This window comes from Sphingomonas sp. Root710, from assembly GCF_001429065.1.
In the GTDB taxonomy this organism is placed as follows: domain Bacteria; phylum Pseudomonadota; class Alphaproteobacteria; order Sphingomonadales; family Sphingomonadaceae; genus Rhizorhabdus.
In genome coordinates this window covers 170121-227791 of record NZ_LMIB01000017.1, presented here as the reverse complement: position 1 = coordinate 227791, position 57671 = coordinate 170121, and the positions used below count along the sequence as shown (strand labels likewise).

At 65.9% G+C, this 57671-nt stretch carries 47 protein-coding genes, 2 tRNA genes and 1 other RNA gene (1 of these 50 only partly in view); 30 read left to right on the top strand and 20 right to left on the bottom strand.

Going from position 1 to position 57671, the window contains the following annotated elements; genetic code table 11:
• Both ASE00_RS20520 and ASE00_RS20515 read left to right on the top strand, forming a co-directional pair.
• Positions 1–1087, top strand: partial view of a hemolysin family protein gene (locus ASE00_RS20520; RefSeq protein WP_056383579.1) — the 3' portion only. 254 nt of this gene lie to the left of the window's left edge; only the last 1087 of its 1341 coding nucleotides appear in the window; its start codon lies beyond the left edge, outside the window; its stop codon occupies positions 1085–1087.
• A gap of 198 nt (positions 1088–1285) precedes the next feature.
• Positions 1286–1561, top strand: a complete 276-nt coding sequence (locus ASE00_RS20515; RefSeq protein ID WP_056383578.1) for an HU family DNA-binding protein — start codon at positions 1286–1288, stop codon at positions 1559–1561.
• Between the two features lie 190 nt (positions 1562–1751).
• Here the strand turns inward: ASE00_RS20515 and ASE00_RS20510 are convergent.
• Positions 1752–1827: transfer RNA gene (locus tag ASE00_RS20510), tRNA-Ala, on the bottom strand.
• Positions 1828–2061: 234 nt separating this feature from the next.
• Between ASE00_RS20510 and ASE00_RS20505 the strand changes: the two genes are divergently transcribed.
• The 5 genes from ASE00_RS20505 (at position 2062) to ASE00_RS20485 (ending at position 7010) form a co-directional block, all read left to right on the top strand.
• Positions 2062–2913: a DUF2171 domain-containing protein gene (locus tag ASE00_RS20505; RefSeq protein ID WP_056383577.1), complete on the top strand. Its 852-nt coding sequence runs from the start codon at positions 2062–2064 to the stop codon at positions 2911–2913.
• A gap of 104 nt (positions 2914–3017) precedes the next feature.
• Positions 3018–4154, top strand: a complete 1137-nt coding sequence (locus ASE00_RS20500; RefSeq protein ID WP_056383638.1) for a patatin-like phospholipase family protein — start codon at positions 3018–3020, stop codon at positions 4152–4154.
• A gap of 19 nt (positions 4155–4173) precedes the next feature.
• Positions 4174–4959, top strand: a complete 786-nt coding sequence (locus ASE00_RS20495; protein ID WP_056383576.1) for a 3-hydroxybutyrate dehydrogenase — start codon at positions 4174–4176, stop codon at positions 4957–4959.
• 130 nt (positions 4960–5089) lie between these two features.
• Positions 5090–5722, top strand: a complete 633-nt coding sequence (locus ASE00_RS20490) for a DUF4893 domain-containing protein (RefSeq protein ID WP_056383575.1) — start codon at positions 5090–5092, stop codon at positions 5720–5722.
• Position 5723: 1 nt separating this feature from the next.
• Positions 5724–7010, top strand: a complete 1287-nt coding sequence (locus ASE00_RS20485; protein ID WP_056383574.1) for an amidohydrolase — start codon at positions 5724–5726, stop codon at positions 7008–7010.
• A gap of 27 nt (positions 7011–7037) precedes the next feature.
• On the opposite strand, the gene ASE00_RS20480 is transcribed toward ASE00_RS20485, so the two are convergent.
• Positions 7038–7403 carry a response regulator gene (locus ASE00_RS20480; RefSeq protein WP_056383573.1) on the bottom strand — a complete coding sequence of 122 codons (366 nt, stop codon included), beginning with the start codon at positions 7401–7403 and terminating at the stop codon, positions 7038–7040.
• 367 nt (positions 7404–7770) lie between these two features.
• On the opposite strand from ASE00_RS20480, the gene ASE00_RS20475 reads away from it, so the two are divergent.
• Complete coding sequence (locus ASE00_RS20475) at positions 7771–9159, top strand: helix-turn-helix domain-containing protein (protein ID WP_056383572.1); 1389 nt, start codon at positions 7771–7773, stop codon at positions 9157–9159.
• A 6-nt stretch (positions 9160–9165) separates the two neighbouring features.
• On the opposite strand, the gene ASE00_RS20470 is transcribed toward ASE00_RS20475, so the two are convergent.
• Complete coding sequence (locus tag ASE00_RS20470; RefSeq protein WP_056383571.1) at positions 9166–10251, bottom strand: mannose-1-phosphate guanylyltransferase/mannose-6-phosphate isomerase; 1086 nt, start codon at positions 10249–10251, stop codon at positions 9166–9168.
• A gap of 93 nt (positions 10252–10344) precedes the next feature.
• Between ASE00_RS20470 and ASE00_RS20465 the strand changes: the two genes are divergently transcribed.
• The 4 genes from ASE00_RS20465 to ASE00_RS20450 all read left to right on the top strand — a co-directional run bounded on the left by ASE00_RS20465 (position 10345) and on the right by ASE00_RS20450 (position 17049).
• Complete coding sequence (locus tag ASE00_RS20465; protein WP_056383570.1) at positions 10345–11733, top strand: TIGR03013 family XrtA/PEP-CTERM system glycosyltransferase; 1389 nt, start codon at positions 10345–10347, stop codon at positions 11731–11733.
• Between the two features lie 267 nt (positions 11734–12000).
• Positions 12001–14160 carry an XrtA/PEP-CTERM system histidine kinase PrsK gene (prsK, locus tag ASE00_RS20460; RefSeq protein WP_235538771.1) on the top strand — a complete coding sequence of 720 codons (2160 nt, stop codon included), beginning with the start codon at positions 12001–12003 and terminating at the stop codon, positions 14158–14160.
• Between the two features lie 130 nt (positions 14161–14290).
• Positions 14291–15649, top strand: a complete 1359-nt coding sequence (prsR, locus tag ASE00_RS20455) for a PEP-CTERM-box response regulator transcription factor (protein ID WP_056383569.1) — start codon at positions 14291–14293, stop codon at positions 15647–15649.
• A gap of 575 nt (positions 15650–16224) precedes the next feature.
• Positions 16225–17049 carry an ATP-binding protein gene (locus tag ASE00_RS20450; protein ID WP_056383568.1) on the top strand — a complete coding sequence of 275 codons (825 nt, stop codon included), beginning with the start codon at positions 16225–16227 and terminating at the stop codon, positions 17047–17049.
• A 53-nt stretch (positions 17050–17102) separates the two neighbouring features.
• Here ASE00_RS20450 and ASE00_RS20445 read toward each other — a convergent pair whose 3' ends face one another.
• The 4 genes from ASE00_RS20445 to ASE00_RS20430 form a co-directional block, all read right to left on the bottom strand.
• Entirely contained in the window at positions 17103–18827 is a 1725-nt protein-coding gene (locus ASE00_RS20445) for a M10 family metallopeptidase C-terminal domain-containing protein (protein ID WP_162256510.1), read from the bottom strand.
• 119 nt (positions 18828–18946) lie between these two features.
• Positions 18947–20278, bottom strand: a complete 1332-nt coding sequence (locus tag ASE00_RS20440) for a sensor histidine kinase (protein WP_056383636.1) — start codon at positions 20276–20278, stop codon at positions 18947–18949.
• 79 nt (positions 20279–20357) lie between these two features.
• Positions 20358–21020: a response regulator transcription factor gene (locus ASE00_RS20435; RefSeq protein ID WP_056383566.1), complete on the bottom strand. Its 663-nt coding sequence runs from the start codon at positions 21018–21020 to the stop codon at positions 20358–20360.
• 34 nt (positions 21021–21054) lie between these two features.
• Positions 21055–21363, bottom strand: coding sequence for a PepSY domain-containing protein (locus ASE00_RS20430; protein ID WP_056383565.1), 309 nt, complete (start codon positions 21361–21363; stop codon positions 21055–21057).
• Positions 21364–21463: 100 nt separating this feature from the next.
• Here ASE00_RS20430 and ASE00_RS20425 point away from each other — a divergent pair, with 100 nt between their 5' ends.
• Positions 21464–23251, top strand: a complete 1788-nt coding sequence (locus ASE00_RS20425; RefSeq protein WP_056383564.1) for an ATP-binding cassette domain-containing protein — start codon at positions 21464–21466, stop codon at positions 23249–23251.
• Positions 23252–23482: 231 nt separating this feature from the next.
• On the opposite strand, the gene ASE00_RS20420 is transcribed toward ASE00_RS20425, so the two are convergent.
• Positions 23483–23764, bottom strand: a complete 282-nt coding sequence (locus tag ASE00_RS20420; RefSeq protein ID WP_056383563.1) for a chorismate mutase — start codon at positions 23762–23764, stop codon at positions 23483–23485.
• 128 nt (positions 23765–23892) lie between these two features.
• Between ASE00_RS20420 and ASE00_RS20415 the strand changes: the two genes are divergently transcribed.
• The 3 genes from ASE00_RS20415 to ASE00_RS20405 all read left to right on the top strand — a co-directional run bounded on the left by ASE00_RS20415 (position 23893) and on the right by ASE00_RS20405 (position 27915).
• Entirely contained in the window at positions 23893–24906 is a 1014-nt protein-coding gene (locus ASE00_RS20415; protein WP_414819870.1) for a polyprenyl synthetase family protein, read from the top strand.
• Between the two features lie 211 nt (positions 24907–25117).
• Positions 25118–27559, top strand: coding sequence for an ATP-dependent helicase HrpB (gene hrpB, locus ASE00_RS20410; RefSeq protein WP_056383561.1), 2442 nt, complete (start codon positions 25118–25120; stop codon positions 27557–27559).
• Positions 27560–27615: 56 nt separating this feature from the next.
• Positions 27616–27915, top strand: coding sequence for an ETC complex I subunit (locus ASE00_RS20405; RefSeq protein WP_056383635.1), 300 nt, complete (start codon positions 27616–27618; stop codon positions 27913–27915).
• A 24-nt stretch (positions 27916–27939) separates the two neighbouring features.
• Here the strand turns inward: ASE00_RS20405 and ASE00_RS20400 are convergent, their stop codons facing one another.
• The 4 genes from ASE00_RS20400 to ASE00_RS20385 form a co-directional block, all read right to left on the bottom strand.
• Entirely contained in the window at positions 27940–28437 is a 498-nt protein-coding gene (locus ASE00_RS20400; protein WP_056383634.1) for an NUDIX hydrolase, read from the bottom strand.
• A gap of 17 nt (positions 28438–28454) precedes the next feature.
• On the bottom strand, positions 28455–29135 hold the full coding sequence (locus ASE00_RS20395; RefSeq protein ID WP_056383560.1) for a TPM domain-containing protein: 681 nt from the start codon (positions 29133–29135) through the stop codon (positions 28455–28457).
• Complete coding sequence (locus ASE00_RS20390; protein WP_056383633.1) at positions 29135–29905, bottom strand: TPM domain-containing protein; 771 nt, start codon at positions 29903–29905, stop codon at positions 29135–29137. Before ASE00_RS20390 ends, ASE00_RS20395 begins: the two co-directional genes overlap by 1 nt.
• A gap of 164 nt (positions 29906–30069) precedes the next feature.
• Positions 30070–30669 carry a LemA family protein gene (locus tag ASE00_RS20385; RefSeq protein ID WP_056383559.1) on the bottom strand — a complete coding sequence of 200 codons (600 nt, stop codon included), beginning with the start codon at positions 30667–30669 and terminating at the stop codon, positions 30070–30072.
• Between the two features lie 134 nt (positions 30670–30803).
• Here ASE00_RS20385 and mscL point away from each other — a divergent pair, with 134 nt between their 5' ends.
• The 7 genes from mscL (at position 30804) to ASE00_RS20355 (ending at position 38583) form a co-directional block, all read left to right on the top strand.
• Positions 30804–31241 carry a large conductance mechanosensitive channel protein MscL gene (gene mscL / locus ASE00_RS20380; protein ID WP_056383558.1) on the top strand — a complete coding sequence of 146 codons (438 nt, stop codon included), beginning with the start codon at positions 30804–30806 and terminating at the stop codon, positions 31239–31241.
• A 124-nt stretch (positions 31242–31365) separates the two neighbouring features.
• Positions 31366–31707: a transfer-messenger RNA gene (gene ssrA, locus ASE00_RS23145) on the top strand.
• A gap of 316 nt (positions 31708–32023) precedes the next feature.
• Positions 32024–33841 (top strand): DUF885 domain-containing protein, encoded by a 1818-nt coding sequence (locus tag ASE00_RS20375; RefSeq protein WP_056383557.1) that lies wholly within the window; start codon positions 32024–32026, stop codon positions 33839–33841.
• Between the two features lie 185 nt (positions 33842–34026).
• Positions 34027–35286, top strand: a complete 1260-nt coding sequence (locus ASE00_RS20370; RefSeq protein WP_235538770.1) for a DUF459 domain-containing protein — start codon at positions 34027–34029, stop codon at positions 35284–35286.
• Positions 35286–36719, top strand: a complete 1434-nt coding sequence (locus tag ASE00_RS20365) for a GDSL family lipase (protein ID WP_056383556.1) — start codon at positions 35286–35288, stop codon at positions 36717–36719. Before ASE00_RS20370 ends, ASE00_RS20365 begins: the two co-directional genes overlap by 1 nt.
• Positions 36720–36856: 137 nt before the next feature.
• Entirely contained in the window at positions 36857–38254 is a 1398-nt protein-coding gene (locus tag ASE00_RS20360; protein ID WP_056383555.1) for an MBOAT family O-acyltransferase, read from the top strand.
• Between the two features lie 14 nt (positions 38255–38268).
• Positions 38269–38583: a hypothetical protein gene (locus tag ASE00_RS20355; RefSeq protein ID WP_056383554.1), complete on the top strand. Its 315-nt coding sequence runs from the start codon at positions 38269–38271 to the stop codon at positions 38581–38583.
• A 121-nt stretch (positions 38584–38704) separates the two neighbouring features.
• Here the strand turns inward: ASE00_RS20355 and ybaK are convergent, their stop codons facing one another.
• Complete coding sequence (ybaK, locus tag ASE00_RS20350; RefSeq protein WP_056383553.1) at positions 38705–39178, bottom strand: Cys-tRNA(Pro) deacylase; 474 nt, start codon at positions 39176–39178, stop codon at positions 38705–38707.
• A gap of 82 nt (positions 39179–39260) precedes the next feature.
• Positions 39261–39833: a cell wall hydrolase gene (locus ASE00_RS20345; protein WP_082594868.1), complete on the bottom strand. Its 573-nt coding sequence runs from the start codon at positions 39831–39833 to the stop codon at positions 39261–39263.
• A 543-nt stretch (positions 39834–40376) separates the two neighbouring features.
• Here ASE00_RS20345 and ASE00_RS20340 point away from each other — a divergent pair.
• The 3 genes from ASE00_RS20340 to ASE00_RS20330 all read left to right on the top strand — a co-directional run bounded on the left by ASE00_RS20340 (position 40377) and on the right by ASE00_RS20330 (position 43024).
• A complete protein-coding gene (locus ASE00_RS20340; protein WP_056383630.1) occupies positions 40377–41519 on the top strand; it encodes an AI-2E family transporter in 1143 nt (380 codons plus the stop codon).
• Between the two features lie 75 nt (positions 41520–41594).
• Positions 41595–41671: transfer RNA gene (locus ASE00_RS20335), tRNA-Asp, on the top strand.
• Positions 41672–41860: 189 nt separating this feature from the next.
• Positions 41861–43024, top strand: a complete 1164-nt coding sequence (locus tag ASE00_RS20330; RefSeq protein WP_235538769.1) for a GGDEF domain-containing protein — start codon at positions 41861–41863, stop codon at positions 43022–43024.
• Here ASE00_RS20330 and ASE00_RS20325 read toward each other — a convergent pair.
• On the bottom strand, positions 42997–43548 hold the full coding sequence (locus tag ASE00_RS20325; RefSeq protein ID WP_056383551.1) for a hypothetical protein: 552 nt from the start codon (positions 43546–43548) through the stop codon (positions 42997–42999). The genes ASE00_RS20330 and ASE00_RS20325 overlap by 28 nt on opposite strands.
• A 4-nt stretch (positions 43549–43552) precedes the next feature.
• Complete coding sequence (locus ASE00_RS20320; RefSeq protein ID WP_056383550.1) at positions 43553–43768, bottom strand: hypothetical protein; 216 nt, start codon at positions 43766–43768, stop codon at positions 43553–43555.
• Between the two features lie 344 nt (positions 43769–44112).
• Between ASE00_RS20320 and ASE00_RS20315 the strand changes: the two genes are divergently transcribed.
• Positions 44113–44319 (top strand): cold-shock protein, encoded by a 207-nt coding sequence (locus tag ASE00_RS20315; protein ID WP_056383549.1) that lies wholly within the window; start codon positions 44113–44115, stop codon positions 44317–44319.
• A gap of 2 nt (positions 44320–44321) precedes the next feature.
• The gene (infA, locus tag ASE00_RS20310) at positions 44322–44588 is read left to right on the top strand and encodes a translation initiation factor IF-1 (RefSeq protein ID WP_056383548.1); all 267 of its coding nucleotides are present in this window, start codon (positions 44322–44324) and stop codon (positions 44586–44588) included.
• Positions 44589–44792: 204 nt separating this feature from the next.
• Here the strand turns inward: infA and ASE00_RS20305 are convergent, their stop codons facing one another.
• Positions 44793–45521: a metallophosphoesterase family protein gene (locus ASE00_RS20305; protein WP_056383547.1), complete on the bottom strand. Its 729-nt coding sequence runs from the start codon at positions 45519–45521 to the stop codon at positions 44793–44795.
• A 62-nt stretch (positions 45522–45583) separates the two neighbouring features.
• Complete coding sequence (locus ASE00_RS20300; RefSeq protein ID WP_056383629.1) at positions 45584–46990, bottom strand: M20/M25/M40 family metallo-hydrolase; 1407 nt, start codon at positions 46988–46990, stop codon at positions 45584–45586.
• 140 nt (positions 46991–47130) lie between these two features.
• On the opposite strand from ASE00_RS20300, the gene ASE00_RS20295 reads away from it, so the two are divergent.
• Both ASE00_RS20295 and ASE00_RS23140 read left to right on the top strand, forming a co-directional pair.
• Positions 47131–47613 carry a YybH family protein gene (locus ASE00_RS20295; protein WP_082594867.1) on the top strand — a complete coding sequence of 161 codons (483 nt, stop codon included), beginning with the start codon at positions 47131–47133 and terminating at the stop codon, positions 47611–47613.
• A gap of 691 nt (positions 47614–48304) precedes the next feature.
• The gene (locus ASE00_RS23140) at positions 48305–48721 is read left to right on the top strand and encodes a DUF4279 domain-containing protein (RefSeq protein ID WP_082594866.1); all 417 of its coding nucleotides are present in this window, start codon (positions 48305–48307) and stop codon (positions 48719–48721) included.
• 169 nt (positions 48722–48890) lie between these two features.
• On the opposite strand, the gene rpoC is transcribed toward ASE00_RS23140, so the two are convergent.
• Together rpoC and rpoB are read right to left on the bottom strand one after the other, a co-directional pair.
• Entirely contained in the window at positions 48891–53162 is a 4272-nt protein-coding gene (gene rpoC / locus ASE00_RS20280) for a DNA-directed RNA polymerase subunit beta' (RefSeq protein WP_056383543.1), read from the bottom strand.
• Positions 53163–53237: 75 nt separating this feature from the next.
• On the bottom strand, positions 53238–57389 hold the full coding sequence (gene rpoB / locus ASE00_RS20275) for a DNA-directed RNA polymerase subunit beta (RefSeq protein WP_056383542.1): 4152 nt from the start codon (positions 57387–57389) through the stop codon (positions 53238–53240).
• Positions 57390–57671: the final 282 nt, after the last annotated feature.

Below are 57671 nucleotides of genomic sequence, written 5' to 3'. Positions count from 1 at the left end.
CATCCTCGCCGGCGCCTATTCGGGGGCGAGCTTGGGCGGGCCGGTCGGTGAGCGCCTCGCGCTGCTTGGCGTGCCCGCCGAAAGCGCGCCCGAAATCGGCTTCGGCCTGGTGATCGCGGTGACGACCTTCGCCTCGCTGATCGTCGGCGAACTCGTGCCCAAGCAGTTCGCGCTGCGCGCGCCCGAGCCGATCGCCGCGGTAATGGCGGTGCCGATGCTGTGGCTGTCGCGGCTGACCGCACCCTTCGTCTGGCTGCTCGACCGGACGAGCGCGCTGATCTTCGCGATCCTCGGCCTCGACCGCGAGACCGAGAACCATGTCACAGCGGAGGAGCTTCACCTGATCGTTGCCGAGGCATCGTCGGCCGGGGTGATCGAAGAGAGCGAGCGCGCGATCATCTCGGGCGTGGTGCGCCTCGCCGACCGCCCGGTGCGCGAGGTGATGACACCGCGCACCGAGGTCGAATGGATCGACATCAACGCTGATCCGGAGACGATCCGCGCCCAGATTGCCAGGATGCCGCACAGCCGCATGCCGGTGGCGGAGGGGTCTGTCGACGAGATCATCGGCGTGGTCCATTCGCGCGACCTTGTCCGGGTCCTCGTCGATGGCGGGCCGATCGACCTGCGCGCGATCATGCGCAAAGGGCTTTCGATCCCCGATCATGTCGATGCGATGGATGTGCTGAAGGCGCTGCGCGAAGCCGAAGTGCCGATGGCCTTCATCCATGACGAATATGGCCATTTCGAAGGGCTGGTGGCACCGGCCAATCTGCTCGCCGCGATCGCCGGGGAATTCGCGTCGGATCAGGATCAGGACACCGATCCGCCGCTGGTCGAGCGCGACGACGGCAGCTGGCTGATCTCGGGCACGCTCGCCGCGGATACGATGGCCGACCGGCTCGACATTCACCTGCCCGAGGACCGCGATTTCGCGACCGCCGCGGGCTTCGCCCTGTGGCGGCTCAAGCATTTGCCCACCACCGGCGAGTCGTTCAGCCACAAGGGCTGGCGGTTCGAGGTGGTCGACATGGATGGCCGGCGTATCGACAAATTGCTTGCGACTCCGACGAAAACCGGGCGCTGACCCTCCAAGGTTCCGCGAAATATCCCGTGGAGCGGGCGTCTCGTCGAAAAAAATGCTCCGAATTCGACCGGGACCCATTTTTTTCAGCTTTTCACGCCAGTTTCCAATTGCCCGAACGAAAAACGCCGCGCACAAGAGGCGCCTTGCGCTGCCCCGGCGGCGTAAAGCCAGTTTATCAAGCAAAGACCAGGAGTGATCATGAACACTGCCGACATCGCAGGCGTCGTCGCCGCCGAACAGGGTATCGATAAGGCCGCCGCCAAGCGCGTCATCGACGCCACCCTCAAGGCGATCACCGACGCCGCCAAGAAGGGTGACGAAGTTTCGCTGCCGGGCTTCGGCAAGTTCAAGGTCGCCAACCGTCCGGCGCGCGAAGGCCGCAACCCGGCCACCGGCGCGACCCTGACGATTGCGGCGTCGAAGAAGGTCTCCTTCACGCCGGCCAAGGCGCTCAAGGATGCGCTGAACGGCTGATCCGGATCGGCGGCGTCTCCAGCGCCGCCGTCATCGGTACGGACAAGGGGCGGCAGCGATGCCGCCCCTTGTTTTGTCTGGAGTGGGTGTCGGCGCCGCAATCGGGCCCGACACATGTCATGCCCTGCTCCAGCCCACATCATCTGTGCGCCTCTGGCCTGCCGCTGATTTCAGTTGATGCCGACGTGGGTGGTGGAGCTGAGGGGAATCGAACCCCTGACCTCTGCAGTGCGATTGCAGCGCTCTCCCATCTGAGCTACAGCCCCGCACGTCCGGGCGCTTCCTCTAGCCGCAGCGCGAAGCGGATGCAACAGCGCAAAATCGCCGGATGCCAACTTCGGTTTGTCGCCCGCCACTCCGGCGAACGGCCCGTCCGTCGCACCTCCCCACTCGCCTCAAACTCCGGAACAGCGCCGCACCGCGAGACGTTTTTCCGCCTCTGCCGCACGGTCGCGCCGCAGCGCTGCCGAAGGCAAAGCCAGTCACAGGAGGAGGATGCCATGGGCTACGAACGCTATACCCGACGCGACTACAGTGATTATGCCGACCGTGCCTATCGCGGGCGCGACCGCGACGATTATCGCGATCGCGATTACCGGGAGCGCGAGCGCGGATATGGCCGCCCGCGCGATTATGACGATGACCGCGGTTTCTTCGAGCGCGCGGGCGACGAGGTTCGCAGCTGGTTCGGCGATGAGGAGGCGGAGCGCCGCCGCCGCTGGGACGAGCGTGTCCAGGAGCGCGACGACGAACGCCGCTATGGCGAGCGCCGCTATCCGGAGGGCGGCCGCTATGCCGATACGTCGCGCTATGGCGGCGGCGGGTTTGCCGCGGGCTATGGCTATAGCGCAGGCGGAGACTATGGCGCGGGCCGGGGCGCGGGCGCAACCAGCACCTATGGGCTGGGATCGCGCGGCGATCATGATGGCTGGGGCCAGGACCCCAATTACAGCGCATGGCGCCGCCGTCAGGTCGAGGCGCTCGACCGCGACTATGCCGAATATCGCCGCGAGAATGAGAGCCGATTCCATGACGACTTCGGCAGCTGGCGCAATCGGCGCCAGACCCAGCGGCAGTCGCTCGGGCAGGTACAGGAGCATCAGGAAGTCGTTGGATCGGACGGTGCGCATATCGGCACGGTCGATCACGTCCGCGGCGACCGCATCCTGCTGACAAAGACCGACAAGGATGCCGGCGGTCACCATCATTCTATCCCTTCGGCGTGGATCGTCGAGGTCGGCGACAAGGTTCGCATCAATCGCACCGCCGCGCAGGCACAGTCCGCATGGAAGGACGAGGAGGGCAATGACGGCCCGCATAACCTCAACCGGGCCTTTGCGGGCACCTACTGATCGATCTTTCGATCAGACGAAAGGGCCGGTCCTCGACCGGCCCTTTTTGCTGAATGGGTGCGTTGGCCCTTGATGCGGTGCAGCATAAGGCCCAGATTGGCGGCATGGCTGACGCCGACTCCGTCAAGCACGCCGCGACCGGCATGCCGCTGCCCGACCAGGTAGCGCTCGTGCTGCAGGGCGGCGGCGCGCTCGGCGCCTTTCAGGTCGGCGTGTTCGAAGCGCTGCACGAAACCCGCATCGACATCGACTGGGTGGCGGGCATATCGATCGGCGCGGTCAACGCCGCTATCATCGCTGGCAATCCGCCCGAACGGCGGCTCGCACGGCTCCATGCCTTCTGGGATCATATCACCTGCGCATTGCCCGCCCTGGCGGTGCTCAACGGCGATTATGGCCGCGAGGCTCTTCATCTGACTGCTTCGGCGATGGTGATGGCGTTCGGCGTGCCGGGTTTCTTCCGGCCGCGCCTGCTCTCACCTTTCCTCGCGCCCGATGGTTCGCCCGAGGCGCTGAGCTTCTACGACAGCAGCCCGCTTGCCGAGACGCTCGACGAGCTCGTCGACTGGGATTTGCTCAACCATGGCCCGATTCGCCTGTCGGTCGGCGCGGTCGAGGTCGAAAGCGGCAATTTCCGCTATTTCGACAACCGCACCGACCGGATCGACGCCCGGCACATCATGGCCTCCGGGGCGCTGCCGCCAGGCCTCCCCCCGGTCGAGATAGACGGCAAGCTGTGGTGGGACGGCGGTCTCGTCTCGAACACCCCGCTCAGCCATATCGTCGATCACCAGCAGGGCGACATGCTGGTGTTTCAGGTCGATCTTTTCTCAGCGGCGCAGGAGCGGCCCGCGACGATGCTCGACGTCGTTGCGCGCGAGAAGGAGATCCGCTTTTCGAGCCGTACCCGCCAGATATCCGATCAGCTGATCCGCAGCCGCGCCGAGCATCAGCGGATCGCCCGGCTGCTCGACAAGCTGCCGCCCGACATGGCCGCCGATCCCGACGTCGTCGCGTTGCGCGCTGCGTCGCTCGAATCGAGCCTCAGCCTCGTCCAGCTGATCTATCGTGCGAACCGCTGGGAAGGCGGCGCGCGCGACTATGAATTCTCGCAGCGAACGATGCGGGACCATATCGCCGCAGGCCGCGCGGCGATCGCCGAGACTATGACGAAGTCGGGCCTGATCGCGCGCAATATCTATGACGGCCAGACCGCCGCCTTCGATCTCATCAGCCGCTAATCTTCACGGAGAATCATCCATGTTCCTCAAGGGCAAGACCGCGCTCGTCACCGGCTCCACCTCGGGCATCGGCCTCGCTTATGCGAAGGCGCTGGCCGCGGAGGGCGCGAATATCGTCATCAACGGTTTCGGCGAGGAGGCGGCGATCGAGGCCGAGCGCCAGGGCCTCGAGACGCTGAGCGGCGCGCGCGCCGCCTATAGCGCGCACGACCTGACCAAGCCCGACCAGATCGAAGCGATGATGGCGGGGGCGATCGCGGATTTCGGCGGGATCGACATCCTCATTAACAATGCCGGCGTCCAGCATGTCGCTCCGGTCGAGGAATTCCCGGTCGACAAATGGGACCTGATCATCGCGCTCAACCTGACAAGCGCCTTCCACACCACCCGGCTGGCGCTGCCGGGGATGAAGGCGCGCAAATGGGGGCGTATCATCCAGACCGCCTCGGCGCATTCGCTGGTCGCCTCGCCGTTCAAATCGGCCTATGTCACCGCCAAGCACGGCATCGCCGGCTTCACCAAGACGGTCGCGCTCGAAACCGCGACCTTCGGCATCACCGTCAACTGCATCAGCCCCGGCTATGTCTGGACCCCGCTGGTCGAAAAGCAGATTCCAGATACGATGAAGGCGCGCGGCATGACCAAGGAGCAGGTGATGAACGACGTGCTGCTCGCCAGCCAGCCGACCAAGCAGTTCGTCACCGTCGAACAGGTCGCGGCGATGGCGCTGTTTCTGTGCCGCGACGAGGCGGCTGGAATCACCGGCGCGAACATGTCGATCGATGGCGGCTGGACGGCGCAGTAGGTGTTTCAGCAAAGCTGAAACGTGCGGGCTGGTGCCCCACATCCGCGAGAGCGGATCAAAAAAGCGCCGCTTGCCAATTGCGGTCGAGGCGGGCAGGCTGGCTTTTTAGGGGCGAGAGGAGACGATCGCTTTGCCGCAGCCGAAAGCCCTGCTGGCTATTGCCGCGCTGTCGCTGCTCGCCGGTTGCGGGTCGAAGAGGCTCGAACCCAAACACCCCAGGCCGCAGCCAAACGACTGGCGGCAGATCGCCTCCGCCGCCGATCGCGACCGCGTCGCCCGATGGCGGCAGGCCTGGATCACCGGGCTCGACAAGGCAACCGGCGCGGGCAACGCTGCGCAGATTGCCGCGCAAGGGCCGCTGCTCAAGCCCGATCTGCCCCTTGATGATCCGGTGTTGCCGCCGGGCGATTATCGGTGCCGCACCTTCAAGCTGGGCGCGCAGAGCGACGGGCTGCTAAACTATGTCGCCTATCCCTTCTTCACCTGCCGGGTCAGTGCGGAGGAAGGGCGCATCCATTTCGCCAAGATCGATGGGTCGCAGCGCCCGGTCGGCGACATCTTCCCCGATGAGGCGCGGCGGATGATCTTCCTTGGATCGATGATGCTGGGGGACGAGACGCGCCCGCGCCCCTATGGCCGCGATGCGGAGCGTGACATGGCCGGCATCGTCGAACGCGTCGGCCCCTATCGCTGGCGCATCGCCTTTCCCTATCCGCGATGGGAATCGATGATCGACATTCTCGAACTCGTGCCGAAGGAATGAGATGAAAATCGCCCTGCCGCTGATCGCGCTTGCCACGATGCTGTCCCCGGCCCCGGCCTACGCCGATCCGCTTCAGCAGGCGATCGCCGCGGACATGCCCAGCCTGATCGCCATCTACCGCGACCTCCATGCCAATCCCGAACTGGGTTTCAAGGAGACCCGTAGCGCCGGGATCATGGCGGCGGAGGCCAAGAAGGCGGGGTTCGAGGTGACTATCGGTGTGGGCGGTACCGGCGTCGTCGCGGTGATGAAGAACGGGCCGGGTCCGGTGCTTATGCTGCGCGCCGACATGGATGCCCTGCCGGTGACCGAGGCGACCGGCGTTCCCTATGCCAGCCGCACCAAGGGCGTGATGCACGCCTGCGGCCATGACACCCATATGACCAGCTGGATCGGCATCGCCCGGCGGATGGCGGCGATGAAGTCCAGCTGGTCGGGCACGCTGGTGATGATCGGCCAGCCCGCCGAGGAGATCGGCTCGGGCGCGCGCGCCATGCTCAAGGACGGCCTGTTCACCCGCTTCCCCAAGCCCGACGTGGCGATCGCCTTCCACGATTCGGCCAGCCTGCCGGCGGGCACGATCGGGGTGGTCGACGGCTACATCATGGCCAATGTCGATTCGGTCGATGTGCTGGTGAAGGGTGTCGGTGGCCATGGCGCCTATCCGCATCTCGCCAAGGATCCGATCGTCATCGCGTCGCGGATCGTCACCACCTTGCAGACGCTGATCTCGCGCGAGACCGATCCCCTTGCCTCCGGCGTGGTCACGGTCGGCAGCTTCCAGGCGGGCACCAAGCACAACATCATCCCGCCCGAAGCGCGGCTGCAGATCACGGTGCGTTCCTATGAGCCCGAGGTGCGGCAGCATCTCCTCGACGGGATTGACCGTATCGCGAAGGCCGAGGCGATGGCGGCCGGGATGCCGGACGATGCCTTGCCCGTAGTGACGCGCACCGACGACAACACCCCCGCTACCTTCAACACCCACGACATCACCGGGAAACTGACCGGCCTGTTCGTCACGCGTTTCGGCCAGGACCGGGTGCGCACGACCAAGCCGCAAATGGGCGGCGAGGACTTCAGCCGCTATTATCTCGCCGACAAGTCGATCCAGTCGATGCTGTTCTGGGTCGGCGGCGTGCCGAAGGACAAGTGGGACGCGGCCAAGGGTGACATCACCAGGCTGCCCTCGATCCACAGCCCCTTCTGGGCCCCCGACGCCGAGGCGGTGATCAGCACCGCCGTCGATGCGATGACGTCCGCCGCTATGTCGGTGCTGAAAAAATAACTCCTCTCCCATTGGGGGAGAGGGGCGTTACGCGGCCAGCGTCTCCGCGATCATCGCGGCGAGCTGGTCGATCCGATAGGGCTTGGAAATCACCGGGGCGTCGGCGAAGCCACTGCTGGCCGGCAGCCCGTCATAGCCGGTGGCGAAGATGAAGCGCTTGCCGCTGTCGCGCAGGTGGCGCGCAACGGGCAGGCTGTCCTCGTCCTTCAGGTTGAGGTCGAGCAGCGCGATGTCGAAATCGGTATCCTGCGCCCGGGCCAGCGCCTCGGCGACGGTGCCCGCGACCGCGGCCGTCGTGCAGCCGACCTCGTCGAGCATGTCTTCCGCCGTCATCGCGATGATCGTATCGTCTTCGACGATCAGGACCCGCGTTCCCGATGGGGGTTGGCTCAACGTCAATATCCTTGTTTACGCCCCCCGACGCGCATGTGATGGCCCAGAATGGCCGCCCGTGCAATTGCTCTTGGGTAAATTGAACCCCAACGGTCCGATTTCCGCTTGGGCGAAACGGTAACGCCCGCCAGGCTGTTGGGCCTGGCGGGCGTTTCTCTTCCTCCCCAGGAAAAGCTCGGTGGCCGCAGTGGCTTACAAGCTGGAGGGAACGGCTTGTTGCGGCGAGATCAGGTTCACGGCGTTTGTAACGGGGAAATCCGATCGGATGCTATAATTCCGTTCTGGATTTTGATGTCCAACTGTGGCGCCAACTGATAAGAGTCATGTAATTTTGTAAGAACCTTACTAGGTGGAAACGGAGCGGGGCATGGCCAAGCAGGGGATATTGGCGGGGCCGCGGATCAAGCGGTTGCGACGGGACCATGCCCTGACCCAGCAGACCATGGCCGAAATGCTGGGCATTTCCGACAGCTATCTCGCGCTGATCGAAGGGAATCGCCGCCCGCTGACGGCGGGCCTGATTCTCCGCCTCGCCGAACTGTTCGACTTCGACATCCGCAGTCTCAGCCAGGAAGAGCCCGGCGGCGGCGCGGCGGCGATGCGGCGGCGGCTGTCCGATCCGCTATTCGCCGGCATTTCGGTCGACCGCGCCGAGCTGGAGGCGTGGATCGACAATGCCCCCGCCGCCGCCGAGGCTTTCGCTCGTCTGTTCGACCGCTGGCGCGAAGGCGGGGGAACCGGGGGCGACCAGGAGTCGGGGCCGGTCCGTGCGGCGCGCCGTGAGATAGAGCGCTGGCGCAATCATTTCGCCGACCTCGACGCCCACGCCGAAGCGCTGGCCGACGAACTCCGCATCGGCGCGGGCGATCTCTATGGCGCGATCGCCGAGCGGCTCCGGGTCAAGCACCAGCTCACCATCCGCATCCTGCCGTTCGATGTGATGCCCGATCGGCTTCGCCGGCTCGATCTCCACGCGCGCCAGCTCCAGCTGTCCGAACTGCTCGACCCCGCCGCGCGCAGTTTCCAGGCGGCGTTCCAGCTCGCCCAGATCGAGGCCAAGGCCGAAATCGACGCGCTGGTCGCGGGGGCGGCGTTCGGCGACCGCGCTGCCGAGCGCCTTTATCGCCGCCACGTCACCTCTTATTTCGCCGCCGCGCTGATGATGCCCTATGGCCGCTTCCTGCGCGCATGCGAGGGGACCGGTTACGATATCCAGCTGCTTCAGCGGCGGTTCGGCGCGGGTTATGAGCAGGTCGCGCACCGGCTCACCACGTTGCAGCGCGTCGGCGCGCGCGGCCTGCCCTTCTTCATGCTGCGGATCGACCGCGCCGGGCAATTATCCAAGGGCTATGCTGGGGCCAGCGGCTCGGCGCTGATCGACACGGTGCACCGCTGCCCGCTCTGGGCGATTCACCATGGCTTCGAACAACATGGCCGCCTGGTCTGCCAGCTCGCCGAACTCGAAGACGGCACGCGCTGGTTCACCATCGCGCGCAGCGTGCGTCATCATGGCGGCGCGGCGGGCATCCAGCAGGCGGAGCATGTCGTCGCTCTGGGGCTGGCCGCCGAACATGCCGGATCGCTGGCGCTGGCGCGGGGGATCGATCTTGCCGGTCCGGCCGAACCGATCGGTCTGGGCTGCACCCATTGCCAGCGGCCCGACTGTCTCCAGCGCGCCGCGCCGCCGATCGGCCGGGTGCTGACGATCAACGATCGCGAACGCGGGCTCGCCCCCTTCACCTTCGCAGGTGATTGAGGGCGATCAGAACGGCACGTCGAGCGTGTCGTGGCCCTTGGCCTTGAGCGCCTCGACGACCCGCTTCACCTCCTGGCTGCTGCCGCGCGGCAGGATCATCACGGCATCGCGTGTCGCGACGACGATCAGGTCGTGGACGCCCACCGTCGTCACCACCGGCCCCTCGCTGCGGATCAGGCAGTCGCGCGTGTCGATCGCGACGACATCGCCATGCACGACGTTGCCCTGATCGTCGGCCGTGCCAAGCATGTGCAGCGCATCCCAGCTGCCGACGTCCGACCAGCCCATCTCGACCGGCACCACCGCGACCTTCGGGGCCTTCTCCATCACCGCATAGTCGATCGATTCGGACCGGCTGGCGAGGAAGCTGGCGGCTTCCGGGCGGATCAGCGCCCCCTCGCGCCCGGCTGCGGCGAGCGAGGCGCGGACCGATGCGACCATCGCGGGTTCATAGTCCTCCAGCGCCTTCAGAAAGGCGTCGGCGCGGAACAGGAAGATGCCGCCATTCCAGCTGTAATTGCCCGCCGCCACATAAGCGGCGGCGCGATCGGCGTCGGGCTTCTCGACGAAGGCCTCGACCTTCTGCACGCCCGGGGCGATCGTCTCGCCACGGCGGATATAGCCATAGCCGGTTTCGGGCTTGTCGGGGGTGATGCCGAAGGTGACGAGCCAGCCCTGGTCGACCATCGGCATCGCTGCCTCGATCGCGCGGTGGAAGGCGGCGCAGTCGTCGATGACATGGTCGCTCGGCATCACCAGCAACACCGCGCCGGGCGCCGCCTCGATCGCCGCCAGCGCGATCGCGGGGGCGGTGTTGCGGCCGGCGGGCTCGAGGATGATCGCCGCGGGCGGGTTCTCGGCCATCTGTGCGGCGATCTCGTCGGCATGCAGCGCGTTGGTGACGACGATCGCCGGGCCGAATCGCGCGCTGTCGATACAACGCGCCGCGGTCATCTGCAGCATCGTCCGGTCGCTGGTCAACGCGAGCAATTGCTTGGGCTTGCGCGAGCGCGACAGCGGCCACAGCCGGGTGCCCGAACCACCGGAGAGAATGACGGGCGTTATCAAGGAGGTGGAAATGGCTGGCTCCATGGTCCAGAAGGAGGGGTCGTTATCGGAACCTAACCGATGGGCGGCAAGGGGGTTTCATGTGTGGGGGTATGAAACCGTGATGTGGCGTCCGTCATGATCAGGTTGTTCAAACATTATATCGCCTATCCGGTGCTGGTGCTGTGCGTGGCGGATTTCGCCGTGCTGCTGCTGGCGGCGGAGGCGGGATGGGTGTTCCGCCTGCGCCAGATCGGCATCGACCCGGGGTCGCTCTGGGATCGGATCCCGCAGCTGCTGACCTTTGCGTTGGCGATCCAAGCGGCGATGATCGGGGTCGGCGTCTACAGCGCCGAATCGATGCAGGCCTTCCGCTTCGCGGCTGCGCGGCTGCTGGTCGCCATCTCGCTGGGCGTGATCCTCATCTCGCTGCTCTATTTCATCGCGCCGGGCATCACCCTGTGGCGATCCAACTCGCTCTATTCAATGGCGATGTCGGTCGTGCTGCTGATGGTGGTGCGCGTGCTGCTCGGCGGCTTCGTCAGCGGCGACATGTTCAAGCGCCGCATCCTGCTGCTCGGCGCGGGGCGGCGGGCAAAGCGCGTCGTCGATCTGGAGCGGCGGATCGGCGCGGGATTCCTGATCGCCGGATGCGTCGACATGAAGGACGCCCCAGCGCAGGTCGAAACCGCGATCTGCCGCACCGATGTCGGAAGCCTCGCCGATCTGGTCGATGCGACCGAGGCGAACGAGGTCGTTCTCGCGCTCGACGAACGGCGCAACACCGTGCCGGTCGATGCGCTGCTGCGGCTCAAGACCACCGGCGTCCACGTCACCGACATATCGGACTTTCTGGAGCGCGAGACCGGACGGATCGATCTCGATACGGTGCGGCCCTCCTGGCTGATCTTCTCGGACGGCTTCTCCTCGGGCCGCCAGCTGTCGATGATCCTGAAGCGCGGCTTCGATCTCATCGTCAGCGCGCTGCTGCTGCTGATCGCCTCGCCGATCATCCTCGTCGCCGCGCTGATCGTGAAGCTCGACAGTGCCGGCCCGGCCTTTTACCGTCAGGTCCGCGTCGGCCGCTATGGCGAAACCTTCGAGATATTGAAGCTGCGCTCGATGCGCCAGGACGCCGAGGCGGGGGGCGCCGCGATCTGGGCGCAGAAGGGCGATCCGCGCGTCACCCGCATCGGCCGCATCATCCGCCTGATCCGGGTCGACGAACTGCCGCAGATGTGGACGGTGCTGAAGGGCGACATGAGCTTCGTCGGCCCCCGGCCCGAGCGGCCCGAATTCGTCGCGGAGCTCGAAAAGCAGATCCCCTTCTATGCCGAGCGGCACATGGTGAAGCCGGGCATCACCGGCTGGGCGCAGATCAACTATCCCTATGGCGCGAGCCTCGACGATGCCCGCCACAAGCTCGAATATGATCTTTACTACACCAAGAATTACAGCCCCTTTCTCGACCTGCTGATCATCCTCCAGACATTGCGCGTACTGATCTGGGCGGAAGGGGCTAGGTAAGGGTCTGTCCTGATAGTTGGAGATGGCCGTGACGGTCGTAGATTGGCGCCAGGGTAGGAGAGAGGAGGGAGCGATGGAGGTTCATCATAACCGACGATCGACGCCCTCCTGGCGCCAATCTACGGCCGCCCGAAGGGTTGCCCTGAGAAGGGCGCCGGCGGCGTCGAACTTCTTGCCGGGGGCAGCCAGCCCCGGCTGCGCAGTCCTCCTTGCCGGCGCCCTTCTCAGGGCAATCCCGGCCATCTCGAACTATCAGGACAGACCCTAATGGCGCGGGGTCTCGAAGCGGCGATGCTCGGCCAGCAGGCCGATCTTTCCCCGCTTCAGAACACCTTCGTTCCCGAGCCGATCATCCTAGCCGCGGTCCAGTGGGGCCATGCGCTCGCGGCGTTCATGTTCGCCGCGCTGGTCGGCTGGCAGATGACCGTGCGCAACGGCGGGTCGCGCCGCCTCGCGCTGACTCTCGCCTGCGCGTTAACTGCCTTGTGGTGCGCGCTGGTGGCGCTCTTCGGGGCGGGCGGCATAGCGTCGAGCGTTGCCAAGAGTCTCGCCGACGCCGCATGGCTCGGTTTCCTGTTTGCGCTCCAGCCGCCGACCGCGACGGCGGGACCGCGCCGTCCGATGATCATCGGCATCTATGTTCTGCTCGGCATGCTGATCATCGGCGCGGTCGTGATCAAGACCCTGCCGCTCGCCTTCACCGGCAGCCCGCGGATCCAGGAGACACTGTTCCTCGCGGGCCAGTCGCTGCGCATCGCGATCGCGATCGGTGGGCTGTGCCTGCTCCACAATCTCTACACCGCCGCGCCGCCGGAGGCGCGCTGGGGGCTCGGTTCGCCGATGCTGGGGCTGGCGCTGATGTGGGGGTTCGATCTCAACCTCGCGACCGTCGCCTATCTGGTCAATGGCTGGCCGCTCGGCCTGTTCGCGCTGCGCGGCCTGATGATGGTGCTGCTCGCGCCGATGATGGTGACGGTCAGCCGGCTGGCCACGCTCGATCGCATGCGCGCCTCGCGGGGCGCGGGCTTCCAGACGCTCACGCTGGTGCTGTGCGGCGCCTATCTCGCGCTGATGGTGCTGGTGGCCCGCCTGCTGGCCGTCGCCGCCATGCAGGATCGCCTGCCCCAGTTCACCCTGGCGGCGGTTTTCGTCGCCTTCACCCTGTCCTTCTTCCCGTCGAGCCGCTACCGCCAGCGCTTCAAGAAGGCGGTCGCGCGCAATTTCTTCCAGCACCGCTATGATTATCGCGTCGAGTGGCGGCGCTTCACCGAGACTGTCGGCCAGCCGGGCGACGCCGCGCTGCCGCTGGCCGAGCGGACCGTGAAGGCAGTAGGCGACATCTTCGATTGCCCCGGCGGCCTGCTGATGCAGCGCGGCCCCGATGGCGGGCTGGAGGCGTCGGCGCGATGGAACTGGCCGATGCTTGAAGCGCCGCAGGCCGCCGGCTCGGCAGCGCTGGCGGATCATCTCCAGGCGCATGGCGACGTGATCGAGATCGAACGGCTGCGCCAGGGCGAGGAGCCTGCGGCGCTCCCGCTGATCCCCGAATGGATGATAGCGGAGGAACGCGCCTGGGCGCTGGTGCCGCTGATCCATTTCGACAGGCTGGTCGGCGCGGTGCTGCTCGAACGGCCGCTCGAACCGCGCCTGCTCGACGAGGAGGATCAGGACCTGCTCAGGGTGGCGGGACGGCAGGTGGCAAGCTATCTAGCCGAGGCGCGAGGACAGGAGGCGCTTTCGGATGCCCGCCGTTTCGATGAATTCAACCGGCGCTTCGCCTTCATCATGCACGACATCAAGAATCTCGTGAGCCAGCTCAGCCTCCTCGCCCGCAATGCCGAGCGCCATGCCGACAAGCCGGAGTTCCGCGCCGACATGATCGACACGCTGCGGAATTCGGTCGGCAAGATGAACGATCTGCTCGCGCGGCTGTCGCAGCATCACCGCTCGAAGCCCGACGAGCCCGAACCGCATTCGCTCCGCGCGCTGGCGGAGGAGATGCTGCGTGCCCGCACCAACGAGCATCCCGTGCTGATCAATGCGCGCGACGAGGTGATGGCGGTGGTCGATCCCGATCGCTTCGAACAGGCGCTGGGCCATCTCGTCCAGAACGCGATCGACGCCAGCCCCGAAGGCGCACCGGTCGAACTGACGATCGGCCGCCGCGGGCTGGAGGCGGTGGTCGAGGTCGCCGACCAGGGCTGCGGCATGTCGGCCGAGTTCATCCGGTCGCGGCTGTTCCATCCCTTCTCGTCGACCAAGGACGGCGGCTTCGGCATTGGCGCCTATGAGGCGCGCTCGATCATCGCCGGGATGGGCGGCCGGATCGAGGTGCAGAGCCGCGAGGGCGAGGGCAGCCGCTTCACCATCATCCTGCCGATGGCGGCGATCTTCGGCGGCGGGCTGCCGACGGCGGGTGCGGCGTGACGCCTATTCCGTCGTCATCCCCGCGGATGCGGGGATCCATAACCTCCGAAACGCAAGAGGCTCGAACGTCAGCGAATATGGATTCCCGCCTGCGCGGGAATGACGGCAAGAGGATTTGGGGGAGTCGCATATGAGCGGACCAAAACCCCGCCTGCTGATCGTCGAGGACGATGAGGGCCTGCAGAAGCAGCTGCGCTGGGCCTATGAGGATTATGAGGTCGTCTCGGCCACCAACCGTCAGGCGGCGATCGACGCGCTGCGCCATTACGAACCCGCCGTGGTCACGCTCGATCTCGGCCTGCCGCCCGATCCCGACGGCACGACCGAGGGCTTCGCGACGCTCGACGCGATCCTCGCGCTCAAGCCCGACACCAAGGTCATCGTCGCCTCGGGGCAGGGGCGGCGCGAAGGCGCGCTGCGCGCCATCGCCGCGGGGGCCTATGATTATTACCACAAGCCGGTCGACATCGACGAACTCGGCCTGATCGTCGCGCGCGCTTTCCAGCTCCACGATCTCGAACGGGAAAATGCCCGGCTCCAGGCGCAGGGCGACGGATCGGCGGCCGATGGCGGGCTGATCACGAACGACCCGGGCATGCTCAAGGTCGCCCGCACGATCGAGCGGGTGGCCAATACCGACGTCTCGGTGATGCTGCTCGGCGCGAGCGGCACCGGCAAGGAGGTGCTTGCGCGACTGCTCCACAACAAGAGCAAGCGGAGCGGCGGGGCCTTCGTCGCGATCAACTGCGCCGCCATCCCGGAAAATCTGCTCGAGGCCGAACTGTTCGGTTACGAGAAGGGCGCATTCACCGGCGCGATCAAGACCACCGAGGGCAAGATCGAACTGGCCGAAGGCGGCACCCTCTTCCTCGATGAGGTGGGGGATATCCCGTTTCCGCTCCAGGTCAAGCTGCTGCGCTTCCTCCAGGAGCGGGTGATCGAACGGATCGGCAGCCGCAAGGCGATCCCGGTCGACACGCGGATCGTCTGCGCGACCCACCAGAATCTCGACGCGATGATTGCCGAGAGCCGCTTCCGCGAGGACCTTTATTATCGCCTTGCCGAGATCGTCGTCCGCATCCCCGCCCTCGCCGAACGGCCGGGCGACGCGCTGCTGATCGCCAAGCTGCTGCTCAAGAAGCTGGCGCGCGACATGGACTCGCCGGTCAAGGGTTTCGCCCCCGACGCGCTGGCGGCGATCGACGGCTGGAGCTGGCCCGGCAATGTCCGCGAGCTGGAGAACAAGCTGAAGCGCGCGGTGATCATGGCCGACGGCAAGCTCGTCACCGCCGAGGACCTCGATCTCGTCCCCGAACGCGAGGATGGCGGCTTTTTGAACCTTAAGGCCGTCCGGGAGGTCGCTGACCGCAGCGCGATTACCCGCGCACTGGCGCGCAGCGAGGGGAATATCTCCAACGCCGCGAAGATGCTCGGGATCAGCCGGCCGACGCTGTATGATCTGCTGAAGCAGTACGGGATCGAGGTGTGATAATCCGGACGATTGCCCATATGCTGGCAGGCTGTGTGCTTGTGATGGCCAGCCTTCCGGCGATAGCTTGCACCGAGCCGGCGGCCGATCGACTAATCGTTTCTCGAGAAAGTCGAATCTTATGGAACGGCCGTGAGATCGATCGCTCAACGCTGATCCAATATCTTCAGGTCACGGATACGATGAACCCTGTGCCTATGCTTCATGTGGATTATCAGGTCGGTGCCAACTGTGCTGTTGTTAAAAATACCTTCCGGACGATCATACTGAACTCGAAAAGCAGGCCGGTGTTTTTTGGGAAGAAGGAAAGCCCTCCAGAGGGGCGTGGTTGTGCTGTTCCGGTTCGTAAGCCCAAAGGTAATAGGGGTGGGTGCGGATCCGGGGCATTCTACCTTCTCGTTCGGCCCTAGCTGTCTGAGATCAAGTCGGAGCGAGGTGTAATCCAAGCCAATCTCGTCACCCCAGCGAAGGCTGGGGTCCATGTCTCGTCTCCCCGATGACCATCGCAGGTGAAACAGCCATGGATGCCAGCCTGCGCTGGCATGACGGGGATTGTTGAATTATCGGGGCTCCCCATGACCGATCCCGATATCCTCGCCCGCATCGCCGACGCACTCGAACGGCTCGCGCCGCCGCCTGCGCCGCATGCCGATCCGTCGGCGCACGCCGCCTATGTCTGGCGCGACCATGGCCTGGCCGAGACGCGCGCCTTCACGCCGCTGCCGCTCGATCTGCTCACAGGCATCGACGCGCAGAAGGCCGCGATGGTCGACAATGCCCGCCGACTCGCGACGGGTGCGGCGGCGCATGACGTGCTGCTGTGGGGCGCGCGGGGCGCGGGCAAGTCGGCGCTGGTCAAGGCGACGGTCGGCCATCTGCGCGACGAGGGCCATGACGTCGCCCTGATCGAGATTGCGGGTGAGAAGATCGCCGATCTGCCGCGCCTGTTCGCGCTGATCGCCGATCTGCCACGCGCCTTCATCCTGTTCCTCGACGATCTCGGCTTCGACGACATGGCGGGCGGGCAGGGGCCCCGGCTGCTGCGCTCGATGCTCGAAGGCGGGGCCGAGGCGCGCCCCGTCAACGCCCGGCTCCACGTCACCGCCAACCGTCGCCACATCGTCTCGCGCGACCTGCGCGAGCAGGACAGCCCGATCAACCCGCGCGACGTGGTCGACGACAAGCTGGCGCTGGCCGACCGCTTCGGCCTGTCGCTCGGCTTCCACGTCTGCGACCAGGACAGCTATGTCGCGATGGTCGCGGGCTATGCCGCCAAGTTCGGGCTCGACTTCGAACCGCTCGACGCGATCGCCTGGGCCACCCAGCGCGGCAGCCGCTCGGGCCGCGTCGCCTGGCAATATGTCGTCGAACTGGCGGGCCGCGCGGGCAAGAGCGTCTAGAGCGATTTCTAGGCAGATGGAATCATCTGCCGACTCGGAAATCGCTCTAGCTCTCAGACGAAGTCGGCGGCCGAGAAGAGCTGCGCATTGATACCGGCGAGCAGGATCGCCGAATCCACCGTCGCTCCGCCATTGGCCGCATAGAAGAGATAGGTATCGCCGCCCACCATCAGCGCGGCGACCTCGCTATTCCCGGCGTGGCCGTCGAACAGCTGCTGCGCCGTGGCAGCCGCCAAGCTGGCGCTCGCCTGCGCCGCCCCGGTCAGGATCGCCAAGGGCGCGAAGCCGAGCGCGATATGGTCGGTCCCGTCGGTGAAATCGGCGGTCCGGTCTGGCGTCGCCGTGGGAGAGCCCGCGCCGGAGAAGGTGAAGACGTCCGACCCCAGTCCGCCGTTCAACGTGTCCGCGCCCAGATCGCCGGACAGGATGTCGTCGCCCGCGCCACCGCTGATCGAATCGCCGCCCTGGCCGCCGCGCAGCGAATCATTGCCCTCGCCGCCGTCGATCCTGTCCGCGCCGATATTGCCGTTCATCGTGTCGTTGCCGGTCCCGCCCAGCATATCGTCGTCATTGTTGCCGCCATTGACGCGATCCGATCCCGCGCCGCCGTCGAGACTGTCATTGCCGGCATTGCCCTGCAGATAGTCGCTGCCGTCGCCGCCCGAGATGCTGTCCGCGCCGTCATCGCCGCCGGTGGGGGCGCGGCCGTAAAGATGGTCGTTGCCGTCGCCGCCAAGGATGGTGTCGCCGCCCTCATAGCCCATCACGACATCATGCCCGGCCCCCGCCTCCAGACGATTAGCCACCTCGTTGCCATAGATATCGTCGTCACCCGCGCCGGTGATGGCGTTCTCGATCACCGAATCGCGGAAAATCATCACGTTGAAGATGTCGGTATCGACCAGCCGCCCGGCCGCGTCGAAAATGTAGAGCGCATTGCCTAACGAGCTCCATGCGCCGCCGGCAAGGTCGACGATGCCGAACTCGCCACTCGAATTGAGGATGATCGTGTCGTTGCCGCCGGTGTCGTAGATCGTCTGAAAATAATCCCGGCTCTCATTGAACACATATTGCGTGTCGCCTTCGTTGAACGACCGGCGCCCATAGAGGCCGATAAGTGCCCGGATGTCATAATCCATCGGCGTCGTCGGAAGGTAGCTGATGGCATAATCCGAAGACGGCATGCCCGGCGCCACGTTATAGGACATCACCGTATAGCTGATCGAGTCCAGCGCGGGGTCGATCGTCAACGAATTCAGGCCGACGAGCGGTGAAGCTTCGAACGGATGTTTCAGCCCCAGCGTGTGGCCGATCTCGTGCAGCAACACGAAGAAGTCAGGGTCGCCCGGGTTGAACGGACCCGTGATGGCGGTTCGCTGCAACCAGACGTCCCCGGACGACGGGGCGCGGCTGGGGTAATAAGCATGGGCTACGGATCCATCGCCATCCGTGTTCGTGAAGCCGAAGCGTATATCGCCGACATTGGATGAGGTGTCGGAGGTCTCGGAGAAATTGATGTTGGCGTAGCGCGACCAAAGTTGAAGTGCGGTGCGTGCCGCGGCAATCTCCGAAGGGCCGAATGCCTGAAAGCTGCTCGGCTCGCGGATATCGGAATAGGGATTGGCCCAGACCGCCCCCGACGTGGGAAAGCTGTAGGTGAGCGATACCGCATTGCCGGTGGCGACCCAGCGAACGCCGGCGAGCAGCGAGAGCACGTCCGGATTACCGGAGAAAGAAATCTGCTCCACCTGTGCCGAATTCATTGTCGGCGTCGACATCCGCATCCCCCTGCACGGATGCTATCGCCCCCGACAGCTAGTAAATCCGCCACGATTTCCTAGCCAGGAGGCTGGCTCGGCACCACCCGGGAAACCACCATAATGGCGCAAAGTCCCGGTTAGGCCGCCGGCAGTTTCACCCGCACCATCAGCCCGCCCAGATCCTCGCTCTCCTCGAGCGTGATCAGGCCGCCATAGATGCCCACCACATCGCGGACGATAGCGAGGCCGAGGCCGGTGCCCGGCTTGCCGGTGTCGAGCCGCGCGCCGCGTTCGAACATCTTCTCTCGCGCGGCGGCGGGAATGCCGGGGCCGTCATCTTCTATGAGGATTTCGACATAATCGACCTTCTTCGAAGCAGTGAAGTTCGAAACCTCGCGCGACACGGTCACGAAGACGCGACCCTGGCCATATTTGGCGGCATTTTCGATCAGGTTGCCGAGGATTTCGTCGAGATCCTGCCGCTCGACATGCACGATCGCCTGCTGATCGCCCGCCAGGTCGACGGTGACGTGGCGGTGCATCCGCCCCATCGCCCGCTCGACCGCCTTGAGCGACGGCCAGACTTCGGATCGCGCCTGCGCATTTGCGCGGCGGCCGACCGCGCGGGCGCGAGCGAGATGGTGGTCGACCTGACGGCGCATATCCCCGGTGGTGCGGACCACCGTCTCGGCGAGTTCGGGGCTGTTCGCCACCGCCTCGTTCATCAGCACGGTCAGCGGGGTCTTCAGGGCATGGGCCAGATTGCCGGCATGGCGACGCGCCTCCTCGGCCTGCCGCTCGTTATGGGCGAGCAGCTCGTTCAGCTCCTCGACCAGGGGGCGGACCTCGTCGGGGAGCTTGGCATCGATCCGCGAACTGATCCCCGAGCCGACCGCCGCGACCGCGCGGCGCAGGCTGCGCAGCGGCCATAGACCATAGGTAGCCTGCAGCGCGGCAAGGATGATCAAGCCGAGCCCGAGGATGGCGAAGGAACGGACCAGCGTCCGCCGCAATACGGCGATCTGGTCGTTGAGCCCGGCCCGGCTTGCCGCGACCTGAAAACGCCATTCGGTCTGTGCGCCGGGCAGGCGGACCTCGCGGTCGAGGATCCGCAGCGGCTCGCTGTCGAATTCGTTGCTGTCGGCGACATGCAGCTTCTGGCCCTCATGCGCCTCTCCCTGGCGCAGCGCCCGGTCCCACAGCGAGCGCGAGCGGAACGGCTCGTGCCCGGTGGCGGAGACCTGCCAGTAGAGCCCCGAATAGGGCTCGAGGAAGCGTTGATCGCCCAGCGGCCGGTTGAAGCGGACTTCGCCGTCGGGGCCGATCTCGGCCGATCCGATCATCGCGTTGAGGACATATTCGAGCTGCGCGTCGAAATTGCGGGTGATCGCCTCGCTCAGCACCCGGTCGAGCGCGAAGCCCCCGCCGATCAGCAATACGCTGATCCACAGCGCCGCGATCGAGATCATCCGGCGGGTCAGCGAACCCGTCGAAGCCTCGTCCCCATGCCGTCCCGGAAGCCAGTTCCGGGCGGTGGCGAGAAAGTCCTTAGGCCGGATCATCCAGCGAATAGCCAAGCCCCCGGATCGTGGTGATCACGTCCTGGCCGAGCTTCTTGCGGATGCGCGTCACGAACACCTCGATCGTGTTCGAATCGCGGTCGAAATCCTGGTCGTAGATATGCTCGATCAGCTCGGTGCGACTCACCACCTTGCCCTTGTGGTGGAGCAGATAGCTGAGCAGCTTATATTCCTGCGCGGTCAGTTTCACCGGCTCGCCGGCCAGCGTCACCTTGCCGCTGCGGGTGTCGAGGCGGACGTCGCCCGCGGTCAACTCCGACGACGCGTTGCCCGAGGCGCGGCGGATCAGCGCGCGCAGCCGGGCGATCAGCTCCTCGGTCTGAAACGGCTTGGCGAGATAATCGTCGGCGCCCGCGTCGAGCCCGGCGACCTTGTCGGACCAGCTGTCGCGCGCGGTCAGCACCAGCACGGGCACGTCGCGGCCCTCGCGCCGCCAGCGGTCGAGCACGGTCAGACCATCGACCTCGGGCAGGCCCAGGTCGAGGATGATCGCGTCATAGGCTTCGGTCGAGCCGAGGAAATGCCCGTCCTCGCCATCGGTGGCGAGATCGACCGCATAGCCCGCGCCTTCGAGGGTGGCGCGCAATTGCCGCCCGAGACTGGGTTCATCCTCGACGATCAGGACGCGCATGGTGTTCCCCTTTTCTGGCCACCTTATCGGCGGCTTATTGTCCGACCCGGCCGATTTCGCGCCCGGTGCGGCCGTCCATGTCCATCCATATCACCGAACCGCCCCGCTGAAACTTGAAACGGTAGCGTCCGGTTCCCGGATCGAATTCGGATCCGATCATGCGCCCGTCGACGCGGCCCTGCGCGCGGGAGCGCATTTCCTGATAAGGGAGTAGCTCGCCGGATCGCACGCCGTTCCGCAGCGCATCCTGTTCGGGTACGCGATTCCGGTCCGCCGAGGCAGGTGCGGAAGCAAGAACGAGCATCGCCAGCGATGTAGCGGCAAGAGCGTTACGCATTGACATGGGGTATTGGCATAGGGTCAGGGGCTTGAATAGGGCATGAATGTTCATGCTTCGGCGGATTTCCCGCATCTGTTGCACTGCGAAGACACCTAACGCCTTTATGTCAGCTCCGATCCTCGCCTTTCAGAATCTCGGCCTCGTTCAGGGCAGCGGCTGGCTGTTCCGCGGTCTCGACCTCTATGTCGCCCCGCGTGACCGGCTCGCGCTGATCGGCCGCAACGGCGCGGGCAAGACGACCCTGCTCAAGCTGCTCGCGGGCAAGATCGACTGCGATGAGGGGCTGCGCACGATCGTGCCCGGCACCCGCGTCGTACTGCTCGAACAGGAGCCGTCGATGGCGGGGCATGCCACGTTGCGGGATTTCGCGATGGCCGGCGCGGACGCTCCGGCAGCGCATGAGGTCGAATCGATCGCCGACCAGATCGGCATCGATCTGTCGCGCGACGCGGCGAGCGCGAGCGGGGGCGAGCGCCGCCGCGCCGCGATAGCGCGCGCGCTGGCGATGGATCCCGACGTGCTGCTGCTCGACGAGCCGACCAACCATCTCGATCTTGCCGCGATCGAATGGCTCGAAAGCTGGCTCGCCCGTTTCAACGGCGCGTTCATCGCGATCAGTCATGACCGGACCTTCCTCACCCGCCTGACGCGGCAGACGCTGTGGCTCGATCGCGGTGCTATCCGCCGGGCGGAAGTCGGCTTCGGCGGATTCGAGGCGTGGACCGAGAAGGTCTATGAAGAGGAAGCGCGCAACGCCGAGCGCCTCGACGCCAAGCTGAAGATCGAGGAGCATTGGAAGCTGCGCGGCGTCACCGCGCGGCGGCGGCGCAACCAGGGCCGCCTCACAAAGCTCTACGAGATGCGCGAGCAGCGCAAGGCAATGCTCGGCCCGCCCGGCACCGCGAAAATCCAGATCGCCGCCGACGATGTGAAGACCAAGGTGGTGATCGACGCCGAGCATGTCACCAAGGCGTTCGGGGCCGGCGATTCCAGGCGCACGATCATCCGCGACTTCACCTTCCGGGTGACGCGCGGCGACCGGATCGGCGTGGTCGGCGCGAACGGCGCAGGCAAGTCGACCCTGCTCAAGCTGCTGACCGGCGAGATCGCGCCTGACGAAGGCAAGGTGAAGCTGTCGACGACATTGGACGGCATTGTCATCGATCAGCAGCGCAAGCTGATGGCCCCCGAAAAGACGGTGCGCGACATCCTCGCCGATGGCGGCGACTGGATCGAGGTCCAGGGGGTGCGCAAGCATGTCCACGGCTATCTCAAGGAATTCCTGTTCGAGCCCGCGATCGCGGAGGCCAAGGTCGGCACGCTGTCGGGCGGCGAGCGCTCGCGCGTGCTGCTGGCGCGCGAATTCGCCCGGCCGTCGAACCTGCTCGTCCTCGACGAACCGACCAACGACCTCGACCTCGAAACGCTCGACCTGCTCCAGGAAGTCATCGCCGACTATGAGGGCACCGTCCTGATCGTCAGCCACGACCGCGACTTCCTCGACCGCACCGTCACCGTCACGCTCGGCCTCGACGGCTCGGGCAAGGTCGACATCGTCGCGGGCGGCTATGAGGACTGGGAGCGCCAGCGCACCGTCCGCACCGAGACGAAGAAGGCCGCGCCGAAAGCCGAAGCGCCAGCACCGGCGAAGGCGAAGACCAAGCTCAGCTACAAGGACCAGCGCGACCTCGACCTGCTGCCGCAGGAGATCGAGAAGCTCGAAGCCGCCATCGCCCGCAACGAGGCGGCGATGGCCGACCCCGATCTCTACGCGAAGAACCCGGCGAAGTTCGACCAGCTGATGAAGGCGATCGAAGCCGCCCGCGACAAGAAGGAAGAGGCCGAGCTGCGCTGGCTGGAACTGGCCGAAATGGCGGAGGGATTAAATTAGCTCCTCCTCAGTCACCCCGGGCTTGACCCGGGGTCCCGCTTACTAGCCGGTGAAGAACAGAAGAAGCTGGACCCCGGGTCAAGCCCGGGGTGACGTTAGAATTGATCGCCGGGGCGCGTAGCGTCCCGCAAGGCCGAACGGCCGCCCGAGCTTATTGCGAGGAAGCCAAGCGAGGCGGATGCCTCGCGCCCGGCGTCTGAGGGCTCCTGCGTGGACGCGGGCTAAAACAAACTAAGCAGCCCCGGCCTTGCGGTGATGGTGGATCACCTCATCGATGATGAAGCGCAGGAATTTTTCCGAGAAGTCCGGATCGAGATTCGCGCTTTTCGCCAGCGACCGCAGCCGCTCGATCTGCACCTGCTCGCGCCCCGGATCGGCGGGGGGAAGGCCGGTCGCGGCCTTGTGCTCGCCCACCGCCTTGGTGACCTTGAACCGCTCGGCGAGCATGAAGATCAGCGCCGCATCGATATTGTCGATGCTCTCCCGATAGCGGGCCAATATCTCGTCTGCCATGCGGGCCCCCTTCGTCGCTGCGCCGCCCTGCCTATCGTGGATCGACTCCGCTTTTGGCAAGCGCGGAGTTGCCGCGCGGCCTCCTTACGCTCTTGCCTTTCCGGCGATCGCGGCTCATGGGCACGCCCATGTCTGCAACCGTGACACCGATCCGCCGCGCCGCCGCGCCTTCGCTCGACCCGATCATGGCGCTGGTCGCATCCGACATGAACGCGGTCAACAGCGTGATCCTGGCGCGGATGCAGTCGGATGTGCCGCTGATCCCCGAGCTGGCGGGCCACCTGATCGCGGGCGGCGGCAAGCGGATGCGGCCGATGCTCACCCTCGCCTGCGCCAAGCTGCTCGACTATTCGGGGGAGCGTCACCACAAACTCGCGGCGACGGTGGAGTTCATCCACACCGCCACCCTGTTGCACGACGATGTTGTCGACCAGTCGGGCCTGCGCCGCGGCCGCCGCACCGCCAACGTCATCTGGGGCAATGCCGCCAGCGTGCTGGTCGGCGATTTCCTGTTCAGCCGCTCGTTCGAGCTGATGGTCGAGGACGGCTCGCTGCGGGTGCTGCGCATCCTGTCCAACGCGTCGGCCGTGATCGCCGAGGGCGAGGTCAACCAGCTCACCGCGCAGCGCCGGATCGAGACCAGCGAGGAACGCTATCTCGAGATCATCACCGCCAAGACCGCGGTGCTGTTCGCCGCCGCCTGCAAGATTGCCGCCGTCGTTGCCGAGCGCGAGCCCGCCGTCGAGGAAGCGCTCGACCAATATGGCCGCTATCTCGGCATCGCCTTCCAGCTCGTCGACGACATCATCGACTATGAGTCGGACGGTGCGACGATGGGCAAGGATGCGGGTGACGATTTCCGCGACGGCAAGGTCACCCTGCCGGTGATCCTGGCCTATGCCCGCGCCGAGGGGGAAGACCGCGATTTCCTGCGCGAGGCGATCGAGGGCCTGCGGAACGAGGATGAGGATCTGGTCCGCGCGACTGCCATCCTGCGCGAAACCGGCGCCCTCGCCGACACCGCCGCCCGCGCCCGCCTTTACGCTCAGCGCGCGATCGACGCGCTGGCGAGCTTCCCCAACGGCATCGCCAAGGCGGCGCTGGTCGAAGCCGCGCAATTCGCGGTGATCCGGGCTTATTGACCAGAACGAGGAGGGGACGCCGTCTCCTCTATCGCCCGTCATGCTGAACTTGTTTCAGCATCCACCCGATCGCACGGGTGACTCTTGAGCTTGTGTGAGCGTTGGCCGCAAGAGCCTGTGGGCATGCTCCCGCCTCCCGGTGGATGCTGAAACAAGTTCAGCATGACGATTTAGGTTGAGAGTCGGGGACTCAAACTCCACACCGCCAGTCATGCTCCCGATCGACGCCGTCCTCCCCGATCTGATCGCCGCGTTGCGCGACGGGCCGAACGCCGTGCTCGTCGCCCCGCCCGGTGCGGGCAAGACGACGGCGGTCGCGCCCGCGCTGCTCGGGGAAAGCTGGTGCGACGGACAGATCCTCCTGCTCTCGCCCCGCCGCCTCGCCGCGCGCGCCGCCGCCGAGCGGATGGCTGCGATGGCGGGGGAAGCGGTCGGCAAGACGATCGGCTATGCCACCCGGCTCGATACCAGGCAGTCGGCTGGCACCCGCATCCTCGTCGTCACCGAGGGCATCTTCGTCAATCGCATCCAGGCCGATCCCGATCTTCCCGGCGTCTCGGCGGTGCTGTTCGACGAGGTCCATGAGCGCAGCCTCGACAGCGACTTCGGTTTGGCCCTCGCGCTCGATGCGCAGGCGGCGCTCCGCCCCGATCTTCGCCTCGTCGCGATGTCGGCAACGCTCGACGGCGGGCGTTTCTCTGTCCTGATGGGCGACGCGCCCCTCGTCGAAAGCGAAGGCCGCAGCCACCCGATCGAACTGCGCCACGCCCCGCGCTCGGCCGAGAAGCGGATCGAGGACGACATGGCCGCGACGATCCGCCGCGCGCTGGCGGAGGAGGAGGGTAGCCTGCTCGCCTTCCTGCCCGGCGTCGCCGAGATCGAGCGCACCGCCGAACGGCTCGACCGGCTGCCTGCCGATGTCGTCCTCCACCGCCTTCACGGCTCGCTCGACCCCGCCGAGCAACGCGCCGCGATCGCGCCGTCGCCGCCGGGCACGCGCAAGCTCGTCCTCGCCACCTCGATCGCCGAGACCAGCATAACCATCGATGGCCTGCGCATCGTCGTCGATTCGGGCCTCGCCCGCCGCCCGCGCTATGACCGCGCGGCCGGGATGACCCAGCTCGTCACCGAACGCGCGAGCCAGGCCTCGGTCACCCAGCGCGCGGGCCGCGCCGGGCGGCAGCAGCCGGGCGTCGTCTACCGGCTGTGGGAAGCGGCGGCGACCGCTGGTCTCCCCAGATATGATCCGCCCGAAATCCTCGAGACCGACCTGTCGGCGCTCACCCTCGATTGCGCGCTGTGGGGCGTCGCCGATCCGGGTGCGCTGCGCTGGCTCGATCCGCCCCCCGCCGCTGCGATCGGCGAGGCGCGCGAGCGGCTCGGCCGGCTCGATGCGATCGACGATGACGGCCGCCCGACCGCGCATGGCAAGGCCATCGCCGCGCTGCCGCTGCCGCCGCGCCTCGGCCATATGATGATCCGCGCCGCCGAGGGCGGCTTTGCCGAGACCGCCGCCGAGGTTGCGGTGCTGCTCTCCGAACGCGGGCTCGGCGGGCAGGACGCCGATCTCGAACTCCGTCTGCGGCGCTGGCGCGGCGATCGCGGCAAGCGGGCGGAGGGCGCGCGCCAATTGGCCGGGCGCTGGGCGCGGCTGGTCGGCCAGCGCGGGCGCGACGATGCGATGATCGCGGCCTGCGTCGCGCTCGCCTATCCCGACCGGATCGCCAAGCGGCGCGGCGCTTCGGGTGAGGACTGGATTTCGAGCGGCGGGCGCGGCTTCCGCCTCGATCCCGCCTCGCCGCTCGCACGCAACGAATGGCTCGCGGTGGCGGAGATACAGGGCGCGGCCTCGGGCGCGCGCATATTGTCCGCCGCGCCGATCGAGGCGGCCGAGGTCGAGCGCCTCTTCGCCGATCATCTCGAAGTCCGCCGCACCGCGCGCTTCGATCCCGCGACCGGCGCGGTCGAGGCGCGGCGCGAGCGGCGGCTTGGCGCGATCGTCCTCGCCGCCGGGCGCGACGAAAGCGCCTCGCCCGCGACGATCAGCGCCGCGCTCGTCGATGCGGTGCGCACGCGCGGGCTCGATCTGCTCGACTGGCCCGACAGCGTCGCCGCACTCCGCGCCCGCGCCGCCTTCGCCGCCGAGCAGAGCGGCGAGCTTCCCGATCTCGCCGACGACACGCTGCTGCTCACCCTCGATGACTGGTTCGCGCCGCTCGTCGAGGGCAAGCGCCGCCTCTCGGACATCGCGCCGGGCGATCTGGCTCACGCGCTGCACGACCTCCTCGGCTGGGACGGGCGGCAGGCGCTCGACCGGCTCGCGCCCACTCATCTCCAGTCACCCGCGGGCAGCAGCCACCCGATCGATTACGCTGCGGAGGGCGGTCCCGCGGTCGAGGTTCGCCCGCAGGCGCTGTTCGGCCTTTCGGCGCACCCGATGGTCGGCGGCGGCCGTGTGCCGCTCACACTGCGGCTGACATCGCCCGCCGGGCGGCCGATCCAGACCACCAAGGATCTGCCCGGCTTCTGGAAGGGCAGCTGGTCCGCGGTCGCCAAGGAGATGCGCGGCCGCTATCCGCGCCACCCCTGGCCCGACGATCCCGCTGCCGCCGATCCCACCTTGCGGACCAAGAAGGCTGCGCTCCGATCTTGAAAACGCCGCCGCGCTGCGGCAAGGCGATGTCAGGTCAGACCTTCGGGACAGTCATCATGGCGCATGCGCGTATCTATCAGCGGACCAAGAATGCGATGCAGTCGGGCCGCGCGCGGACCGGCGAATGGGTGCTCGAATATGAGCCTGCCGAACCGAAGCGTGCCGATCCGCTGATGGGCTGGGCCGGCTCGGGCGACACGCGCGGCCAGATCGTGCTGAGCTTCCCGACCCTCGCCGCGGCGAAGGCCTACGCCGATCGCCATGGCCTCACCGCCCATGTCGTCCCCGGCGCGGAGCGCAAGCTCAAGCTCCAGGCCTATGCCGACAATTTCCAGGTCGGGCCGATCAGCTACTGATCGACCCAGTTTATTGTCGGCGGCTTACCCCGCCAAAATCGTCCCCGCCAGCAACAGCAATATCCGCACGTCGATCATCTTGCCCTGCGCGCGCTGCCGTTCGACGAACGCCGGCACCTCGGCCAGCGCGACGCGGTGGACGATGATGTTCTCGCCATCCACGCCTCCGCCGTCATGCACCTTGGTCAGCCCATGCGCTCGGACCAGTGTGAAGGTTTCGGAGACCATGCCCGGCGACGAACTGAACTCGCCGATCGTCTCGATCCGCGCCGGGCGGTAGCCGGTCTCCTCCTCCAGCTCACGCGCCGCCGCGCTGTCGTCCGCCTCGCCCTCGCTGTCGTCGCCGATCAGTCCGGCGGGCAGTTCGATGCACTGGCGCTTCAGCGGCACGCGATATTGCTCGACGAGCAGCACATGCCCCTCATCTATCGCCAGGATCACCGCCGCGCGGATGCCGCGCGTCCGGCTGACATATTCCCATTTGCCTTCGCGCTTGGCGGCGATGAAACGCCCCTGCCACATCGTCTCCACTGCGTCCGTCACAGGCAGATCATCCGGTTGGGCATCTCGTCGGGATCGTTGCCGCTATAGGGGAAATGCTCGGCCAGCACCTCGCCAAGCGCGCCGACCGCCGCGGCCATGCCCTCGCCCGGCCGTCCGGCCTTGAGGTGATCGATCAGCACTGCCATTGCCGCGCCCCAGGCGTCGGGCGACACCTTCGCGACGATCGCCTCATCGGCGATGATCTCGGCGCGATGCTCGGCCAGCGACAGATAGATCAGCACCCCGGTGCGGCTGCGCGTGCGCCGTTCGGTCGAGGCCTTGAACAAGGCGACAGCGCGGTTGCGCACCCGGCGGGTCTTGGTCTTGCCCGGTGTGAAGACCATCCGCAGCGGCCACCACGCGACAATATAGCGGGTGGCGAGGAACTTGATCGTGGTCGCGAACACCATGATCGTCAGCCACTCTCGCTCGGTCCAGACGTGCCAGCCGCCGGTGATCCGGTCGAGCATGCCCAGATAGAAATCGGGAAAGGCCGCATAGACCGCCAGCGCGAGCAGCGCGGTCAGCGCTGCCCAGATCAGCGGCACATCGTTATAATTGTCCGACCGCTCCGACACGATCGTGGCGATCTCGGCGTCCGACCGCGCCTCGGCGTCGGTCACCGCCTGGGTGACGCGCTCGATATCGGCGTCGCTGATCTGGATAGATTGCGCCATCACCAGCTTCCCGACGATCCGCCGCCGCCGAACGAGCCGCCGCCGCCCGAAAAGCCGCCGCCACCACCGCCGCCCCAGCCACCGCCGGAACCGCCACCCCAGCCGCCACCGCCCCAGATCACCACCGGGCCAGCGCCGCCGCGATAGCGACGCCCGCCGCCAAAACGGTTGAAGATGCTCGATCCGAAGATGAACAGGATGACGATGATCCAGAAGATCAGCGAGATGGGCACCCCGCCCTTCTCGGCCTTGCGATCCTGCTCCACCAGCTGCTGCGCGCGCGCTTGCGCCTGATCGGGGGGAAGCTGGAGCAGCTGCACCAGCGCGCCGGCACCCGCAACGATCCCGCCCGCCATGTCGCCTTCGCGAAAACGCGGCAGGATTTGACGCTGTATGATGACGCTCGACAGCGCATCGGTGACGATCGGTTCAAGCCCGTAACCGACCTCGATCCGCACCTTCCGTTCGGTCGGCGCAACCAGCAGGATCAAGCCGTCATTGGCCTTCTTGTCGCCCAGCCCCCACGCGCGGCCGAGCCGGTAGCCATAATCCTCGATCGGATAGTCCTGCAGGCTGGCGACGGTGGCGACCACCATCTGATGCCCGCTCTGCTGCTCAAGCGCGGCCAGCTTCGCGTCGAGCGCAGCAGCCTGCTCGGGGGACAGCAGCTTCGCCTGATCGACAACCCGGCCTGTCAGCAGCGGGAATGTCTGGGCGAAGGCGGGAAGGGCGAGGAAGAAGCCGAGTAGGAGGGCGAGCAGGACGATGATACCCCTCCCTGCAAGGGAGGGGTTAGGGGTGCGTGTACGAGGCCAAGGGCTCGATGCCTTCGGCGGAGTTCTGCGGAATGGCGGAGAGAGCTCGCTACGCTCGCGACCCACCCCCGGCCCCTCCCTTGCAGGGAGGGGGGCAAGAAGGGCGCGCGCCACCGTCCTTACTTTCCGAAATCGACCGTCGGCGCCGCATCCGAACCCGCGCTCGCCTCGAACGGCTGCATCGGCTGCGCGCCATGGAACACTTTCGCGCCGATCGCGCTCGGGAAGGTGCGGATCAGCGTGTTATAGGCGCGCACCGACTCATTATAGTCGCGCCGGGCGATCGCGATGCGGTTCTCGGTGCCCTCGATCTGGCTCTGCAGCGCCATGAACTGGTCGCTCGACTTCAGGTCGGGATAATTTTCCTGCACCGCGAGCAGCCGGGCGAGCGAACCGCTCAGCTGCGCCTGCGCGTCGGCGAAGGCCTTCACCTTGGCGGGGTCCTGCAAGTCCGCGCCCGACAGCTGGATGCCGGTCGCCCGCGCTCGCGCGTTGGTCACGTCGGTCAGCACGGTCTTCTCCTGCGCCGCATAGCCCTTCACCGTGTTGACGAGGTTGGGGATCAGGTCGGCGCGGCGCTGATATTGCGCCTGGACGTCGGCCCATTTGGCCTTGGCCTCTTCCTGCGCGGTGGGGACGCTGTTGATGCCGCAACCAGTCACCGCGATCGCGGCGACGGGGGCGAGCAAGGCGACGGAGAAGCGACGGTCGATGGTCATCTGCGGATATTCCCTGAAGCCGACTGTATTGCGCGGGTAGGTAGGTCGCCCGTAACGAACTTCAATGCCCGACTTGACCTTTATTGCACGCGCGCGATGATCGCGCCACGGCCAACATGCGGAGGGAGCGGACCATGTTCAATGATTTCAAGGCCTTCATCAACAAGGGCAATGTCGTTGATCTCGCGGTCGCGGTGATCATCGGCGCGGCGTTCGGCAAGATCGTGTCCTCGCTGACCGACGATCTGATAATGCCGGTAATCGGCTATCTGACCGGCGGGCTCGATTTCTCCAGCCATTTCATCCGCCTCGGCGCGATCCCGGCCGACTTCAAGGGTTCGGTGACCAGCTATGCCGACCTGAAAAGCGCGGGCGTTCCGCTGCTCGGCTTCGGCCAGTTCATCACCGTCGCCGTTAACTTCCTGATCGTCGCCTTTGTGGTCTTCCTGATGGTTCGCGCGATCCAGAAGCTCGAGCGCAAGAAGAAGGAGGCCCCGGCCGCGCCGCCCGCACCGGCGGAGGAGGTGGTGCTGCTCCGCGAGATACTAGCCGAGCTGAAGAAGAAGGGCTGACCGGCCCTCTTCTTGTCGTCGTCCCGGACTTGATCCGGGATCCCGCTTCTTGGTTTCTGGCGGCGAGAAGATCAGCTGGATCCCGGATCAAGTCCGGGATGACGGTCAGGGCGCGTACACATCCCCCCTTCAAATCCGCTGCGCACACTCCTATATCAGTCGTGCCGGGTTCGCCCGGCTATGGTGATAAATGATGTCGCGGAATAGATGCAGCGGACCCGGGGGCAGTACCCGGCGGCTCCACCAGAAGGCCCGGAAACGGGTTTCCTGACGGGGCCGAACCAGGATCGACGTGTATTCAAAGGCGATGTTTTTGCCCGGCCTGAATGAGCCGTTAAACCGTTCGAACCTACAAGTGCTAACGATAACGAAGCACTCGCGATCGCCGCGTAACCTAGTCCTCACGGACAAAGTTACTAAGGCTTAGCGCGGTTCGGTCCGCACCGGGCAACAGAAGCGGAATCCGGCGGTCCGGGGAGCACCGAGCAACAGAAGCTCCCCACTTCTCTGAAAGTGCCCTCAGGCACCGGGCGGCGGACGTCCGTCCGCCTTGGCTACCTCGCTAGCGCTCGGACGCGCTTTTCGCGCTTGCCTCTTCGAACCTCTTTAAGTGGCCTGCCCCGAGTCCCTCACCCCAGCGAAGGCTGGGGTCTATGTCTCTCGCCCCCGCGGTGGAGCTTGGTTGGTGTGCGACGAACTGTCTTTGTTGCATAATACACTCTTGCCTGGACAAAATCCCGCTCTACTCTCCCGGCCATAACCCGCTCTGGGAGAAAGATTTCATGGATAGACGTCAATTCATCGGCTCGGCCGGTCTCGCCCTGCTCGCGGGCATGCTCCCGCGCGTCGCATCGGCCGCGGCTTCGGGCAATGCGGCGGATCAGGCGCTTGCCGCGCTGGTCGAGAAGCTGTGGGAACAGAAGCTCGACGAGAACCCCGAACTCGCCACCAACATGGGTCTCGACAAGGGCGCGCGCGCCGGACAGCGCAGCAAGCTCGGCCGCTACAGCAAGGCCGCCCAGGCGGAAAGCCTCGCGCGCGACAAGGCCGCGCTCGATCAACTGCGCGCGATCGACCGTGCCGCGCTCTCGCCGCAGGCGCGGCTCAATCATGACGTCGTCGTCTATATGTACGAGCAGGGCACCAAGGGCGGGACCAAATATCCCTATGGCTCCTCGGACGGCTATTATGTCCCCTATGCGATCAGCCAGATCAGCGGCCCCTATTCGGACATTCCCGATTTCCTCGATTCGCAGCATGTGATCGAGACGAAGGCCGACGCGGACGCCTATGTGTCTCGCCTCCACGAGTTCGCCCGCGTCCTCGACGAAAGCACCCGCTTCCAGCAGGACGATGTCCGCTACGGCGCCTTCGCCCCCGATTTCTGCCTCGATCTTGCCATGGGCCAGCTCAGGTCGCTGCGCGACAAGCCGGTCAAGGACATCATCCTCGTCGAATCGCTCGTCCGCCGCACGGCCGAGAAGAAGATCGCCGGCGACTGGGGCGCCATCGCCGAAAAGATCGTCGCGGGCGAGGTCTTCCCCGCGCTCGACCGGCAGATTTCACTTGTCGCGGGCCTGCGCAAGGCTGCGGTGCACGATGCCGGCGTCTGGCGCTTGCCCAAGGGCGACGAATATTATGCCGACGCGCTGATGAACGCGACGACGACGACGATGACGCCGGAGGAGGTTCACCAGCTCGGGCTCGAGCAGGTCGCCGACATCACGTCGCAGATTGACGCGATCCTGAAGAAACAGGGGATGACCAAGGGTAGCGTCGGCGAGCGGCTGACCGCGCTCAACCACGACCCGAAGCAGCTCTATCCCAACACCGACAAGGGCCGCGCCGATCTGATCGCCTATATCAATTCGGTCATCAAGGTGATTGACGCGAAACTGCCTCAGGCCTTCGCGACGCTCCCCAAGGCAAAGCTCGAGGTCAAGCGCGTCCCGCCCTTCATCCAGGACGGCGCGCCCAACGGCTATTATAACTCGGCCGCGCTCGATGGCTCGCGCGGCGCGATCTATTACATCAACCTCAAGGATACCTCAGATTGGCCGCGTTATGGCTTGCCGACCCTGACCTATCACGAGGGAACGCCCGGCCATCATCTCCAGATCAGTCTTGCGCAGGAGGCGAAGGACCTGCCGATGCTGCGCAAGGACGCTCCTTTCGGGGCCTATGTCGAGGGCTGGGCGCTTTATGCCGAACAGCTCGCCGACGAGCTCGGCGTCTATGCGAAGGACCCCCTCGGCCGCGCCGGCTTCCTGCAGAGCTTCCTGTTCCGGGCGATCCGCCTCGTCACCGACACCGGTATCCACTACAAGCGCTGGAGCCGCGAGAAGGCGACCGACTATATGGTCGAGGCGAGCGGCTTCGCCCGCCCGCGCACCCAGCGCGAGGTCGACCGCTACTGTATCTGGCCGGGGCAGGCATGCAGCTACAAGGTCGGCCATATGAGCTGGATCAAGGCGCGCGAGAAGGCGAAGGCGATCCAGGGCGCGAAGTTCGACCTCCGTCAGTTCCACCAGATTCTCCTCGATGGCGCGCTGCCGCTGACGATGCTCGAGCAACTGGTCGAGGAACGGGCGCGGGGCTGAGCCGAACGCTATCTAGCTTATGCTCGTCACCCCGGACTTGATCCGGGGTCCCGCTTCTTCCTTCTACGCGGATCAGAAAAGCGGGATCCCGGATCAAGTCCGGGATGACGGGTTGAGGGCGGGAGAGGGGCTTAACCGCCCACCCGTGACGCGCATACGCCCAATCCGCTCGACATCGCGGCGGCGTGCATATTAAGGACGGGCGCAGCGATCGCCTTCCGCTGACCCAGTGCAGCCGCGTCGGTTCGTTGCGGGAGTATATGGGTAAGATGATGAGGGCGGCGCGGCTTCTGTTCGATCGGACGGCGGTCCTGTTTCTGGGCGTCGCGGCGGGTGTGGCCATCGGCTATGCCTTCGGCGTGAAGCAGCAGGTCGAGGTCCCGGTCACGGCGGACGGGGCGCCGGTCGTCGCGCCCGGCGAACCCGGAACCGTCGAGGCCGCGGTGTCTCCCGACGGAAAGCCCGCCACGCCCGCGCCGGGCGGCCTGCCCGTTCAGCCGGCCATCGCCGAGAACCGTCCGATCCAGCCCGGCATCGTCAACGCGATCGCGGCGGGCCGCCCGGTGCGCGTCGGCGTGTTCGGCGACAGCTTCGGCGACGGCATCTGGTCCGCGCTCTACAACCAGCTCAGCCGCAAGGCGGGCTATCAGGTCATCAAATATAGCCAGCAGGCGACCGGCTTCACCCGCTACAAGACGCTCAATCTGGAAGAGCATGACCGCGCCCGCCTCGCGCCCGCGCCGGTCGATGTCGCGGTGATCTCCTTCGGTGCGAACGACATGATGGGAGTGGCCGACGGCGGCCATGTCTATGCGCTGCTGACACCGAAGTGGAAGGCGGCGATCGCCCGTCGCGTCACCTCCTATGTCGCCATGCTGCGCGCCCAGGGGGCGATCGTCTATTGGGTCGGCCTGCCCAAGATGCGCGAGGCCGCCTATGACGCCGACGTCGTGCGGATGAACGCCTTCTATCGCGATCTCATGGCTCAGCTCGGCGTCGCCTTCATCGAGACTGCGCCCTACAGCGTCGATGGCGATGGCCGCTATGCCGCCTATCTGCCCGACAGTAGCGGCAAGCCGATGCTGATGCGTGCCAATGACGGCATCCACATGTCGATGAACGGCTATATTCGTATCACCCGCGGCCTCGCGGGGCGTATCCGCAGCTATGTCGATCAGGCGCGTGCGCGCGCCGGGGGCGACGCGCCGCCGCCGCCCGTGGTCGCGCCCGCGCCGCTGGTCATGCCGCCGCCGGTCCGCCCCGCGCCGAAGAAGCAGCCCGACATCGAGGAACTTCTCGACAACGCCTTCGATGCCGAGAAGACCGAGAAGCCAGAGAAGCCCGTCAAGGCACCGCCACCGAAGCTTGAGGATCCGCTGCCACCCGCCAAGGGTGCGCCCGCCAGCCTGTTGCCGCCGGATATCGGCGGCGGTGAGGACCGCTGATGCTCGGCATGCTCGCGCTCGCCGCCGCGGCGACGGCGGCCCCGGTGGTTACCGCCGATTGCGCGGGCGCGCTGTGCGACTATGCGGTGCTGCGGCCCTGGTTCGACAAGCTCGCCTCGGCGCGCGACGGCAGCGGCAAGCCGGTCCATATCCTCCAGATCGGCGACAGCCACACCGCGGGCGACGCGATCACTGGCGCGTGGCGCGACATGCTTCAGGCGCGCTACGGCAGCGGCGGACGCGGGGTGATGCCGCCGGGCAAGCCGTTCCAAGGCTATAATCCGCGCGGCGTCAGCGTCGACATGTCGCCGGGCTGGGCGGTCTCGTCGATCTTCGGCCCGGGTTCGAAGGAGCCGCGCGGCAAGATCGGCCTCGCTGGGTTCAGCCTGACCTCCACTGCCGACGGCGCGCGGATCGGGATGACGACGTCGGCCACTCAGGCCTTCACCCGCTTCGTGCTGTGCGCGATGGCGGAGCCGGGCGCGGGCACCCTCGCCATCACCATCGGCGGCGCGACCGAGCGGATGGAACTCGGTGCGCTGATCTCCCGCCCCGAATGCAAGACGCTGACCTTCGATCGGCCGCAGCTCGCCGTCTCGGTCGTGGTCGAGGGCGGGCCGGTGACGATCACGAGCTGGGCCAGCTTCCGCGACATGGGCGGGGTGGCGCTGTCCAATGTCGGCGTGGTCGGCTCGCAGCTCGTCCATTTCGGCCGCAACGACGATTCGGTCGTGGCGGAGGAGCTGCGCAGCTACGATCCCGACCTGATCGTCCTCGCCTTCGGCACCAATGAAGGTTTCGCCCCCCGGATCAGCCCGCAGGAATATGAGATCACGCTGCGCAGCCAGATCGGCCGCATTCGCCGCCTTGCCGGGCGGGTGCCGATCCTGCTGCTCGGCGCGCCCGATGCGCTGACGCGGCGGGTCGAGCTGCTCAACAATGCGCCGACGGCGACACCCGCACCATGCATCGAGCCGGTCTCGCTGCCGCCGCTCGCCGCCGATCCCGCCCCCCCCGCGCAGGCCGATCCCGCCTCGGATGCCGCGGGGATCGAGGATGTCCTCGACGCGCTCGGACAGCGCGCGACCGTTTCGCGCGGCACCGCGCCCTTGCTGCCCGCTCCGGCGCAGACCCAGCCCGGCGCGCCGCGCATCGGTTGGGCGATCACCGCGCGGCCGCTGTTTCCGCCCGCGGGTCTCAAGGCGGTCCGCGAGGTCCAGCGCCGCGTCGCGCATCAGCTCCGCCTCGGCTTCTGGGACTGGGAGGCGCGGATGGGCGGGCGCTGCACCGCCGTAACATGGGTCAAGATGCCCCCGGTGCGGATGCGTGGCGACTATGTCCATTACAATAGCGCCGGAGCCCAGGAGATCGCCGCCCGTCTTCAGGCCGACGTCGAAGCCGCCGCCGGAGCCGGTGGCGGGTGGCGCTGGTGATGTTTTGTCGGTCGCTCCACCCGTCATTCCCGCGAAAGCGGGAATCCATGGACGGCGGCGCGCCCGATTTCGAGCGTTCCGTTACCGTGGATTCCCGCCTGCGCGGGAATGACGATGCGGTGGGAAATTAGCGCCCGATGCTCTTCCCCACCCTCGACTTCGGTCTCTTCTTCCTCGCCGCCTTCGCCCTCATCTGGGCGGTGTCGGCGAGCAACGAGTGGCGCAAGATCCTGCTGCTGCTGGCGAGCTGGGTCTTCTACGGCGCGTGGGACTGGCGCTTCGTCGCGCTGCTGATCGCGTCGGCGCTAATCAATTGGGGCGCCGCGCGGATCATCGACGCGGCGGAAACCCGTGGCACGCGCAAGGCGGTGGTGACGATCGGTATCATCGCCAATCTCGGCATTCTTGGCTTCTTCAAATATTATGACTTCTTCCTCGAACAGCTGGGCGTGTTGCTCGCCGATTTCGGCTTCGGGCGCGACATGCCGCTGCTGCAGATCGTCCTGCCCGTCGGCGTGTCCTTCTTCACCTTCCAGGGCATGTCCTATCTGATCGACGTCTACCGCAATCGCATCCGCTCCGAATCGCTGCTCGACATCACCCTGCTGATGTCCTTTTTCCCGCATCTCGTCGCGGGGCCGATCGTGCGCGGCGCGGACCTGCTGCCGCAATTCCGCCAGACGCCGAAAATCAACCGCGACATGGTGGCGATGGCGCTGCTGCTGATCGTCTGGGGCCTGTTCAAGAAGGCGGTGGTCGCCTCCGAACTCTCGGTCAATCTCGTCGACCCGGTCTTCTTCGACCCTTCGGCGCATTCGAGCCTCGATCTGCTGCTCGCCGCCTATGGCTATGCGGTCCAGATCTACTGTGACTTTTCGGCCTATAGCGACATGGCGATCGGCATCGCCGCCTTGTTCGGCTATCGCTTCCCGCGCAACTTCAACCAGCCCTATCGCGCCGCCTCGATGCAGGATTTCTGGCGGCGCTGGCACATCAGCCTGTCGAGCTGGCTGCGCGACTATCTCTACATCGGTCTCGGCGGCAATCGCGGCGGCCTGTTCATGCAGTGCCGCAACATCATGCTGACGATGCTGCTCGGCGGTTTCTGGCATGGCGCGAAATGGACCTTCCTGATCTGGGGCGGCATCCATGGCGGCGTGCAGGTGGTTGAGACGTTGTGGCGCAAGGCCGGGCTGCCGGGCCTGCCGAAGCTGCTCGCCATCCTCGTCACCTTCCACATCGTCACCTTCGGCTGGATATTCTTCCGCGCGGAGAGCTTCGACGCGGCGATCGCCTATCTGTCGGGCATCGGCCTCGGCGACTGGAGCAACGGCATGACCACGCCGCTGCTGGCGGGGCTCATCATCCTCGGCATGGCCTTCCACTTCACGCCGCCGCTGCTGGCCCAGAGCATAGCGTTGCGCCTTCGCCTGCTGCCTGCGCCGGTGCTGGGCGTGCTCGTCGGCGCGGCGATCATCCTGATCGACGCGATGCGCTATGAAGGGGTCGCGCCCTTCATCTACTATCAGTTCTGACGGAGACGCCCGCGATGAAGGAGCATGAACCGGCCTCGCCCGTCGATCTTCCCGAGCCGCCGATCGAACACCGCGCCTTCCTCTGGACCGCGACGACGATCGTCACGGCGGCGCTGCTGCTGCTCTTTGCCAATGCCGGGACGCTGGCCGCCTGGGTCGACGAGAAGCCGGTGTCGGAGGTCCAGCAGCGGGCGTCGGCGGCGGCTGGCGGATGGAAGGCGGCTATGGACGCAACCGGCCTCACCGCCCCGCGCGATGCGCTCCACGCCCGCTGGAAGCAACTCCAGGCGATCCGCTTCGGAACTGAGGCCCCTGCGACGGGCCAATAAGTCCTTCGAGACGGGTCTTCGCCTTCGCTCAGCCCCTCCTCAGGATGAGCGGTTATCCTTATCCCAAATCCGCTGATCCTGAGGAGCCGCTGAGCTTGGCGAAGCGGCGTCTCGAAGGACGCTACGCCACCACCTCCGCCACCACCGCGCCCAGCGCCGTCGCCGCATCCCCAGGCGCAAGCCGCACCTGCAAGCCGCGCTGGCCGCCGTTGATATAGACCAGCGCTTCGTCCATCGCGCCGGCCTCCATAACGACCGGTACGCGTTTCTTCTGACCGAAGGGGCTGATCCCGCCGACGACGAAACCGGTCATCCGTTCGGCATCGGCGGGCTTCATCATCTGCGCCGATTTCGCGCCCAGCGCGGCGGCGGCCTTCTTCATCGAAAGCTCGCGATCGGACGGGATCACCGCGCAGGCGGGCTTGCCGTCGATCTCGATCATCAGCGTCTTGAGCACCCGCGACGGGTCTTCGCCCAGCGCTTCGGCAGCCTGCAGGCCCACCCGCTCGCCGCCAGGCGCATAGTCATAGCTGTGGACGCTGTGCGCGACCTTGGCCTGGGTCAGGAATTGCGTAGCGCGGGTGGTCTTGGACATGGCCGCGATTAATCACGCCTGCCGGAAAAGCGAAAGCCCCGGCGCGATGGCCGGGGCTTTCACGAAAAACGGCAGTTGTCGCTTACCGGTAGAAGACGTGATCGCCGACCATCGAGATACGCTCGCGCGTCCGGAAGAAGCGGTTCGGCGTCTGGTACGCGGCGTGATAGAATACCGCGCCGGGGACGACCTGCTCGGCATTGCCGGCCATCGCCTGACGCGAGACCTCGACCGCGGTCGCCCAGCGGGCCGACGTGCGGCTTGGATTGTAGGATGCGGTGCGGAAGAACTGGCCCGGCTGATTGACCACTTCGCAGACCGATTCGCCGAAGCGATCCTGGCCGACGCGGTTCATGATCAGCTGCGCGACCGCGAGCTGGCCGCTGCGCGGCTGATTGGCGGCTTCGTGCATGACGACCTTGGCCATGCATTCGAGCTGCTTGTCGAGCTGGGAAGAGGAGGCGACGGCCTCCTTGAACATCACCTGATCGATACCGTCATCGACGACCCGGTCGTCGGCGGTGATCTGGGCGGTCATTTCGTAGGCGAGCGTCGGTTCGGACGTCGGAATAGCCGCAAAGCCCATAGCTCCCGTCGCCGCGGCGATGATCATCGCGGCAATCATGAGCGGATGTTGAGCCAATTTGGCGGACATTCAGTACTCCATCAGATGCGCAAAAGCCCACGCTCGCCCAAACCTCAAAACACAGGGCGAGGTGTTCATTCACGACTTGTCGGCAGGGGGCGGATAAGCAACGTCGTGCCCCAGACGACCAATTTCGAGGCTCCCTTGGCCGGGCGGGCGGCGAGAGTCAACGAAAGCACGACGAATCGTTTCGTCGGCAGGATGGAGTGAGGAACCCCATATCTTGTGTTTTTGTGCAGCTGCTAACGCTACCGGCCTTATCTTTGCCACGAAGCTGTTGTGTTATTGCAATAATCCGGGGCCAAAGGGGCGACCTTGTGCGGCCCCGCTGGCGGCGGCGGCCGAACCGCGCGATAACCGGATCGGGGACGGGATGAACGGCGGAGCGAATCGATGCAGGAGGATGTGACCGGCGGGGGGGAGCGGCCCGCTGTTGCCGCCGCGCCGTCCGTCTCTGCGTCCTCCGAATCCGCCCGCTCCGGTCCCGCCGCCACCCCCGGCGCTGCCGATGCCGCCGCGTCCGCGCCGGTCGTCGACGCCCTGCGCGTCTCGATGGCGAGCCAGGCCGAGATGGCCTATCGCCGCGATCGCCTGCTCGCCTGGCTGGCGCTGACTGCGGGCGCGGGAATTATCCTCGCCATCCCCTTCGCGCTGCATGCGGGGTCGGAGTTCTTCCTGCCGGTGACGATCGCGCTGGTGATCGCGGTGGCGCTGGTGCCGCTGCTCGAATGGCTCGAGCGGCGCGGCCTGCCCTCGCCGATGGCGGCGCTCTTGTGCGTGCTGTTGTTCCTGGGCCTCGCCAACGCGGCGATCGCCTCGGTGATCGTCCCCGCGACCGAATGGTTCGCGCGGCTGCCCTCGCGCATCCGGCTGATCCGCAAGAATCTGTCGCCGCTGATCGACATCTATTCCTCGTTCGAACGATTTGTCGACGAGACGATGGGGTCGCTCCTGCGCAACAGCGCCGCGCGCGGCCGCACCGTGACGATCCAGCAGCCCAACTCGCTGTTCGACTATGTCGCAACCTCGGCCCCGCACGCGCTGGTGCAGATGCTGTTCGCGACGCTGGTCGTCTATTTCTTCCTGTCGAGCTGGACGCGGATGCGGCGGCGGACGATCACCAACCGGGGCAGCTTCTCCAGCGCGATGACCACCGCGCGGGTGATTCAGGAGATGGTCGACCGCACCTCGGCCTATCTGGCGACGATCACCGCGGTGAACATCGGCATGGGCATCCTCGTCTCGCTGATGCTGTGGTTCGCGGAGATGCCGAGCCCGATCATGTGGGGCGGCCTCGTCGCGATCCTCAACTATGTCCCCTATTTTGGGCCGATCCTGGCGGCCGGGCTGCTCGCTGTCGGCGGGCTGATGACCTTTTCCGATCTCGGCTATGCGCTGGTGCCGGCGTCACTGTTCATCGCGGTGCATCTGGTCGAAGCCAATGTGCTGACGCCGATGCTGGTCGGGCGGCGGCTGACGATCAACCCGCTGCTGATCCTGGTCGCGTTGAGCTTCTGGAGCTGGGTGTGGGGCACGGCGGGGGCGCTGCTGGCGGTGCCGCTGCTGATCATCCTCACCACCGTCCTCGATGCGGCGGGGCGGCCCGACATCGCCGGATTCCTGTTCGCCGAAGGCACCTTTACCAACACCCATGAGGATGAAGAGGCGGCGCTTCCGCCCGAGCTCAGAAAATGATTCCAGATTGATGCCGCACTGTGTTGACAGGGGGTCGGGCCTCCACTAGTTGCCCGCCCCACGACGCGTTCGTACGCGGGTGTAGCTCAGTTGGTTAGAGCGCCGGCCTGTCACGCCGGAGGTCGCGGGTTCGAGCCCCGTCACTCGCGCCACCTTTCGAAAATCGATGGATTTCTGAAGGTGGCGCTTCTGCCCGAGCAGCCCCCCATCCTCTCGCGATTGCGACCATCGGCTTAGGTTTCCGCGCGAAACGCTGTATTTGTCCTAATTACCTGGCAACCTTGCTCTGTTACTTTGCACCGAAATGGAGTTTCTTTCGGCGCGCTGCGGGAGCCTGGTTTTTGAGCCTTTTACGTAAACTTCTGCGTGGACGCCGCCGTCGGGCGGCGGAGATCATGAAGGAGCGGCTGCCCGACGGCACCTATATCGAACTGGTCCAGTCGCTGTTCGGGCTCGCGCTGCCCGCGGTGATCATGACGATCTGCTTCGCCGGCACCGGCGCTTATATTCTCGCGCGCAGCGGCGATATGCTGCTCCAGATCTTCTACATACTTGGCCTCGCCGCCTCGGCGGTCCGGCTCGTCACGCTGTTCGGCAATCGCGGGCGGGTTCGCGCGCCGGCACTGGGCGTGAATGTCGCGCGCGCGATCGAACTGCAATTCGGCCTCGCCTATATCGCTTTCGCCGCCGCCTTCGGCGCCTTCTCGGCCTGGGCCTATGCGACCTCGGACACCGACGTCCGGATGCTGCTGGTGGCGCTGATCTTCGGCTATGGCGCCGGGGTCGCGTCGACGGTGTCGCTGCGGCTGTGGATCAGCATCACCGCGATCCTGATCGCGATCGTGCCGACGATCCTGGTCAGCCTGTTCCACGCCGGCGGCGCGCATCGCGGCACCGGCATCCTCACCGTCCTGTTCCTCGCGGGCGGCGTCCTGTCGATGTTTCAGCGCTATCGCGATACCGCGGCGCAGATATCGATGCGCCGCCTGATGGAGACGCTTGCGCGCCAGGACGACCTCACCGGCCTGCCCAACCGTCTCGTCCTGCGCGAGCGCTTCGAACAGCTTGCCGCGCGCTCGGATGGGTCTGAGCTGATCGCGGTCCATTGCGTCGACATCAACCAGCTCGATCCGGTCAACGAGATGTACGGCCATATGGCGGGGGACGCTCTGCTCAAGGCGGTCGCGCAGCGGCTGCGCCGCGTCGTGCGCGGCGACAACCTGGTGATCCACCTCAACGGCGACGATTTCGTCGTCGTCCAGCCCAACATGGCCGATGCCGCCGAAGCCGAGGCGCTCGCGCACCAGATCGTCGCGACGCTCGACAAGAGCTACGCCGTGGCGGGTGAGGACATCATCATCACCGCGAATATCGGCTATGCGATCGACCTGCAGCTGGGCGCCGAACTCGAACGCCTTCTTGGCGGTGCAGAGCGCGCGCTGACCAGCGGCAAGCGCCATGCCAGCGGCGTGTCGGCCTATGCGGGATCGGGGCGCGCCGCCTGAGCGGGGCCGGCCACGCGCCGGCTTTCCGCATGATCGACCAGGCGGGTGGAAAGATCCGCATAATAGGCGCCGATTTCGGCCAGATCAACCTGCGGGAGGCGCGGCGCCGTCTCCCCTGACGGCGCGATTCCGACGGACAGCCGCCGCGCAGCAAAGACACGCCGCAACGCCGCCTTCTGCATCGACATCTCTCTAAGCAGGCCGTGGTCATCGGCTTTTCCGCCGAGCAGGTCGGGATAGGATGACAGCTTGCGGGCGGCGTCGCACCCTCGCCGGAATGCGCGTAATTCCGGCCCGTGCAGTCCTCCGCCCGCGGCGAGCTCGTTGAGCAGCACGTTCAGGAACCGGTCCAGCTCGCGCAGGGCATTGGCGAGCATCATGGCGTGGCGCGCGGCCGATGATGCGTCCGCTTGTCCGAAGATGGCGGCGCGGCCTTGCAGGAAGGCTGTGCCGCGCGTCATCGTGTCGATCGCCGCGGCGAGCCTGCGAACCTTGCCGGCGGATATGGCGCTGCCGGGCGTCACGCCGTCAGTGGCGCGGGCGGATCGGCATCCGCTCGACCGCGCCCGACAGCACTTTCTTGCCATAGGCGCGGGTGATCACCGCGGCGTCGTGAGCGTTGCGCAGCACGACGCGCGTTCCGCCGGACAGCAGCGGTTCGATCACGCTGATCGCGGCGGTGTGCCTGGCGCACATGTCGGTGACGTCCTGCAGCGTTGCGTTGACATTGATGGCACGGGACATTGTGAGGGAACTCCTGCACGGCGCGATCGTGCCTGCCGGGATTGGCCGGCGCACCTTAGGCGCGGCGAACCCTTTTGTCCGTATTTATTTCCTCGCCAGCTACTTTTTCCAAATCAAAACCCAAATAATGCTTCTGCGGCTGCTATAAACCTATAGAAGAAATCTTTGGCGGCGGTCGTAATTTTAGCGTTGGTTGACTTTTGTGGCAGAAACGCTAATTTAATAGGGCTAACGTCGCCTGCGACGGATTTTGAGGCTCTGCAAGAAGCCGATCTCTCCCTTTCACGCCACTGGCCTTCCGGACATGTCGCCGGGAGAAATATTTTCCGTGAAAGGACGACTAAATGCTCACGGGCGTCGTCAAATTTTTCAATGCCGACAAGGGCTATGGTTTCATCGCGGCCGAGGATGGCTCGGGCGACAGCTTCGTCCACATCACCGCCGTCGAGCGTGCGGGCATGTCGACCCTCCAGAAGGAACAGCGCGTCCAATATGATCTGGAAACCGATCGCCGCGGCAAGCAGTCGGCCTGCAACCTGCAGCCGGCCTGATCATGGCCAAGGAGGACCTGATGGTCCTCGATGGCACGATCGACGAGATACTTCCCGACGGGCGCTTCGGCGTCACGCTGGAAAATGCTCATCGAATCATCGCCTATACCGCCGGGAAGATGCGGCGTTTCCGCATCCGCTCGGTGGTCGGCGATCGCGTGCAGGTCGAGATGACCCCCTATGACCTCGACAAGGGCCGGATCATCTTCCGCGAACGGACCCCGGGCGCTTCGCCCGGCGGCATGCGTCGCGGCGGATTCCGGCGCTGATTTTTATAACAGAAGATAAGGCGCGCCACGATTGGGCGCGCCGGGAATAGCATGAATCATAATTTCAATAGCCGTAATATCGTATCCCAATCCCTCCAAATCGACCGGCGTATCGCCACCCCGCGTCCAGCGGTCCTGTCACGCCGTGAACTGCGCCGTATCGTCGCCGAGATGCTCGGCTGACGTCGCGCCCCCGGACGGTCTTCACGTCATCGCCCGCACCGCGCTGGATATCGCACCGCCCTCGATCGTCAGCTGATTGAACGACGGCGGCGTAGCGCGGGTGCGGTGCGACAATGTGCCCGCGCCGATTACCCGGATCGGCTTTCCGCCGGCGTCGATCACACTGTCGAACGGGTCGTGGACATGGCCGCTCAGCACCACGTCCGCGCCTGCTGCTGCGAGTTGCGACAGCGCCTCAGCGCCGCCCAACGTGCGCCCGCGCGATCTTATGCCGTCGCGGTCGGTCAGCGGATGGTGGCAGGCGACGATGACGATCCGGTCATCGGGCGTCGCGTCGAGATGGGCGATCGTCCGGCGCAGGCTGCCGCCGCTCACGACCCCCCACGACCAGTTGAGCCGCCACTGGAAGCGCGCGGTCGTCTTCAGCGGCACCAGCGACAGGCCCGGCAGCGACAGAGGCCGCTCCAGATTGGCCTCGATCCGGCGGAAATGCCGATAGGGCCGCATGAAGCGTGTAAGCGGATTCCAGGGCAGGTCGTGATTGCCCGGCTCGATCGTCAGCGGCACGGCCAGGCTTTCCAGCCACGCGCCCGCCGCCTCGAACTCTTGCCGCCGCGCCCGCATCGTCAGGTCGCCGGTGACGATCACCGCATCGGGCCGCTCCGCCGCCACGGCGGCTGCGAACCAGCGCAGCGCGGTTTCGTCGGCACAACCGAAATGCAGGTCGCTGACATGGAACAGGCGGATCATGCGGGATCAACGCGTGGCGCCGCCGGAAGCTTCATCGCCCGCCGATCGGCGGGGCGGCCGCATTATTTCGTATAAGCCTTGATCAGGTCGTACAGATAATCGCGCCCGACATAGACCGACCGCACCTCGATCCGTTCGTTCAACCCATGCGCACCATTGCCGTCGGGATCGAACCAGGGCCCGGGCACCCCATAGGTCGGGATGCCGGCCGCGCCCAGGAAGGTCGCGTCGGTATAGCCGGTCGCCATCGACGGGACGAGCGGTACGCCCGGGAAATAGCGTTTCGCCAGCGCCGTCATCGGGCCGACCACCGCCGGGTCGAGCGGCGGCGCGGGCGGCGTCGGGCGGACGGGGGGCAGGGCAGTGATGCCGACGCCGGGATCGCCGATAACCCGCGCCAGTTCCGTCCCGGTCTCCTCGATCGAGTGCCCGGGAAAGATCCGGCAATTGACGTTGGCGCGCGCCCGCTGGGGCAAGGCGTTGGCGGCATGGCCCGCATCGAGCAGCGTCGCGACGCAGGTCGTCCGCAGCATCGAATGATAGCCGCGGTCGCCGTTCAGCACCGCTTCGGCGGCGCGGTCGCCGGGATTGGCGGCGATCGCCACCATCGCTCGCCCCATCGCATCGCCACGCGTCTTGCCCGCGCCCGCGAAATAGGCGCGCGTCGTGTCGTTGAGCTCCAGCGGAAACTCATGCTCGTCGATCTTGGTCAGCGCCCGCGCCAGCTGATAGATCGCATTGTCGCGCACCGGCACCGACGAATGGCCGCCTGCATTGCGCGTCTCCAGCCGGAAATTGACGAAGGTCTTCTCGCCGACCTGCACCTCCTGCGAGACCAGCGTGCCCTTGCCATCGCTGTTGCCGCCGCCGCCCTCGTTCAGCGCGAACGCCGCGTCGATCAGGCCACGGCGATTCTCGCTCAGCCACTGCGCGCCGTTGAACGCCCCATTGGTCTCCTCGCCACAGGTCAGCGCGACCTTCACGGCGCGCTTCGGCTTGTACCCTGTCTCCTTGAAGCGGATCAGCGCATCGACCCAGATCGCCGCCAGCGCCTTGGTGTCGGCGGTCCCGCGCGCGTAGAAATAGCCGTCCTCCTCGACCAGCGCGAACGGATCGCGCGTCCAGTCCTCGCGCTTCGCCTCGACCACGTCGATATGCGCCAGCAGCAGGATCGGGTTCGCCGTCGTCGAGCCGCCCGGATAGACCGCGACCAGCCCGCCCTCCTTCGGATGCGCCGGGTCCGCGAACAGCGTCAGCTGGTCGTCGGCAAACCCCGCCCCCTTCAGCCGCGCCGCCATCCGTTCCGCCGCCAGCGTACAGCTGCCGGACGACAGGGTGGTGTTGGTCTCGACCAGCTCCTTGAACAGCACGCGGAACTTCGCCTGATCGGGCCGCAGCGGCGGCTCGGCGGCAACGGCCTGCCCGGTTAGCGCCAGCGCGGCGACGAGTCCCGTGATGAATGCCCGCATGTCGGCTCCCCGGATGACGGGCGTGGCGTGCCCTCTGCGCGCATCATGCCGGTCGTGGACCGCCGCGTCCATGGCATGCCCGATTGCGGCCCTGCGGCGCTTGCGGCAGACTGGCACGGACTCTCGGGGGAAGGACCGACATGCGATTGATACATCTCTTCGGCGCGGCGCTGGCACTGTGCCTGATCGCGCCTGCCCCGACGCTGGCCGAAAGCCCGGAGACGGTCATCGCCGCGCTGAGGAATCAGAATAATGCGGCCATCGCCGCCCATGATCTCGATCAGATCGGCGCGATCTATTCCGACGATGCCGCCTTCGTCTGGAGCGATGGCAGCTACAGCATCGGCAAGTCGGGCGTCCGCGGCATCTTCGCGAAGCACTTCGCCGATCCGGCCTGGACCTCGGTCGTCTTCGTTCGCACGCCGGACCGGATATTGCTCAACGCCACGGCGGACCGCGCCTATGAAAGCGGCACCTGGACCGGCACGAAGCAGGGCCCCGCCGGTACGCTGCACTATGGGGGCTCCTATGCGGCGCATTGGCGGAAGGAGCCGTCCGGCTGGCAGGCGCGCGGCGAACTCTACGTCAAACTCCACTGCGAAGGCCGCGCTTGCACACCTTAGGATGCGCGGGGCGGTTAGGGCGTGTGTGGACGGACGATACGCCTCAGTTCGCGTCCATCGCATTCCGGCGCGATGGCAGCTCTGGCCGCGGTGACAAATCGCACTTTGCGCAGCCGTTGCATGGCATGTGCCATCCCGGGGGGGGGGGGGGGGAGCGGTTTGGCGGCTCCCGATGTAGGTCGGCTCAAAGCGGACGTTCCGACTCCAAACTAACGCCTTCGCCCTCGGCAACGTTTTAATTATCTCGCTGTGTCGCCTTGGTGGATAGCCACCATACTACGCCAATTGCGACGGCCCCGATTGTCGACCAAAAGCCAACTATCCACACCGACAGGGGCTCGCCCGTGAGCGATATGATCCCGAATATCTCAACGGCAGCCACGATGGCCCAAGCAATGAGATAGGTTGGCAAATCGAAGTCAGCCCACCGCCCTGATCCGAACCAGGCTCGAAACAGAAACGCGAGGCCGGGAACCGCCACGATGGCCATCAGCCAGAGTACGAGTAACATGAGCATCCGCGGTTCCCGTGAAAGTATCAACGTAGAGAATAGGACGTTTGTTGAGGACGGCAACCGGGCGCCGTCCGCGGTCCGATATGGCGCAAAATGTTCGGATGGGGTGGAATGCGATCTGTCTGACTTGAGCTGCGTCCGGTGGTAATTGGTCATTTAACGAGATAGGGCCAGCGAATGGCGAAACTTCACCAAACGGTAACGACGCTTCGGCTCTTCGGTGATGAACTTGATCCGGATGAAATTACCGCTCGCCTCGGTTGCGTACCCACGGTTGGCGCTAGGAAAGGCGCTGTATGGCTCACAAAAGGCGGCACCGAAAAGGTAGCTCGCACTGGATTTTGGCGATTGGAGGTCAAGGATAAGCAGCCGGGCGATCTTGATGCTCAAGTCGTAGAATTGCTCGCGCTTTGCAGCGACGACCTTACTGTATGGGCGGATTTTACAGCCCGGTTTACGGTTGACATCTTTTGTGGCCTGTTCATGGAAGAAAGTAATGAGGGGATTACTGTATCGGCGAAAACCATGGAAAACCTAGGCCTTCGTAACATTTCTCTCGATCTTGATATTTACGGCCAGACATCGCCCGACTGAATGTCCGCAAACAGGAGATTGCGTGCCTTAGCCCTACGGCGAAGATTAGATCGCAAGCCTCCGTTTAATTAACCGTCCCATCATGGCCGACCGACCAAAACAAAAACCCCGCCGGATCGCTCCGGCGGGGTCTTGTTCGTCATGATCCCCGGCGCCGAAGCGCCGCGTCTCACTCCTCGTTCAGGTAATCGCCGGCGTCCTCGTCGGTGCCGTGGGTCTCGCCCACCACCGCCGCGAGCACGTCGTCGCCGGTGTCGGCTTCGACCGGCTGGCGCAGTTCGGCCGCATGCTCTTCGGCGGCGCTCGCCGGGGCGATCAGCGACTCCTGCCAGTTGCGCTGCGCTGCCCGGAGAGCAGCGTCGCGGCTGGTGGCGGTCACCCGCAGGCGGCTCATGCCGGCGCCGGTGCCCGCCGGGATCAGGCGGCCGACGATGACATTCTCCTTGAGGCCGTTCAGCGTGTCGACCTTGCCCTGCACCGACGCGTCGGTGAGCACGCGGGTCGTCTCCTGGAACGACGCGGCCGAGATGAACGAGCGGGTCTGCAGCGACGCCTTGGTGATCCCGAGCAGGATCGGCTTGCCCGCCGCGATCGCCCGGCCTTCGGCTTCCGCCTTGGCGTTGATCTCGTCCATTTCCTCGCGGTCCACCTGCTCGCCGGGAAGCAGGGTGGTATCGCCGCCGTCGGTGATCTCGACCTTCTGCAGCATCTGGCGAACGATCGTCTCGATGTGCTTGTCGTTGATCTTCACGCCCTGGAGTCTATAGACTTCCTGGATTTCCGACACGAGATATTCGGCGAGGGGCTCGATGCCGAGCACTTCGAGAATATCATGCGGATCGGGCGAACCGCCGATCAGGTTGTCGCCGCGCTTGACATAGTCGCCTTCCTGCACGTCGATGACCTTCGACTTCGGCACCAGATACTCGACCGCATCGCTGCCATCGTCCGGACGGATGATGATCTTGCGCTTGGCCTTGTAGTCCTTGCCGAACTCGACGCGGCCCGAGACCTTCGCGATGATCGCGTTTTCCTTGGGCTTGCGCGCTTCGAACAGCTCTGCGACGCGCGGCAGACCGCCGGTGATGTCGCGGGTCTTGGCCGACTCGCGGCTGACGCGGGCGAGAACCTCGCCAGCCTGCACCGTCTGTCCGTCCTCGACCGAGAGCATCGCGCCCGGCGCCAGCATGTAGCGCGCGGTTTCGCCCGATGCGTCGTCGAGCAGCGTCAGGCGCGGACGGAGGTCTTCCTTCCGGCTGGTGGCGCGATACTCGATGACGACCTTCTGGCTGATGCCGGTCGCTTCGTCGGTCTGCTCGGTGAGCGTCTGGTTGTCGATCAGGTCCTGATACTTCACCGTGCCGCCGGTCTCGGTGATCACCGGCATGGTGAACGGATCCCACTCGGCCAGGCGGTCGCCCTTGCTCACCTTCGCGCCGTCGTCGACGAGGAGGTGCGCACCGTAGGGCAGCCGATGGGTCGAACGCTCGCGGCCTTCGCTGTCGATGATCGCGACTTCGCCCGAACGGCTGAGCGAAACACGGCGGCCGCGCGGATCGGTGATGATCCGCAGGTCGCGATATTCGATCGTCCCGTCGGCGATCGATTCGAGGTTCGACTGCTCGTTGAGCTGCGCCGCGCCGCCGATGTGGAAGGTCCGCATCGTCAGCTGGGTGCCCGGCTCGCCGATCGACTGCGCCGCGATGACGCCGACGGCTTCGCCGATGTTCACCGGAGTGCCGCGGGCCAGGTCACGGCCATAGCAGGCCGCGCAGACGCCGCCCTTGGATTCGCAGACCAGCGGGCTGCGGATCTTGACGCCCTGGATGCCGATCGCCTCGATCGCGGCGACCATCGGCTCGTCGAGCAGCGTGCCCTCGGCGATGAGGACCTCGTTGGTCTTGGAGTCGACGATATCCTCGGCCGTGGTGCGGCCCAGGATACGCTCGCCCAGCGATGCGATGGTCGCGCCACCCTGGACGATCGCCTTCATGTCGAGCGCGCGGTCGGTGCCGCAATCGACTTCGACGACGACGCAATCCTGCGACACGTCGACCAGACGGCGGGTGAGGTAACCCGAGTTCGCCGTCTTGAGCGCGGTGTCGGCCAGACCCTTGCGGGCGCCGTGGGTCGAGTTGAAATATTCAAGGACGGTCAGGCCTTCCTTGAAGTTCGAGATGATCGGGGTCTCGATGATCTCGCCCGACGGCTTGGCCATCAGGCCGCGCATGCCGGCGAGCTGCTTGATCTGCGCGGCGCTACCACGGGCACCGGAGTGCGCCATCATGTAGATCGCGTTGATCGGCTTCTCGCGGCCGTCGTCGCCCTTCTTGACCGCCGAGATTTCCTTCATCATCTCGGCCGCCACGCGGTCGCCGCAACGCGACCAGGCGTCGATCACCTTGTTGTACTTCTCCTGCTGCGTGATCAGGCCGTCCTGATATTGCTGCTCGAAGTCCTTCACCAGGGCGCGGGTCTCCTCGACCAGCGGCTCCTTGGCGTCGGGGATGATCATGTCGTCCTTGCCGAACGAGATGCCGGCCTGGAACGCGTGGCGGAAGCCCAGCGCCATGATCGCGTCGGCGAACAGCACCGTCTCCTTCTGGCCGGTGTGGCGATAGACGATGTCGATGACGTCGCCGATCTCCTTCTTGGTCAGCAGGCGGTTGACCGTCTCGAACGGAACCTTGTGGCTCTTCGGCAGCGTCTCGCCGAGCAGCATGCGGCCCGGCGTCGTCTCGACGCGCTTCATATACTGGTTGCCGTCCTCGTCGGTCTGCGGAACGCGGCTGACGATCTTGGTGTGCAGCGTCACCGCCTTGGCGGCGAGCGCCTGGTGGACTTCCTGCATGTCGGCGATCAGCGAGCCTTCGCCCGGCTCGCCTTCCTTGAGCATCGACAGATAATAGAGGCCCAGCACCATGTCCTGCGACGGCACGATGATCGGCTTGCCGTTCGCGGGCGACAGGATGTTGTTGGTCGACATCATCAGGACGCGCGCTTCCAGCTGCGCTTCAAGCGACAGCGGAACGTGCACGGCCATCTGGTCGCCGTCGAAGTCGGCGTTGAACGCCGAGCAGACCAGCGGGTGCAGCTGGATCGCCTTGCCTTCGATCAGCACCGGCTCGAACGCCTGGATGCCGAGGCGGTGGAGCGTCGGCGCGCGGTTCAGCAGCACCGGATGCTCGCGGATCACCTCGTCGAGGATGTCCCAGACTTCCTTGCGCTCCTTCTCGACCCACTTCTTCGCCTGCTTCAGGGTCATCGAGAGACCCTTGGCGTCCAGACGGGCGTAGATGAACGGCTTGAACAGCTCGAGCGCCATCTTCTTCGGCAGGCCGCACTGGTGCAGCTTGAGCTCCGGACCGGTCACGATGACCGAACGGCCCGAATAGTCGACGCGCTTGCCGAGCAGATTCTGGCGGAAGCGGCCCTGCTTGCCCTTGAGCATGTCGGACAGCGACTTGAGCGGACGCTTGTTCGCGCCGGTGATCGTGCGGCCGCGGCGGCCATTGTCGAACAGCGCGTCGACCGATTCCTGCAGCATGCGCTTTTCGTTGCGGACGATGATGTCCGGCGCGCGCAGCTCCATCAGCCGCTTCAGGCGGTTGTTACGGTTGATCACGCGGCGATAGAGATCGTTGAGATCCGACGTCGCGAAGCGGCCGCCGTCGAGCGGGACCAGCGGGCGCAGATCCGGCGGAATGACGGGAACGACCTCGAGGATCATCCACTCCGGGCGGTTGCCCGATTCCAGGAAGCTCTCGACGACCTTCAGGCGCTTGATGATCTTCTTGGGCTTCAGCTCCGACTTGGTCTCGGCCAGCTCCTTGAGAAGCTCTTCCTTCTCGCCTTCGAGGTCGAGTTCCTCGAGCATGCGGCGCACCGCTTCGGCGCCGATACCGGCGGAGAAGGCGTCCTCGCCATATTCGTCCTGCGCCTCGAGCAGTTCATCCTCGGTGAGCAGCTGGAACTTCTCCAGCGGGGTCAGGCCCGGCTCGATGACGATATAGGCTTCGAAGTACAGCACGCGCTCGAGCTGCTTGAGCTGCATGTCGAGCAGCAGGCCGATGCGCGACGGAAGCGACTTCAGGAACCAGATGTGCGCGACCGGGGCGGCAAGCTCGATATGGCCCATCCGCTCGCGGCGGACCTTCGAGACGGTGACCTCGACGCCGCACTTTTCGCAGACGATGCCCTTGTACTTCATCCGCTTGTACTTGCCGCACAGGCACTCATAATCCTTGATCGGACCGAAGATGCGCGCGCAGAACAGGCCGTCACGCTCGGGCTTGAACGTGCGGTAGTTGATCGTTTCCGGCTTCTTGATCTCGCCGAAGGACCAGCTGCGGATACGCTCCGGGCTGGCGATGCCGATCTGGATCTGGTCGAAGGTCTCGGGCTTCGCGACCGGATTGGCGAAATTGGTCAGTTCGTTCATGTCTCAGTCCCTCTGAAGGGTCGAATTTCTGGGCGGGGCGGGAGAGCCGCTACCCGAAGGCAGCGGCCCGATCCCTTATTCCGCGGCTTCCGCCAGGCCGTCGTCGTCGCTCGCGTCGGTGATCGACGAGAGCTCGACGTTGAGACCGAGCGAGCGCATTTCCTTGACGAGCACGTTGAAGCTCTCGGGGATGCCGGCCTCGAAGGTATCGTCGCCCTTGACGATCGCTTCATAGACCTTGGTGCGGCCGACCACGTCGTCCGACTTCACCGTCAGCATCTCCTGCAGCGTGTAGGCGGCGCCATAGGCCTGGAGCGCCCAGACCTCCATTTCGCCGAAGCGCTGGCCGCCGAACTGCGCCTTGCCGCCCAGCGGCTGCTGGGTGACGAGGCTGTACGGCCCGATCGAGCGTGCGTGGATCTTGTCGTCGACAAGGTGGTGGAGCTTCAGCATGTAGATGTAGCCCACGGTCACCTTGCGGTCGAACTGGTCGCCGGTGCGGCCGTCGAACAGCTCGACCTGGCCGCTCTCGTCGAGACCCGCCAGCTTGAGCATCGCAGCCACATCGGCCTCGCGCGCGCCGTCGAACACCGGCGTCGCCATCGGCACGCCGTTCTTCAGCACCTTGGCCATCTCGACGATCTGATCGGCGCTGCGCGCGTCGATCTCGGCGTGATACTGTTCGCCATAGACCGTCTTCAGACGATCGACCACCGCCGCCGGGGCGCTGCCGCCCGTCGCGTCGGGATTGGCCTCGCGCCAGCTTTCCAGCGCCTCGGTCACCTGCTTGCCCAAGCCGCGGGCGGCCCAGCCGAGATGGGTCTCGAAGATCTGCCCGACGTTCATGCGCGACGGCACGCCCAGCGGGTTGAGCACGATGTCGACCGGGGTGCCGTCCTCAAGGAACGGCATGTCCTCCTGCGGCAGGATGCGCGAGATGACGCCCTTGTTGCCGTGACGGCCGGCCATCTTGTCGCCCGGCTGCAGCTTGCGCTTCACCGCGACGAAGACCTTGACCATCTTGAGCACGCCCGGCGACAGCTCGTCGCCGCGCTGCAGCTTCTCGACGCGGTCCTCGAACTTCTTGACGATCAGCCCGACGGCGTCGTCATATTGCGCCTTGACCGCTTCCAGATCCGCCTGGCGGGCGTCGTCGGCGACGGCGAACTTCCACCATTCGCGCTTCTCGACTTCGTTCAGCAGCTCGTCGTTGATCTCGGAGCCCTTCTTGATGCCCTTCGGCGCGGCGGTCGCGACCTGGCCGAGCAGCATCTCGCGAAGCCGCGCATAGTTGGCGCGGTTCAGGATGGCGCGTTCGTCCTCGCGGTCCTTGGTCAGGCGGTCGATCTCCTCGCGCTCGATCGCCATCGCGCGCTCGTCCTTGTCGATGCCGTGGCGGTTGAACACGCGCACGTCGACCACCGTGCCCGACACGCCCGGGGGCAGGCGCAGCGAGGTGTCGCGGACATCGGAGGCCTTCTCGCCGAAGATGGCGCGGAGGAGCTTCTCTTCCGGCGTCATCGGGCTTTCGCCCTTCGGCGTGATCTTGCCGCACAGGATGTCGCCCGGCTCCACTTCGGCGCCGATATAGACGATGCCCGCCTCGTCGAGGTTGCGCAGCGCTTCCTCGCCGACGTTCGGGATGTCGCGGGTGATGTCTTCCGGCCCGAGCTTGGTGTCGCGGGCCATCACCTCGAACTCGTCGATGTGGATCGAGGTGAAGACATCGTCCTTCACGATCCGTTCGGAGATCAGGATCGAGTCCTCATAGTTGTAGCCGTTCCACGGCATGAACGCGACGAGGACGTTGCGGCCCAGCGCCAGCTCGCCGAACTCGGTCGACGGGCCGTCGGCGATGATGTCGCCGGCCTGCACGACGTCGCCCACCTTCACCAGCGGACGCTGGTTGATGCAGGTCGACTGGTTCGAACGCTGGAACTTCATCAGGGTGTAGATGTCGACGCCCGACTTGCCGGCATCGACATCGCCCGACGCGCGGACGACGATGCGGGTGGCGTCGACCTGGTCGATCACGCCGGCGCGGCGTGCGGCGATCGCCGCACCCGAGTCACGCGCGACGGTCTCTTCCATGCCGGTGCCGACGAACGGCGCTTCGGCGCGGACCAGCGGCACCGCCTGGCGCTGCATGTTCGATCCCATCAGCGCGCGGTTGGCGTCGTCGTTTTCCAGGAAGGGGATCAGCGACGCGGCGACCGACACCAGCTGCTTAGGGCTGACGTCCATCAGGGTGATGTGCTCGCGCGGCGCGATCAGGAACTCACCGGCTTCGCGGGCCGAGATCAGCTCCTCGACGAAGGCGCCGCTGGCATCGAGCTCGGCGTTCGCCTGCGCGATGGTGTGCTTCGCCTCTTCCATCGCGGAGAGATAAACGACCTCGTTGGTCACCTTGCCATCGACGATCTTGCGGTACGGCGTCTCGATGAAGCCGTACTTGTTGACGCGGCTGAACGACGCCAGCGAGTTGATCAGACCGATGTTCGGGCCTTCCGGCGTTTCGATCGGGCAGATACGGCCATAGTGCGTCGGGTGAACGTCGCGGACCTCGAAGCCCGCGCGCTCGCGGGTGAGGCCGCCCGGCCCGAGCGCCGAGACGCGGCGCTTGTGCGTCACTTCGGACAGCGGGTTGGTCTGGTCCATGAACTGCGACAGCTGCGACGAGCCGAAGAATTCCCGGACCGCGGCGACCGCGGGCTTGGCGTTGATCAGGTCGTTCGGCATCGCCGTCGACACGTCGACCGACGACATGCGCTCCTTCACCGCGCGCTCCATGCGGAGCAGGCCGACGCGATACTGGTTCTCCAGCAGCTCGCCCACCGAACGGACGCGGCGGTTGCCGAGATTGTCGATGTCGTCGATCTCGCCCTTGCCGTCCTTCAGGTCGACGAGGGTCTTGACCACGGCGAGGATATCCTCGCTGCGCAGCGTGGTGATCGTGTCCTCGGCGTCGAGCTCGAGGCGCATGTTCAGCTTCACGCGGCCGACGGCCGACAGGTCATAGCGCTCGGGGTCGAAGAACAGGCCGGCGAACAGCGCCTCGGCGGTCTCCTTCGTCGGCGGTTCGCCGGGGCGCATGACGCGATAGATCTCGCTGAGCGCATGGTCGCGCTCCTCGACCTTGTCGGCCTTCAGCGTGTTGCGTATCCACGGACCGGTCGAGACATGGTCGATGTCGAGCAGGTCGACATGGTCGAAGCCCGCCTTGTCGAGCGCCTCCAGATTCTCCGGGGAGACCTCGTCGCCCGCCTCGATGTAGATGCGGCCGGTGCTCTCGTCGATCAGGTCATAGGCCGAATAGCGGCCGAAGATCTGGTCGGTCGGGATCAGCAGCGTCTCGAGACCGTCCTTGCCGGCCTTGTTGGCGGCGCGGGGGCTGATCTTGGTGCCGGCCGGGAAGACGACCTCGCCGGTGTCGGCGTTGACGACGTCGAACGCCGGCTTCTGGCCGCGCCAGTTCTCGGCGACGAAGGGAACCTTCCAGCCGCCCTCGCCACGCACATAGCGCTGCGTCTTGTAGAAATAGTTGAGCATGTCCTCGCCGTTCAGGCCAAGGGCATAGAGCAGGCTGGTGACCGGCAGCTTGCGCTTGCGGTCGATGCGGACGTTGACGATGTCCTTGGCGTCGAACTCGAAGTCGAGCCACGAGCCGCGATAGGGGATGACGCGCGCGGCGAAAAGGTACTTGCCCGACGCATGGGTCTTGCCGCGGTCATGATCGAACAGCACGCCCGGCGAACGGTGCATCTGCGACACGATGACGCGCTCGGTGCCGTTGATCAGGAAGGTGCCGTTCTCGGTCATGAGCGGCATGTCGCCCATGTAGACGTCCTGCTCCTTGATATCGAGGACCGAACGGGTGTCCGTATCGGGATCGACCTCGAACACGATCAGGCGGAGGGTGACGCGCATCGGCGCGGCATAGGTCATGCCCCGCTGGCGGCACTCGTCGGTGTCGTATTTGGGATCTTCCAGCTCATACTGGACGAAATCGAGCTCGGCGGTGCCGGCGAAGTCGCGGATCGGGAAGACCGAGCGGAGGGTCTTCTCCAGGCCCGACACATAGCCGTCGGCGGGGCGGCTGCGCAGGAACTGCTCATAGGATTCACGCTGAACCTCGATCAGGTTCGGCATCTGCACCACTTCGTGGATGTTGCCGAAGACCTTGCGGATCCGCTTCTTGGCGGTCGTAGGAACTGCCTGGGTGGCCATTGCGTTTATTTCCTCGCGTCAAAATTCTTTTCGCATCGCAGCGAATTTCAGCCCGATTCGCGCCCGGCGAGCGGGTGCGATCCACGACAAAAAGTGCGGGTCCGGACTGTCGGAACCGCACTGCCAGCGTTTTGAGGACCCTTGAAAAACCTGCTCCAATTCGTCGCGGACCGTTCGCAAGGCGGTCCGTGTCCCGGAGGGTCAAGGGCGGCACCCGCGCATGCGCGGCGGGCAACTGCCGATGTAAGTGGAGGCGGCTATATAGTCCCGGGTGCGGGCTTT

What these genes read in the sequence shown, in the direction of transcription:
- ASE00_RS20315 (WP_056383549.1), top strand. Translation starts at nt 44,113, where the DNA reads ATGCTCACGGGCGTCGTCAAATTTTTCAATGCCGACAAGGGCTATGGT.
- ASE00_RS20465 (WP_056383570.1), top strand. Translation starts at nt 10,345, where the DNA reads ATGATCAGGTTGTTCAAACATTATATCGCCTATCCGGTGCTGGTGCTG.
- ybaK (WP_056383553.1), bottom strand. Translation starts at nt 39,178, where the DNA reads ATGTCCAAGACCACCCGCGCTACGCAATTCCTGACCCAGGCCAAGGTC.
- ASE00_RS20475 (WP_056383572.1), top strand. Translation starts at nt 7,771, where the DNA reads ATGGCCAAGCAGGGGATATTGGCGGGGCCGCGGATCAAGCGGTTGCGA.
- ASE00_RS20500 (WP_056383638.1), top strand. Translation starts at nt 3,018, where the DNA reads ATGGCTGACGCCGACTCCGTCAAGCACGCCGCGACCGGCATGCCGCTG.
- rpoB (WP_056383542.1), bottom strand. Translation starts at nt 57,389, where the DNA reads ATGGCCACCCAGGCAGTTCCTACGACCGCCAAGAAGCGGATCCGCAAG.
- ASE00_RS20375 (WP_056383557.1), top strand. Translation starts at nt 32,024, where the DNA reads ATGGATAGACGTCAATTCATCGGCTCGGCCGGTCTCGCCCTGCTCGCG.
- prsR (WP_056383569.1), top strand. Translation starts at nt 14,291, where the DNA reads ATGAGCGGACCAAAACCCCGCCTGCTGATCGTCGAGGACGATGAGGGC.
- ASE00_RS20470 (WP_056383571.1), bottom strand. Translation starts at nt 10,251, where the DNA reads ATGGAGCCAGCCATTTCCACCTCCTTGATAACGCCCGTCATTCTCTCC.
- ASE00_RS20405 (WP_056383635.1), top strand. Translation starts at nt 27,616, where the DNA reads ATGGCGCATGCGCGTATCTATCAGCGGACCAAGAATGCGATGCAGTCG.
- ASE00_RS20445 (WP_162256510.1), bottom strand. Translation starts at nt 18,827, where the DNA reads ATGTCGACGCCGACAATGAATTCGGCACAGGTGGAGCAGATTTCTTTC.
- ASE00_RS20440 (WP_056383636.1), bottom strand. Translation starts at nt 20,278, where the DNA reads ATGATCTCGATCGCGGCGCTGTGGATCAGCGTATTGCTGATCGGCGGG.
- ASE00_RS20430 (WP_056383565.1), bottom strand. Translation starts at nt 21,363, where the DNA reads ATGTCAATGCGTAACGCTCTTGCCGCTACATCGCTGGCGATGCTCGTT.
- ASE00_RS20415 (WP_414819870.1), top strand. Translation starts at nt 23,893, where the DNA reads ATGTCTGCAACCGTGACACCGATCCGCCGCGCCGCCGCGCCTTCGCTC.
- hrpB (WP_056383561.1), top strand. Translation starts at nt 25,118, where the DNA reads ATGCTCCCGATCGACGCCGTCCTCCCCGATCTGATCGCCGCGTTGCGC.
- ASE00_RS20425 (WP_056383564.1), top strand. Translation starts at nt 21,464, where the DNA reads ATGTCAGCTCCGATCCTCGCCTTTCAGAATCTCGGCCTCGTTCAGGGC.
- ASE00_RS20435 (WP_056383566.1), bottom strand. Translation starts at nt 21,020, where the DNA reads ATGCGCGTCCTGATCGTCGAGGATGAACCCAGTCTCGGGCGGCAATTG.
- ASE00_RS20420 (WP_056383563.1), bottom strand. Translation starts at nt 23,764, where the DNA reads ATGGCAGACGAGATATTGGCCCGCTATCGGGAGAGCATCGACAATATC.
- ASE00_RS20320 (WP_056383550.1), bottom strand. Translation starts at nt 43,768, where the DNA reads ATGTCCCGTGCCATCAATGTCAACGCAACGCTGCAGGACGTCACCGAC.
- ASE00_RS20305 (WP_056383547.1), bottom strand. Translation starts at nt 45,521, where the DNA reads ATGATCCGCCTGTTCCATGTCAGCGACCTGCATTTCGGTTGTGCCGAC.
- ASE00_RS20395 (WP_056383560.1), bottom strand. Translation starts at nt 29,135, where the DNA reads ATGGCGCAATCTATCCAGATCAGCGACGCCGATATCGAGCGCGTCACC.
- ASE00_RS20365 (WP_056383556.1), top strand. Translation starts at nt 35,286, where the DNA reads ATGCTCGGCATGCTCGCGCTCGCCGCCGCGGCGACGGCGGCCCCGGTG.
- infA (WP_056383548.1), top strand. Translation starts at nt 44,322, where the DNA reads ATGGCCAAGGAGGACCTGATGGTCCTCGATGGCACGATCGACGAGATA.
- ASE00_RS20340 (WP_056383630.1), top strand. Translation starts at nt 40,377, where the DNA reads ATGGCGAGCCAGGCCGAGATGGCCTATCGCCGCGATCGCCTGCTCGCC.
- ASE00_RS20515 (WP_056383578.1), top strand. Translation starts at nt 1,286, where the DNA reads ATGAACACTGCCGACATCGCAGGCGTCGTCGCCGCCGAACAGGGTATC.
- ASE00_RS20385 (WP_056383559.1), bottom strand. Translation starts at nt 30,669, where the DNA reads ATGACCATCGACCGTCGCTTCTCCGTCGCCTTGCTCGCCCCCGTCGCC.
- ASE00_RS20450 (WP_056383568.1), top strand. Translation starts at nt 16,225, where the DNA reads ATGACCGATCCCGATATCCTCGCCCGCATCGCCGACGCACTCGAACGG.
- ASE00_RS20505 (WP_056383577.1), top strand. Translation starts at nt 2,062, where the DNA reads ATGGGCTACGAACGCTATACCCGACGCGACTACAGTGATTATGCCGAC.
- ASE00_RS20360 (WP_056383555.1), top strand. Translation starts at nt 36,857, where the DNA reads ATGCTCTTCCCCACCCTCGACTTCGGTCTCTTCTTCCTCGCCGCCTTC.
- prsK (WP_235538771.1), top strand. Translation starts at nt 12,001, where the DNA reads ATGGCGCGGGGTCTCGAAGCGGCGATGCTCGGCCAGCAGGCCGATCTT.
- ASE00_RS23140 (WP_082594866.1), top strand. Translation starts at nt 48,305, where the DNA reads ATGGCGAAACTTCACCAAACGGTAACGACGCTTCGGCTCTTCGGTGAT.
- ASE00_RS20295 (WP_082594867.1), top strand. Translation starts at nt 47,131, where the DNA reads ATGCGATTGATACATCTCTTCGGCGCGGCGCTGGCACTGTGCCTGATC.
- ASE00_RS20400 (WP_056383634.1), bottom strand. Translation starts at nt 28,437, where the DNA reads ATGTGGCAGGGGCGTTTCATCGCCGCCAAGCGCGAAGGCAAATGGGAA.
- ASE00_RS20300 (WP_056383629.1), bottom strand. Translation starts at nt 46,990, where the DNA reads ATGCGGGCATTCATCACGGGACTCGTCGCCGCGCTGGCGCTAACCGGG.
- ASE00_RS20485 (WP_056383574.1), top strand. Translation starts at nt 5,724, where the DNA reads ATGAAAATCGCCCTGCCGCTGATCGCGCTTGCCACGATGCTGTCCCCG.
- mscL (WP_056383558.1), top strand. Translation starts at nt 30,804, where the DNA reads ATGTTCAATGATTTCAAGGCCTTCATCAACAAGGGCAATGTCGTTGAT.
- ASE00_RS20495 (WP_056383576.1), top strand. Translation starts at nt 4,174, where the DNA reads ATGTTCCTCAAGGGCAAGACCGCGCTCGTCACCGGCTCCACCTCGGGC.
- rpoC (WP_056383543.1), bottom strand. Translation starts at nt 53,162, where the DNA reads ATGAACGAACTGACCAATTTCGCCAATCCGGTCGCGAAGCCCGAGACC.
- ASE00_RS20355 (WP_056383554.1), top strand. Translation starts at nt 38,269, where the DNA reads ATGAAGGAGCATGAACCGGCCTCGCCCGTCGATCTTCCCGAGCCGCCG.
- ASE00_RS20345 (WP_082594868.1), bottom strand. Translation starts at nt 39,833, where the DNA reads ATGTCCGCCAAATTGGCTCAACATCCGCTCATGATTGCCGCGATGATC.